This is a genomic window from Staphylococcus sp. FSL W8-0056 (assembly GCF_037963075.1).
GTDB classification, from domain to species: domain Bacteria; phylum Bacillota; class Bacilli; order Staphylococcales; family Staphylococcaceae; genus Staphylococcus; species Staphylococcus aureus.
Map to the genome: position 1 here is coordinate 2,592,867 of NZ_CP150142.1, position 57,671 is coordinate 2,650,537.

Annotated in this window: 47 protein-coding genes (2 of these 47 cut by a window edge); 35 read left to right on the top strand and 12 right to left on the bottom strand. The window is 33.7% G+C overall.

The annotated features are described in order from the left end of the window. From NSS86_RS13045 to cap8P, 21 genes are all read left to right on the top strand, one after another. A protein-coding gene (locus NSS86_RS13045) for a hypothetical protein (protein WP_000725608.1) crosses the window boundary here: on the top strand, positions 1 to 31 show its 3' end. 1,514 nt of this gene lie to the left of the window's left edge; only the last 31 of its 1,545 coding nucleotides appear in the window; its start codon lies beyond the left edge, outside the window; its stop codon occupies positions 29 to 31. Between the two features lie 50 nt (positions 32 to 81). After that, the gene (locus NSS86_RS13050; protein WP_031764527.1) at positions 82 to 1,617 is read left to right on the top strand and encodes a bifunctional UDP-sugar hydrolase/5'-nucleotidase; all 1,536 of its coding nucleotides are present in this window, start codon (positions 82 to 84) and stop codon (positions 1,615 to 1,617) included. A 156-nt stretch (positions 1,618 to 1,773) separates the two neighbouring features. Beyond that, a complete protein-coding gene (locus tag NSS86_RS13055; protein ID WP_000447776.1) occupies positions 1,774 to 2,541 on the top strand; it encodes a hypothetical protein in 768 nt (255 codons plus the stop codon). A 5-nt stretch (positions 2,542 to 2,546) separates the two neighbouring features. Beyond that, positions 2,547 to 3,722, top strand: coding sequence for an XRE family transcriptional regulator (locus tag NSS86_RS13060; RefSeq protein ID WP_000469833.1), 1,176 nt, complete (start codon positions 2,547 to 2,549; stop codon positions 3,720 to 3,722). Between the two features lie 384 nt (positions 3,723 to 4,106). Then, entirely contained in the window at positions 4,107 to 6,716 is a 2,610-nt protein-coding gene (gene adhE / locus NSS86_RS13065; protein ID WP_000955781.1) for a bifunctional acetaldehyde-CoA/alcohol dehydrogenase, read from the top strand. 342 nt (positions 6,717 to 7,058) lie between these two features. Then, positions 7,059 to 7,727, top strand: a complete 669-nt coding sequence (gene capA, locus NSS86_RS13070) for a capsular polysaccharide type 5/8 biosynthesis protein CapA (protein WP_000446299.1) — start codon at positions 7,059 to 7,061, stop codon at positions 7,725 to 7,727. Positions 7,728 to 7,742: 15 nt separating this feature from the next. Beyond that, the gene (gene cap8B / locus NSS86_RS13075; RefSeq protein WP_339302278.1) at positions 7,743 to 8,429 is read left to right on the top strand and encodes a type 8 capsular polysaccharide synthesis protein Cap8B; all 687 of its coding nucleotides are present in this window, start codon (positions 7,743 to 7,745) and stop codon (positions 8,427 to 8,429) included. 2 nt (positions 8,430 to 8,431) lie between these two features. Then, complete coding sequence (cap8C, locus tag NSS86_RS13080; protein WP_000565304.1) at positions 8,432 to 9,196, top strand: type 8 capsular polysaccharide synthesis protein Cap8C; 765 nt, start codon at positions 8,432 to 8,434, stop codon at positions 9,194 to 9,196. Positions 9,197 to 9,215: 19 nt separating this feature from the next. Further along, positions 9,216 to 11,039: a type 8 capsular polysaccharide synthesis protein Cap8D gene (gene cap8D, locus NSS86_RS13085; RefSeq protein WP_000940790.1), complete on the top strand. Its 1,824-nt coding sequence runs from the start codon at positions 9,216 to 9,218 to the stop codon at positions 11,037 to 11,039. Continuing rightward, entirely contained in the window at positions 11,029 to 12,057 is a 1,029-nt protein-coding gene (gene cap8E / locus NSS86_RS13090) for a type 8 capsular polysaccharide synthesis protein Cap8E (protein WP_000459062.1), read from the top strand. The genes cap8D and cap8E overlap by 11 nt, the downstream gene beginning before the upstream one ends. Positions 12,058 to 12,069: 12 nt before the next feature. Next, positions 12,070 to 13,179, top strand: a complete 1,110-nt coding sequence (cap8F, locus tag NSS86_RS13095) for a type 8 capsular polysaccharide synthesis protein Cap8F (RefSeq protein WP_001028284.1) — start codon at positions 12,070 to 12,072, stop codon at positions 13,177 to 13,179. A 3-nt stretch (positions 13,180 to 13,182) separates the two neighbouring features. Then, positions 13,183 to 14,307, top strand: a complete 1,125-nt coding sequence (cap8G, locus tag NSS86_RS13100; RefSeq protein WP_000413171.1) for a type 8 capsular polysaccharide synthesis protein Cap8G — start codon at positions 13,183 to 13,185, stop codon at positions 14,305 to 14,307. A 2-nt stretch (positions 14,308 to 14,309) separates the two neighbouring features. Further along, complete coding sequence (locus NSS86_RS13105) at positions 14,310 to 14,936, top strand: CatB-related O-acetyltransferase (RefSeq protein ID WP_001216898.1); 627 nt, start codon at positions 14,310 to 14,312, stop codon at positions 14,934 to 14,936. A gap of 4 nt (positions 14,937 to 14,940) precedes the next feature. Beyond that, a complete protein-coding gene (locus tag NSS86_RS13110; RefSeq protein WP_001221646.1) occupies positions 14,941 to 16,050 on the top strand; it encodes a glycosyltransferase in 1,110 nt (369 codons plus the stop codon). 13 nt (positions 16,051 to 16,063) lie between these two features. Next, the gene (locus NSS86_RS13115; protein ID WP_000668175.1) at positions 16,064 to 17,230 is read left to right on the top strand and encodes an O-antigen ligase; all 1,167 of its coding nucleotides are present in this window, start codon (positions 16,064 to 16,066) and stop codon (positions 17,228 to 17,230) included. Beyond that, the gene (locus tag NSS86_RS13120; protein WP_000239647.1) at positions 17,223 to 18,428 is read left to right on the top strand and encodes a capsular polysaccharide biosynthesis protein; all 1,206 of its coding nucleotides are present in this window, start codon (positions 17,223 to 17,225) and stop codon (positions 18,426 to 18,428) included. The genes NSS86_RS13115 and NSS86_RS13120 overlap by 8 nt, the downstream gene beginning before the upstream one ends. Continuing rightward, on the top strand, positions 18,429 to 19,634 hold the full coding sequence (gene cap8L / locus NSS86_RS13125) for a type 8 capsular polysaccharide synthesis protein Cap8L (protein ID WP_001291020.1): 1,206 nt from the start codon (positions 18,429 to 18,431) through the stop codon (positions 19,632 to 19,634). It abuts the gene before it with no gap. Positions 19,635 to 19,644: 10 nt separating this feature from the next. Continuing rightward, the gene (cap8M, locus tag NSS86_RS13130; protein ID WP_000825098.1) at positions 19,645 to 20,202 is read left to right on the top strand and encodes a type 8 capsular polysaccharide synthesis protein Cap8M; all 558 of its coding nucleotides are present in this window, start codon (positions 19,645 to 19,647) and stop codon (positions 20,200 to 20,202) included. Next, positions 20,202 to 21,089 (top strand): capsular polysaccharide type 5/8 biosynthesis epimerase CapN, encoded by an 888-nt coding sequence (gene capN, locus NSS86_RS13135; protein ID WP_001230679.1) that lies wholly within the window; start codon positions 20,202 to 20,204, stop codon positions 21,087 to 21,089. The genes cap8M and capN overlap by 1 nt, the downstream gene beginning before the upstream one ends. 53 nt (positions 21,090 to 21,142) lie before the next feature. Continuing rightward, the gene (gene cap8O, locus NSS86_RS13140) at positions 21,143 to 22,405 is read left to right on the top strand and encodes a type 8 capsular polysaccharide synthesis protein Cap8O (RefSeq protein ID WP_000779504.1); all 1,263 of its coding nucleotides are present in this window, start codon (positions 21,143 to 21,145) and stop codon (positions 22,403 to 22,405) included. 76 nt (positions 22,406 to 22,481) lie between these two features. Next, positions 22,482 to 23,627, top strand: coding sequence for a type 8 capsular polysaccharide synthesis protein Cap8P (cap8P, locus tag NSS86_RS13145; RefSeq protein ID WP_000723436.1), 1,146 nt, complete (start codon positions 22,482 to 22,484; stop codon positions 23,625 to 23,627). 64 nt (positions 23,628 to 23,691) lie between these two features. On the opposite strand, the gene isdI is transcribed toward cap8P, so the two are convergent. Both isdI and NSS86_RS13155 read right to left on the bottom strand, forming a co-directional pair. Then, positions 23,692 to 24,018: a staphylobilin-forming heme oxygenase IsdI gene (gene isdI, locus NSS86_RS13150; protein WP_000480603.1), complete on the bottom strand. Its 327-nt coding sequence runs from the start codon at positions 24,016 to 24,018 to the stop codon at positions 23,692 to 23,694. 6 nt (positions 24,019 to 24,024) lie between these two features. Then, entirely contained in the window at positions 24,025 to 24,408 is a 384-nt protein-coding gene (locus NSS86_RS13155) for a YbaN family protein (protein WP_001237004.1), read from the bottom strand. A 426-nt stretch (positions 24,409 to 24,834) separates the two neighbouring features. Here NSS86_RS13155 and NSS86_RS13160 point away from each other — a divergent pair, with 426 nt between their 5' ends. Both NSS86_RS13160 and NSS86_RS13165 read left to right on the top strand, forming a co-directional pair. Beyond that, positions 24,835 to 26,322 carry an aldehyde dehydrogenase family protein gene (locus NSS86_RS13160; protein ID WP_000290397.1) on the top strand — a complete coding sequence of 496 codons (1,488 nt, stop codon included), beginning with the start codon at positions 24,835 to 24,837 and terminating at the stop codon, positions 26,320 to 26,322. A gap of 658 nt (positions 26,323 to 26,980) precedes the next feature. Next, complete coding sequence (locus tag NSS86_RS13165; RefSeq protein ID WP_001013485.1) at positions 26,981 to 27,940, top strand: cation diffusion facilitator family transporter; 960 nt, start codon at positions 26,981 to 26,983, stop codon at positions 27,938 to 27,940. Positions 27,941 to 28,292: 352 nt separating this feature from the next. On the opposite strand, the gene NSS86_RS13170 is transcribed toward NSS86_RS13165, so the two are convergent. Then, positions 28,293 to 28,496, bottom strand: a complete 204-nt coding sequence (locus NSS86_RS13170) for a hypothetical protein (RefSeq protein ID WP_000356963.1) — start codon at positions 28,494 to 28,496, stop codon at positions 28,293 to 28,295. A 178-nt stretch (positions 28,497 to 28,674) separates the two neighbouring features. Between NSS86_RS13170 and NSS86_RS13175 the strand changes: the two genes are divergently transcribed. From NSS86_RS13175 to NSS86_RS13220, 10 genes are all read left to right on the top strand, one after another. Beyond that, positions 28,675 to 29,187, top strand: a complete 513-nt coding sequence (locus NSS86_RS13175; protein WP_000171919.1) for a DUF4242 domain-containing protein — start codon at positions 28,675 to 28,677, stop codon at positions 29,185 to 29,187. A gap of 341 nt (positions 29,188 to 29,528) precedes the next feature. Next, positions 29,529 to 30,269 (top strand): ABC transporter ATP-binding protein, encoded by a 741-nt coding sequence (locus NSS86_RS13180; protein WP_000590854.1) that lies wholly within the window; start codon positions 29,529 to 29,531, stop codon positions 30,267 to 30,269. Between the two features lie 13 nt (positions 30,270 to 30,282). Further along, a complete protein-coding gene (locus tag NSS86_RS13185; protein WP_000826669.1) occupies positions 30,283 to 31,254 on the top strand; it encodes an ABC transporter substrate-binding protein in 972 nt (323 codons plus the stop codon). Continuing rightward, positions 31,251 to 32,012, top strand: coding sequence for an ABC transporter permease (locus tag NSS86_RS13190; protein WP_000197961.1), 762 nt, complete (start codon positions 31,251 to 31,253; stop codon positions 32,010 to 32,012). Before NSS86_RS13185 ends, NSS86_RS13190 begins: the two co-directional genes overlap by 4 nt. 12 nt (positions 32,013 to 32,024) lie before the next feature. Further along, positions 32,025 to 33,056 (top strand): acyl-CoA/acyl-ACP dehydrogenase, encoded by a 1,032-nt coding sequence (locus NSS86_RS13195; protein WP_000171645.1) that lies wholly within the window; start codon positions 32,025 to 32,027, stop codon positions 33,054 to 33,056. Between the two features lie 216 nt (positions 33,057 to 33,272). Beyond that, a complete protein-coding gene (locus tag NSS86_RS13200) occupies positions 33,273 to 33,632 on the top strand; it encodes a DUF2294 domain-containing protein (RefSeq protein ID WP_001092004.1) in 360 nt (119 codons plus the stop codon). Between the two features lie 173 nt (positions 33,633 to 33,805). Continuing rightward, positions 33,806 to 34,831, top strand: coding sequence for an NAD-dependent formate dehydrogenase (locus NSS86_RS13205; protein ID WP_000706135.1), 1,026 nt, complete (start codon positions 33,806 to 33,808; stop codon positions 34,829 to 34,831). A gap of 385 nt (positions 34,832 to 35,216) precedes the next feature. Further along, on the top strand, positions 35,217 to 36,467 hold the full coding sequence (locus tag NSS86_RS13210; protein ID WP_000826862.1) for an MFS transporter: 1,251 nt from the start codon (positions 35,217 to 35,219) through the stop codon (positions 36,465 to 36,467). Between the two features lie 446 nt (positions 36,468 to 36,913). Further along, positions 36,914 to 44,089, top strand: coding sequence for a non-ribosomal peptide synthetase (locus NSS86_RS13215; RefSeq protein WP_000605281.1), 7,176 nt, complete (start codon positions 36,914 to 36,916; stop codon positions 44,087 to 44,089). Positions 44,090 to 44,101: 12 nt separating this feature from the next. Then, a complete protein-coding gene (locus tag NSS86_RS13220) occupies positions 44,102 to 44,746 on the top strand; it encodes a 4'-phosphopantetheinyl transferase superfamily protein (protein ID WP_000215722.1) in 645 nt (214 codons plus the stop codon). A 327-nt stretch (positions 44,747 to 45,073) separates the two neighbouring features. Here NSS86_RS13220 and NSS86_RS13225 read toward each other — a convergent pair whose 3' ends face one another. The 8 genes from NSS86_RS13225 to NSS86_RS13260 all read right to left on the bottom strand — a co-directional run bounded on the left by NSS86_RS13225 (position 45,074) and on the right by NSS86_RS13260 (position 54,261). Then, complete coding sequence (locus tag NSS86_RS13225) at positions 45,074 to 45,553, bottom strand: YagU family protein (protein ID WP_001822554.1); 480 nt, start codon at positions 45,551 to 45,553, stop codon at positions 45,074 to 45,076. A gap of 269 nt (positions 45,554 to 45,822) precedes the next feature. Beyond that, a complete protein-coding gene (gene argB / locus NSS86_RS13230) occupies positions 45,823 to 46,587 on the bottom strand; it encodes an acetylglutamate kinase (protein ID WP_000668894.1) in 765 nt (254 codons plus the stop codon). Between the two features lie 15 nt (positions 46,588 to 46,602). Continuing rightward, on the bottom strand, positions 46,603 to 47,844 hold the full coding sequence (gene argJ, locus NSS86_RS13235; protein ID WP_000682619.1) for a bifunctional glutamate N-acetyltransferase/amino-acid acetyltransferase ArgJ: 1,242 nt from the start codon (positions 47,842 to 47,844) through the stop codon (positions 46,603 to 46,605). 11 nt (positions 47,845 to 47,855) lie between these two features. Beyond that, positions 47,856 to 48,887 carry an N-acetyl-gamma-glutamyl-phosphate reductase gene (argC, locus tag NSS86_RS13240; protein ID WP_000598482.1) on the bottom strand — a complete coding sequence of 344 codons (1,032 nt, stop codon included), beginning with the start codon at positions 48,885 to 48,887 and terminating at the stop codon, positions 47,856 to 47,858. A 38-nt stretch (positions 48,888 to 48,925) separates the two neighbouring features. After that, on the bottom strand, positions 48,926 to 50,110 hold the full coding sequence (gene rocD, locus NSS86_RS13245) for an ornithine--oxo-acid transaminase (protein ID WP_001084442.1): 1,185 nt from the start codon (positions 50,108 to 50,110) through the stop codon (positions 48,926 to 48,928). A 258-nt stretch (positions 50,111 to 50,368) separates the two neighbouring features. After that, positions 50,369 to 51,718, bottom strand: coding sequence for a branched-chain amino acid transport system II carrier protein (gene brnQ / locus NSS86_RS13250; protein WP_000728170.1), 1,350 nt, complete (start codon positions 51,716 to 51,718; stop codon positions 50,369 to 50,371). A gap of 278 nt (positions 51,719 to 51,996) precedes the next feature. Next, positions 51,997 to 52,554: an isochorismatase family protein gene (locus tag NSS86_RS13255; RefSeq protein WP_001557561.1), complete on the bottom strand. Its 558-nt coding sequence runs from the start codon at positions 52,552 to 52,554 to the stop codon at positions 51,997 to 51,999. Positions 52,555 to 52,620: 66 nt separating this feature from the next. After that, a complete protein-coding gene (locus NSS86_RS13260; RefSeq protein ID WP_000813525.1) occupies positions 52,621 to 54,261 on the bottom strand; it encodes an alpha-keto acid decarboxylase family protein in 1,641 nt (546 codons plus the stop codon). Between the two features lie 192 nt (positions 54,262 to 54,453). On the opposite strand from NSS86_RS13260, the gene NSS86_RS13265 reads away from it, so the two are divergent. Further along, a complete protein-coding gene (locus tag NSS86_RS13265; protein WP_000982808.1) occupies positions 54,454 to 54,555 on the top strand; it encodes a hypothetical protein in 102 nt (33 codons plus the stop codon). Here the strand turns inward: NSS86_RS13265 and ptsG are convergent. Continuing rightward, positions 54,534 to 56,579 carry a glucose-specific PTS transporter subunit IIBC gene (gene ptsG, locus NSS86_RS13270; RefSeq protein ID WP_001227709.1) on the bottom strand — a complete coding sequence of 682 codons (2,046 nt, stop codon included), beginning with the start codon at positions 56,577 to 56,579 and terminating at the stop codon, positions 54,534 to 54,536. The genes NSS86_RS13265 and ptsG overlap by 22 nt on opposite strands. A gap of 584 nt (positions 56,580 to 57,163) precedes the next feature. Here ptsG and mupG point away from each other — a divergent pair. Beyond that, a protein-coding gene (gene mupG / locus NSS86_RS13275; protein ID WP_000145577.1) for a 6-phospho-N-acetylmuramidase crosses the window boundary here: on the top strand, positions 57,164 to 57,671 show its 5' portion. It continues 548 nt past the right edge of the window; only the first 508 of its 1,056 coding nucleotides appear in the window; its start codon is at positions 57,164 to 57,166; its stop codon lies beyond the right edge, outside the window.

Sequence of the window (57,671 nt, forward strand, 5' to 3'; positions counted from 1 at the left end):
CAAAACCTTGATTACAACAGACTTCAAATAAATATATAATAGAAATAAGAAAGATGTTTGTGATTGAAGGAGTGAGTGAGGATGTCAAACATAGCATTTTATGTCGTGAGCGACGTACATGGTTATATTTTCCCAACAGATTTTACGAGTAGAAATCAATATCAACCTATGGGATTGTTACTAGCGAATCATGTTATAGAACAAGACAGAAGGCAGTATGACCAAAGTTTTAAAATAGATAATGGTGATTTTTTGCAAGGGTCACCATTTTGTAATTACTTAATCGCGCATAGCGGCAGTAGCCAGCCTTTAGTTGATTTTTATAATCAAATGGCATTCGACTTTGGTACGCTTGGTAATCATGAATTTAATTATGGATTGCCATACTTAAAAGACACTTTACGCAGACTCAATTATCCAGTTTTGTGCGCTAATATTTATGAAAATGATAGTACATTGACTGATAACGGTGTGCAGTATTTTCAGGTTGGAGATCAAACGGTTGGTGTGATAGGTTTAACGACACAATTTATTCCCCATTGGGAACAACCAGAGCATATTCAGTCACTTACGTTTCATAGTGCTTTTGAAACACTTCAACAACACTTACCTGAAATGAAGCGACATGCAGATATCATTGTGGTTTGTTACCATGGTGGATTTGAAAAGGATTTAGAAAATGGTACGCCGACCGAAGTATTAACGGGTGAAAATGAAGGATATGCCATGTTAGAAGCGTTTTCTAAAGATATAGATATCTTTATTACGGGTCACCAACATCGACAAATTGCTGAAAGATTTAAGCAAACGGCTGTGATTCAACCTGGTACGAGAGGTACAACTGTAGGCAAAGTTGTCTTGAGTACTGATGAATATGAAAATGTATCCGTTGAATCATGTGAATTACTTCCTGTTATAGATGATTCCACATTTACTATTGATGAAGATGACCAACATTTACGAAAGCAGTTAGAGGACTGGTTAGATTACGAAATTACTACATTGCCATATGATATGACGATTAATCATGCATTTGAGGCACGTGTGGCACCGCATCCTTTTACTAATTTTATGAATTACGCTTTATTAGAAAAAAGTGACGCAGATGTTGCCTGTACAGCTTTGTTTGATTCTGCTAGTGGTTTCAAGCAAGTCGTGACGATGCGAGATGTTATTAACAATTACCCATTTCCAAATACATTTAAAGTTTTAGCTGTAAGTGGTGCCAAACTTAAAGAAGCCATTGAACGATCAGCAGAATATTTTGACGTGCAAAATGATGAAGTAAGTGTGAGCGCAGACTTCCTTGGACCCAAACCACAACACTTTAATTATGATATATATGGTGGCGTAAGTTATACCATTCATGTTGGAAGACCAAAGGGACAACGTGTGAGCAATATGATGATTCAAGGTCACACAGTTGATTTAAAGCAGACATATACAATTTGTGTAAATAATTATCGTGCAGTTGGCGGTGGTCAGTATGATATGTTTATCGACGCGCCAGTTGTGAAAGATATTCAAGTTGAAGGCGCACAATTACTTATTGATTTTTTATCAAATAATAATTTGATGCGTATCCCGCAAGTTGTTGATTTTAAAGTTGAAAAGTGACGGATATATGAAAAACTTACTTGATTTTAATCGGGTAAGTTTTTGTTTTTGTTTAAACTAACCACTCTTAAACGTCAATATACTTTAAGAAAAATGTTGATTTTACAAAAAATGAGGCTTATATTTTATATAACTTAATATTATGAAGTGATTAATTTGGAAACAATTAAACAAGAAGTAAGAGAATCTATTGTTAAAGGAATTATCGCGGGATATAAGGACTATGTTAATGAGAGAAATGAAGTCAAGAAACGTATGGTGATTAGTGATGCCTATGCCTTTACTAAATCTAATCATATTGAAAGTCAAGTTGCTAAGCATTTGGAAAATTTTGTTAAGTATATTAAAGAAAATGCTGGACCATCATGGAAGTATTTAAAGTTTATATTTAATAAAGATGAAGAGAAAAATAATATCATGTTTATATTGAAAAATGAAGATTACTTTGATGAAAAAAATGTAAGCGTAGGGAAGAGTTTAGTTGCTGATAAAAATCCAAAAAGTAAAAACTACCTAGAGGTACTTATGGCTAAGAATAGGGACATTAATTTTGGTACTGTTGGAGAAGATTTTGAAATTGGGCATCAAATGACTGCAGATAGTATATTATTTAATATAAAAGAAGGCAGTAATAGAGATATTAATTCTTATTTTTTAATTATTACATATCGTATTGATAAAGAATCAAAGCAATTAGCTGCAATCAAACAATGGTTACCAAATCCAGAAACAAATTCTGCAATTATGGTTGATGATTTGACAGAGTTAATAGAAAAAGTAATAGTAGAAAGAGAAGATTATCATATTGACGAAGAAGAGTTAGAAGTACTTAAAAACGATGGAGAGTTAGAACTCATAGATGTGGAACATGCATTTGGTATCAGTATCGATGAAGGTAACGATATGATTGAAAGTGAAAGGTGAAGTTAATGTTTATTGGCAAGAATTTAGAATACGTGAGAAAGCTTAATGCTCTAAGTAGAAAAGAATTATCAGAAAAAATAAATGTGAGTGAACAAGCAATTTGGCAATATGAAACAAAAAATATGATGCCAGAAATTAGTAAAATTTATGATATGACATCTATTTTTAATGTTAAATCTAGCTACTTTATTAGCGAGCAGCCCGAAGAGCTCCTAATAAATTCTGTCGATAAACATAGTATAGCTTTTAGAGCAAAAAATTATAAAGTATCTACGAAACTATTAAATAAGCAATATTATCAAGCAATGTATTTATCTAATTTAACTAGCTACTTATTTTCTTTTGTAACGATACCGGATAATATTATTTTATCTTTAATAAATAATTTAGATGAATTGTTGAATGGCAATTTAGAATCACTAAATAAAAAAGAAAGCATAAAAGAAATTGCTAAAGTTGTGAGGGCTAAAATTCTTCAAGATGAAAGCAACGAAGCACTATTATTTATGCTTGAAAAAGCGGGTATAGTTATATACGAAAAGCGAATTAATGATAGCATAGACGCATATAGTTTTTGGAGTAAAGATCAGACACCTTTTATTATACTGGGTACAAATAGGGGGGTAGCAGTTAGAAGGAATTTTGATCTTGCACATGAGCTGGGACATCTCGTTCTACATCGTCATATTCAATTCGACTTATTATCTCCTGAAGAATATAAGACAATTGAACATGAGGCAGATATTTTCGCCTCTGAATTTTTACTACCTGAAGAAGCGTTTAAAAAAGACTTTGATCAAATGACCAAAAAATCAAATCCTGATTATTTAGCTGTATTGAAAGAAAAATGGTATGTTTCTATACAAGCAATTGCAATGAGAGCTTATTATCTAGGCCTAATGTCTAGTACTCAGTACAGATATTTTTGGGCATCATTAAATAAAAAAGGCTATAAAAGTAAAGAGCCTTTAGACGACGTGATTGAAATGTCACGTCCTGTCAAAATGAATAGTTTATTAAAGTTGTATTTTGATAGAAATATACTGACACCACAAAAATTATTGAATTATTTAAAAGTCGATGAAACATTTTTGAATCATCTAGCAGGTATTAATTTAAAACTCTTTAAGGATTATGTTAATGAAAATAGAGAATATAATATAACGAATCTATATAAATAAGGCACCAATATTTAAAACTCGAGCTGAAAAGATCATCATTTCAGTTCGAGTTTTTTTGTGTAACATCTGTTGATAGGTAGCGACAAGGACCTTTTAATGTTGTGTTTTGTGCGATATAACAAGCTTTTTAGGCTATTAAAGAATATTCAGAATTAAATATAAAATTATGAATAAATTATGTCATTGAAAAAATTATGATTATAAAATCATTCTAAAAACACCGAAATAACAATGATTTCATGAAAACATTTATTTTAAAATTTGATATTTGTTCAAATAATATTCGAAATTAAACTTTTTTGTATAGAATTTTCTTTATATCCTGAGAGACATGTACTATAATGTTTGTGAAATAATTCACAAAGTATAAAGGAGTGGTTGTATATGTTAACTATACCTGAAAAAGAAAATCGTGGATCGAAAGAACAAGAAGTGGCAATTATGATTGATGCTCTAGCTGACAAAGGGAAAAAAGCATTAGAAGCATTATCTAAAAAGTCACAAGAAGAAATTGATCATATTGTTCATCAAATGAGCTTAGCAGCTGTTGATCAACATATGGTGCTAGCAAAATTAGCACATGAAGAAACTGGAAGAGGTATATACGAAGATAAAGCGATTAAAAATTTATACGCTTCTGAATATATATGGAATTCAATAAAAGACAATAAGACAGTAGGGATTATTGGTGAAGATAAAGAAAAAGGATTAACGTATGTAGCGGAACCAATTGGTGTTATTTGTGGTGTTACGCCAACAACAAATCCTACGTCGACAACTATTTTTAAAGCGATGATTGCAATTAAGACAGGAAATCCAATCATTTTTGCATTCCATCCAAGTGCACAAGAATCGTCGAAGCGTGCAGCAGAAGTTGTATTAGAAGCGGCAATGAAGGCAGGTGCACCTAAAGATATTATTCAGTGGATTGAAGTGCCTTCTATCGAAGCAACAAAACAATTAATGAATCACAAAGGTATTGCATTAGTTCTAGCAACAGGTGGTTCGGGCATGGTTAAGTCTGCATATTCAACTGGCAAACCGGCATTAGGTGTGGGACCAGGTAACGTGCCGTCTTACATTGAAAAAACAGCACACATTAAACGTGCAGTAAATGATATCATTGGTTCAAAAACATTTGATAATGGTATGATTTGTGCTTCTGAACAAGTTGTAGTCATTGATAAAGAAATTTATAAAGATGTTACTAATGAATTTAAAGCACATCAAGCATACTTTGTTAAAAAAGATGAATTACAACGCTTAGAAAATGCAATTATGAATGAACAAAAAACAGGTATTAAGCCTGATATTGTCGGTAAATCTGCAGTTGAAATAGCTGAATTAGCAGGTATACCTGTCCCCGAAAATACAAAACTTATCATAGCCGAAATTAGCGGTGTAGGTTCAGACTATCCGTTATCTCGTGAAAAATTATCTCCAGTATTAGCCTTAGTAAAAGCCCAATCTACAAAACAAGCATTTCAAATTTGTGAAGACACACTACATTTTGGTGGATTAGGACACACAGCCGTTATCCATACAGAAGATGAAACATTACAAAAAGATTTTGGACTAAGAATGAAAGCTTGTCGTGTACTTGTAAATACACCATCAGCGGTTGGAGGTATTGGTGATATGTATAACGAATTGATTCCGTCTTTAACATTAGGTTGTGGTTCGTACGGTAGAAACTCAATTTCACATAATGTTAGTGCGACAGATTTATTAAACATTAAAACGATTGCTAAACGACGTAATAATACTCAAATTTTCAAGGTGCCTGCTCAAATTTATTTTGAAGAAAATGCAATCATGAGTCTAACAACAATGGACAAGATTGAAAAAGTGATGATTGTCTGTGACCCTGGTATGGTAGAATTCGGTTATACAAAAACAGTTGAGAATGTATTAAGACAAAGAACGGAACAGCCTCAAATTAAAATATTTAGCGAAGTCGAACCGAACCCATCAACTAATACAGTATATAAAGGTCTGGAAATGATGGTTGATTTCCAACCAGATACAATCATTGCACTTGGTGGTGGTTCAGCGATGGATGCTGCAAAAGCAATGTGGATGTTCTTTGAACACCCTGAGACATCATTCTTCGGTGCTAAACAAAAGTTCCTAGACATCGGTAAACGTACTTATAAAATAGGCATGCCTGAAAATGCGACGTTCATTTGTATCCCTACGACATCAGGTACAGGTTCAGAAGTAACACCATTTGCAGTTATCACAGATAGTGAAACAAATGTAAAATATCCGTTGGCTGATTTTGCTTTAACACCTGACGTTGCAATTATTGACCCTCAATTTGTGATGAGTGTGCCAAAAAGCGTTACAGCAGATACAGGAATGGATGTACTAACGCATGCAATGGAATCATATGTATCTGTAATGGCTTCAGACTATACAAGAGGTTTGAGTCTACAAGCGATTAAATTGACGTTCGAATATTTAAAATCATCTGTTGAAAAGGGTGATAAAGTTTCAAGAGAGAAAATGCATAACGCATCAACTTTGGCTGGTATGGCATTTGCAAATGCATTCTTAGGCATTGCACACTCAATTGCACATAAAATTGGTGGCGAATATGGTATTCCGCATGGTAGAGCGAATGCGATATTACTACCGCATATTATCCGTTATAATGCCAAAGACCCGCAAAAACATGCATTATTCCCTAAATATGAGTTCTTCAGAGCAGATACAGATTATGCAGATATTGCCAAATTCTTAGGATTAAAAGGGAATACGACAGAAGCACTCGTAGAATCATTAGCTAAAGCTGTCTACGAATTAGGTCAATCAGTCGGAATTGAAATGAATTTGAAATCACAAGGTGTGTCTGAAGAAGAATTAAATGAATCAATTGATAGAATGGCAGAGCTCGCATTTGAAGATCAATGTACAACTGCTAATCCTAAAGAAGCACTAATCAGTGAAATCAAAGATATCATTCAAACATCATATGATTATAAGCAATAATCTATCTGATAATAATCATATAACTCACCTGAAATTACAAAAGTAAAAAATGCCACATAAACTTTAAGTCGATAATCATTTTACGGTTATCGGCTTTTATTTATTGCCAAATCTTCAGAGATACAAACTAGACAATCATTTTTTTAAATAAAGAAAATATTAAGATTGATACTCATTTCGCAAACTATTACTACTTTAGAGTATAATTATTTTTAATTTCATATAAATGAATATGCGTAAATAATGCGGTTTAAAAGTAATTAATTGTTTAAACGATATGTAATATGTAAATACTATATATATAATACCAATTTTAATGAAAATTTTTAAGGGAGGTAAATAATGGAAAGTACATTAGAATTAACAAAAATTAAAGAAGTATTACAAAAAAACTTGAAGATTTTAATTATTTTACCGCTATTATTTTTAATTATTAGCGCTATTGTTACATTTTTCGTCTTATCACCTAAATATCAAGCTAATACTCAAATCTTAGTGAATCAAACTAAGGGTGACAATCCTCAGTTTATGGCACAAGAGGTTCAAAGTAATATTCAACTTGTAAATACGTATAAAGAAATTGTTAAAAGTCCTAGAATTTTAGATGAGGTGTCAAAGGACTTAAATGATAAGTATTCACCATCTAAATTGTCGAGTATGTTGACAATTACAAACCAAGAAAATACGCAACTTATCAACATCCAAGTTAAAAGTGGTCATAAACAAGATTCGGAAAAAATTGCGAATAGCTTCGCTAAAGTTACAAGTAAACAAATTCCGAAGATTATGAGTGTGGATAACGTATCAATTTTATCTAAAGCAGACGGTACAGCAGTTAAAGTCGCACCAAAAACTGTAGTGAATCTAATCGGTGCATTCTTTTTAGGATTAGTTGTCGCGCTTATATATATCTTCTTCAAAGTAATTTTCGATAAGCGAATTAAAGATGAAGAAGATGTAGAGAAAGAATTAGGATTGCCTGTATTGGGTTCAATTCAAAAATTTAATTAAGGATGGTTGCTACTTATGTCAAAAAAGGAAAATACGACAACAACACTATTTGTATATGAAAAACCAAAATCAACAATTAGTGAAAAGTTTCGAGGTATACGTTCAAACATCATGTTTTCAAAAGCAAATGGTGAAGTAAAGCGCTTATTGGTTACTTCTGAAAAGCCTGGTGCAGGTAAAAGTACAGTTGTATCGAATGTAGTGATTACTTATGCACAAGCAGGCTATAAGACATTAGTTATTGATGGCGATATGCGTAAGCCAACACAAAACTATATTTTTAATGAGCAAAATAATAATGGACTATCAAGCTTAATCATTGGTCGAACGACTATGTCAGAAGCAATTACGTCGACAGAAATTGAAAATTTAGATTTGCTAACAGCTGGCCCTGTACCTCCAAATCCATCTGAGTTAATTGGGTCTGAAAGGTTCAAAGAATTAGTTGATCTGTTTAATAAACGTTACGACATTATTATTGTCGATACACCGCCAGTTAATACTGTGACTGATGCACAACTATATGCGCGTGCTATTAAAGATAGTCTGTTAGTAATTGATAGTGAAAAAAATGATAAAAATGAAGTTAAAAAAGCAAAAGCACTTATGGAAAAAGCAGGCAGTAACATTCTAGGTGTCATTTTGAACAAGACAAAGGTCGATAAATCTTCTAGTTATTATCACTATTATGGAGATGAATAAGTATGATTGATATTCATAACCATATATTGCCTAATATCGATGACGGTCCGACAAATGAAACAGAGATGATGGATCTTTTAAAACAAGCGACAACACAAGGTGTTACAGAAATCATTGTAACATCACATCACTTACATCCTCGATATACCACACCTATAGAAAAAGTGAAATCATGTTTAAACCATATTGAAAGCTTAGAGGAAGTACAAGCACTAAATCTAAAGTTTTATTATGGTCAGGAAATAAGAATTACCGATCAAATCCTTAATGATATTGATCGAAAAGTTATTACCGGTATTAATGATTCACGCTATTTACTAATAGAATTTCCATCAAATGAAGTTCCACACTATACTGATCAATTATTTTTCGAATTACAGAGTAAAGGCTTTGTACCGATTATTGCACATCCAGAGCGGAATAAAGCAATAAGTCAAAACCTTGACATACTATACGATTTAATTAACAAAGGTGCTTTAAGTCAAGTGACAACGGCGTCATTAGCGGGTATTTCCGGTAAAAAAATTAGAAAATTAGCAATTCAAATGATTGAAAACAATCTGACACATTTCATCGGTTCAGATGCGCATAACACAGAAATCAGACCGTTCTTAATGAAAGACTTATTTAATGATAAGAAATTACGTGATTATTATGAAGATATGAACGGATTTATTAGTAATGCGAAGTTAGTTGTTGATGATAAAAAAATTCCTAAACGAATGCCACAACAAGATTATAAACAGAAAAGATGGTTTGGGTTATAAACAGCAAATGAGGGGTTTTATGGCACATTTATCTGTGAAATTGCGGCTTTTAATACTAGCATTAATCGATTCACTGATAGTGACATTTTCAGTATTCGTAAGTTATTACATTTTAGAACCGTATTTCAAAACATATTCTGTCAAATTATTAATATTGGCAGCTATATCACTATTCATATCGCATCATATTTCAGCATTTATTTTTAATATGTATCATCGAGCGTGGGAATATGCCAGTGTGAGTGAATTGATTTTAATTGTTAAAGCTGTGACGACATCTATCGTTATTACGATGGTGGTCGTGACAATTGTTACAGGCAATAGACCGTTTTTTAGATTGTATTTAATTACTTGGATGATGCACTTGATTTTAATAGGTGGCTCAAGGTTATTTTGGCGTATTTATCGGAAATACCTTGGAGGTAAGTCATTTAATAAGAAGCCAACTTTAGTTGTTGGTGCTGGTCAAGCAGGTTCAATGCTGATTAGACAAATGTTGAAAAGTGACGAAATGAAACTTGAACCGGTATTAGCAGTCGATGATGACGAACATAAACGCAATATCACAATTACTGAGGGTGTAAAAGTCCAAGGTAAAATTGCGGATATTCCAGAACTAGTGAGGAAATATAAGATTAAAAAAATCATCATTGCAATTCCAACTATTGGTCAAGAGCGTTTGAAAGAAATTAATAATATTTGCCATATGGATGGCGTTGAGTTATTGAAAATGCCAAATATAGAAGACGTCATGTCTGGTGAGTTAGAAGTGAATCAACTGAAAAAAGTTGAAGTAGAAGATTTACTAGGCAGAGATCCTGTTGAATTAGATATGGATATGATATCAAATGAATTGACGAATAAAACTATTTTAGTTACGGGTGCAGGTGGTTCAATAGGATCAGAAATTTGTAGACAAGTTTGTAATTTCTATCCAGAACGTATTATTCTACTTGGCCATGGTGAAAACAGTATTTATTTAATCAATCGTGAATTGCGAAATCGCTTCGGAAAAAATGTTGATATCGTTCCTATTATAGCGGATGTGCAAAATAGAGCGCGTATGTTTGAAATTATGGAAACGTATAAACCATACGCAGTTTATCATGCAGCAGCACACAAGCACGTGCCGTTAATGGAAGACAACCCTGAAGAAGCAGTACATAATAATATTTTAGGTACGAAAAATACTGCTGAAGCTGCTAAAAATGCAGAGGTAAAGAAATTCGTTATGATTTCTACGGATAAAGCCGTTAATCCGCCTAATGTCATGGGAGCTTCAAAGCGAATTGCAGAAATGATTATTCAAAGTTTAAATGATGAAACGCATCGAACAAATTTTGTTGCAGTGAGATTTGGTAATGTACTTGGATCGAGAGGATCTGTGATTCCACTTTTCAAAAGTCAAATTGAAGAAGGTGGGCCAGTTACTGTGACACATCCTGAAATGACACGTTACTTTATGACAATTCCTGAAGCTTCTAGACTAGTTTTGCAGGCAGGGGCATTAGCAGAAGGTGGCGAAGTATTTGTGCTAGATATGGGAGAACCAGTGAAAATTGTAGATTTGGCACGTAATTTAATTAAGCTAAGTGGTAAAAAAGAAGACGACATACGCATTACTTATACAGGGATTAGACCCGGCGAAAAAATGTTTGAAGAGCTTATGAATAAAGATGAGGTTCATCCTGAACAAGTATTTGAAAAAATTTATCGTGGCAAAGTACAACATATGAAATGTAATGAAGTTGAAGCGATTATTCAAGACATCGTCAATGACTTTAGTAAAGAAAAAATTATTAACTATGCCAATGGCAAAAAGGGAGATAATTATGTTCGATGACAAAATTTTATTAATTACTGGGGGCACAGGATCATTCGGTAATGCTGTTATGAAACGGTTTTTAGATTCTAATATTAAAGAAATTCGTATTTTTTCACGCGATGAGAAAAAACAAGATGACATTCGAAAAAAATATAATAATTCAAAATTAAAGTTCTACATTGGTGATGTGCGTGATAGTCAAAGTGTAGAAACAGCAATGCGAGATGTTGATTACGTATTCCATGCAGCAGCTTTAAAACAAGTGCCGTCATGTGAATTCTTTCCAGTTGAGGCAGTGAAGACAAATATTATTGGTACAGAAAATGTCTTACAAAGTGCTATTCATCAAAATGTTAAAAAAGTCATATGTTTATCTACAGATAAGGCAGCGTATCCTATTAATGCTATGGGTATTTCAAAAGCAATGATGGAAAAAGTATTCGTAGCCAAATCAAGAAATATTCGTAGTGAACAAACGCTTATTTGTGGTACAAGATACGGTAATGTGATGGCTTCAAGAGGATCAGTAATACCTTTGTTTATCGACAAAATCAAAGCTGGAGAACCTTTAACGATTACAGATCCTGATATGACAAGATTTTTAATGAGCTTAGAAGATGCGGTAGAACTAGTTGTTCATGCATTTAAGCATGCAGAGACAGGAGATATTATGGTTCAAAAAGCACCAAGCTCAACGGTAGGGGATCTTGCGACCGCATTATTAGAATTGTTTGAAGCTGATAATGCAATTGAAATCATTGGTACGCGACATGGAGAGAAAAAAGCAGAAACATTGTTGACGAGAGAAGAATACGCACAATGTGAAGATATGGGTGATTATTTTAGAGTGCCGGCAGACTCCAGAGATTTAAATTATAGTAATTATGTTGAAACCGGTAACGAAAAGATTACGCAATCTTATGAATATAACTCCGATAATACACATATTTTAACGGTGGAAGAGATAAAAGAAAAACTTTTAACACTAGAATATGTTAGAAACGAATTGAATGATTATAAAGCTTCAATGAGATAGGAGAGATTGACGTTGAATATTGTAATTACAGGAGCAAAAGGTTTTGTAGGAAAAAACTTGAAAGCAGATTTAACATCAACGACAGATCATCATATTTTCGAAGTACATCGACAAACTAAAGAGGAAGAATTAGAGTCAGCATTGTTGAAAGCAGACTTTATCGTGCATTTAGCGGGTGTTAATCGACCTGAACATTACAAAGAATTCAGCTTAGGAAACGTGAGTTATTTAGATCATGTACTTGATATATTAACTAGAAATACGAAAAAGCCAGCGATATTATTATCGTCTTCAATACAAGCAACACAAGATAATCCTTATGGTGAGAGTAAGTTGCAAGGGGAACAGCTATTAAGAGAGTATGCCGAAGAGTATGGCAATACGGTTTATATTTATCGCTGGCCAAATTTATTCGGCAAGTGGTGTAAGCCGAATTATAACTCAGTGATAGCAACATTTTGTTACAAAATTGCACGTAACGAAGAGATTCAAGTTAATGATCGGAATGTTGAACTAACGCTAAACTACGTGGATGATATCGTCGCTGAAATAAAGCGTGCTATTGAAGGAACTCCAACGATTGAAAATGGTGTACCTACAGTACCAAACGTATTTAAAGTGACATTGGGAGAAATTGTAGATTTATTATACAAGTTCAAACAGTCACGTCTCGATCGAACATTGCCGAAATTAGATAACTTGTTTGAAAAAGATTTGTATAGTACGTATTTAAGCTATCTACCTAGTACAGACTTTAGTTATCCCTTACTTATGAATGTGGATGATAGGGGTTCTTTTACAGAATTTATAAAAACACCGGATCGTGGTCAAGTTTCTGTAAATATTTCTAAACCAGGTATTACTAAAGGTAATCACTGGCACCATACTAAAAACGAAAAATTTCTAGTCGTATCAGGTAAAGGGGTAATTCGTTTTAGACATGTTAATGATGATGAAATCATTGAATATTACGTTTCTGGCGATAAATTAGAAGTTGTAGACATACCAGTAGGATACACACATAATATTGAAAATTTAGGCGACACAGATATGGTAACTATTATGTGGGTGAATGAAATGTTTGATCCAAATCAGCCAGATACGTATTTCTTGGAGGTATAGCGCATGGAAAAACTGAAATTAATGACAATAGTTGGTACAAGGCCTGAAATCATTCGTTTATCATCAACGATTAAAGCATGTGATCAATATTTTAATCAGATATTAGTACACACTGGTCAAAATTATGATTATACATTGAATCAAATTTTCTTTGATGATTTGGAATTAAGACAACCGGACCACTACTTAGAGGCAGTTGGAAGTAACCTTGGAGAAACGATGGGGAATATTATTGCGAAGACATATGACGTTTTATTACGCGAACAACCAGATGCACTTTTAATTCTTGGTGATACAAATAGTTGTTTAGCAGCAGTATCTGCTAAACGATTAAAGATTCCTGTGTTCCACATGGAAGCGGGTAATAGATGCTTTGATCAGAATGTACCTGAAGAAATCAATCGTAAAATTGTTGACCATGTCAGTGATGTGAATCTACCTTATACAGAACATAGCAGACGGTATTTATTAGATGAAGGCTTCAATAAAGCGAATATCTTTGTGACAGGATCACCGATGACAGAAGTGATAGAAGCGCATCGAGATAAAATTAATCACAGTGACGTTTTAAATAAACTAGGATTAGAACCGCAACAATACATTTTAGTATCTGCGCATAGAGAAGAGAATATCGATAATGAAAAGAATTTTAAATCATTAATGAATGCGATAAATGATATTGCCAAAAAGTATAAAATGCCTGTGATTTATTCAACGCATCCAAGAAGTTGGAAGAAAATTGAAGAAAGTAAATTTGAATTTGATCCATTAGTTAAACAGTTAAAGCCATTTGGTTTCTTTGATTATAATGCATTGCAAAAAGATGCATTTGTTGTGCTATCAGATAGTGGAACATTGTCAGAAGAGTCGTCTATTTTGAAGTTCCCTGGTGTCCTTATTCGAACTTCCACAGAAAGACCGGAAGTACTAGATAAAGGTACGGTTATTGTAGGTGGTATTACCTATAACAATCTAATCCAATCCGTTGAACTAGCAAGAGAGATGCAAAACAATAACGAACCGATGATTGATGCTATTGATTATAAAGACACTAACGTTTCGACAAAGGTAGTTAAAATTATTCAAAGCTATAAAGATATTATCAATCGAAATACTTGGAGGAAATGACGATGAGGATAGCGATTGAAAAGATAATTGGTTTGCTGAAAAACCAGTCCTCTAAAGAATCGAATGTTAAGATTCATCGCTTGGCGTATATTACAAACTCAAAATTTGATGGCAATAACTATATAGATAGATGGTGTAAAATCAGGAATTCTCACATTGGTGAATACAGTTATATTGGATTTGGTAGTGATTTTAATAATGTAGAAGTAGGAAGATATTGTTCGATATCTTCGGATGTAAAAATTGGGTTAGGAAAACATCCTACACACTTTTTTAGCTCATCACCGATTTTTTATTCTAATAATAATCCATTTAACATAAAGCAAAAGTTTATAGACTTTAATGACCAACCAAGCCGTACAACAATTAAAAATGATGTGTGGATTGGTGCAAATGTAATTATTATGGATGGATTAACAATAAATACTGGTGCAGTCATAGCAGCCGGCTCAGTTGTTACTAAAAATGTAGGAGCATATGAGGTTGTTGGTGGGGTTCCTGCAAAAGTGATTAAGAAGCGATTTGACAATAAAACAATTGAAAAACTTTTGGAAAGCAAGTGGTGGGAGAAAACGCCTGACAAACTAAAAGGATTTTCGGTTGAATATTTAAATAAAAAGGATACTTAATGATATGAGAATTTTAAATATTGTATCGAGTAATATTGTTCAAGACCCAAGGGTACTTAAACAAATAGAAACAATTAAAGGCGTTACGAATGATTATAAAATTGTTGGAATGAATAATTCACAAGCTACTAATAGGCGATTGGAAAATTTAGATTGTAATTATCGTTTGTTAGGTAGCAAGGTAGATCCCAAAAATATTCTTTCTAAATTAATTAAGCGTATAAGATTTGCAACAGGTGTTATCCGAGAAATTAAAGCTTTTAAACCTGACGTGATTCATGCAAATGATTTCGACGTATTATTAATGGTCTATTTAAGCAATTATAAAAAAGCTAATATTGTTTATGATGCGCATGAAATATATGCGAAAAATGCCTTTATTAATAAAGTTCCACTTATTTCAAAGTTTGTAGAAAGTATAGAAAAACACATAGTAAAACATCGTGTTAATGCCTTCGTAACAGTAAGTCATGCAGCAAAAGAATATTATCAATCTAAAGGATATAAGAAGGAAGCGAATGTTATTACGAATGCACCTATTTTAAATGATAGCAGAGAATTTAAAGAAATCGAAAACTTTAAAGAAATCGTATATCAAGGTCAAATTGTAATGGACAGAGGATATGAAGAGTTTATTATTGCTTCATCAGCTTTTAAACAAAATGCTCCTTCATTCATAATTCGAGGGTTTGGTCCGCATGAAGAAGTGATAAAAGAACTGATTAGTTATAACTCGGAAAATATTAGGTTGGATAAACCAGTTGAAGTAAAAGAATTGGTTGATAAGTTAGCAGAAAGTAATGTTGGTGTTATCTTGACGAAACCTGTATCTATTAATTTTGAATATACAGTATCTAATAAAATTTTTGAATGTATACATGCTGGTTTACCAGTAATTTTATCTCCTGTCAAAGAGCATATTTATCTCAATGAAAAATATAAATTTGGCATTGTTTTAAAGGAAGTTACGCCGTTAGAAATTGAAAAGGCGGTTAGAAAATTAAGAGATAATCACGATTTGTTTAATCATTTACGTCAAAATGCAATTAAGGCGTCTAAAATTTTGAATTGGCAAATAGAAAGTGAACGATTAGTAGAATTATATAAATTTTAAAGAGAGGTAAACTATGAAATTTTTTGTACTTTGTGCAATTATCAGCATGAACATATTTATAGTAATCTCTACATTTACTAAAGAAGTATTAGGGTTCCCTATAGAGCCGGTGTATTACTCAACCATGGTTGGTATAGCATTAATTACTACGGTGTTTGCTATTTATAAGATAATTGTCACGCAAGAAATTCCGCGAGGGTTAATATTATTAATTGCTATATGTTTGCTTTATCTAGCTTTTTATTATTTTTCACCAGATAAGGAAGAGAAACTAGCTAAAAATAATATTCTATTCTTTTTAACATGGGCAGTTCCAGCGGCAATTAGTGGTATTTATATTAAATATATAAACAAGGCTACGGTAGAAAGATTTTTTAAATTAGTATTTTTCATATTTTCTATTTCATTTATTTTTGTAATTTTAATACCAAAACTTACAGGTGAGATACCTAGCTATATCAATTTTGGACTTATGAACTATCAAAACGCTTCGTACCTTTCAGCATTTACTGCCGGATTAGGCATTTATTTCATTATGAAAGGTTCAGTGAAACATAAGTGGATATATGTTCTATTTACAATAATTGATATCCCTATTGTGTTTATACCAGGAGGGCGTGGAGGTGCTATTTTATTAATTCTTTACGGCTTATTTGCATTTATACTTATTACGTTTAAAAGAGGAATACCTATTGCAGTAAAAAGCATTATGTATATTTTTGCATTAAGCATATCTAGTGTATTGATTTACTTTCTTTTTACAAAAGGTTCGAATACTAGAACATTTTCATATCTACAAGGTGGAACACTTAATTTAGAAGGTACTTCTGGAAGAGGACCGATTTATGAAAAAGGTATTTACTTTATTCAACAAAGTCCGTTATTAGGCTATGGGCCATTTAACTATTATAAACTAATCGGAAATATACCACATAACATCATTATTGAGTTGATTCTATCATTTGGCTTATTAGGGTTTTTTATCATAATGATTTGCATTTTGCTACTAGTTTATAAAATGATTAGGAACTATGATCCAAACACTATAGATTTACTCGTTATGTTTATAGCAATCTATCCAATCACATTATTAATGTTTAGTTCAAATTATTTAGTTGTAAGTGAATTTTGGTTTGTGTTGTTCTATTTTATTACAAAAGGACGGCGTCATCATGGTTAAGAAAGTTTTTATTATGGATAGCGTAAAGACAATAATTGGTACGTTGCTTATAGCTTTAGGATTACAATTTTTAGCTTATCCAATTATTAATCAACGAGTAGGTAATGAAGCGTTTGGTTCTATTTTAACGATTTATACAATAATAACAATCACGAGTGTTGTATTAGGCAATACGCTTAACAATATACGATTAATTAATATGAATCTATACAAATCCAATCATTACTACTGGAAATTTGTGTCGATACTTTTAATTTCAATTCTGATTGAGAGTATAGCTTTAATTATTGTATTTCTTTACTTTTTTAATTTGAACACCATCGATATTATCTTTTTAATTCTACTTAATATTTTAATGTGTTTAAGGATTTATCTGAATGTATTTTTTAGGATGACTTTAAAATATAATCAGATTTTGTATATTGCTCTTATTCAATTTTTAGGTTTGCTGATAGGACTATTTCTATATTATTTAATCCAAAACTGGATTGTTTGTTTTATTACCAGTGAATTGTTTGCAACGATATATACATTGGTTAAATTACGGGGATTAACTATAGGCGAGTATCAAAGTGAAGATAATAATGTGGTCAAAGATTATGTGATGCTACTGAGTACAAATAGCCTTAATAATTTGAATCTCTACTTAGATAGATTAATCTTATTACCAATTATAGGTGGAACAGCTGTAACTATATCATTTCTTTCAACATTTATTGGGAAAATGTTAGCTACATTTCTGTATCCGATTAATAATGTAGTACTTTCATATATTTCTGTAAATGAAAGCGACAATATAAAGAAGCAATATTTGAAAACTAATCTATTTGCTATAGCTGCACTATGTTTAGTCATGATTATATGTTATCCAATTACATTAATTATTGTCTCTTTACTGTATAACATTGATTCAAGTTTATATTCGAAGTTTATTATTTTAGGTAATATAGGTGTTTTATTCAATGCAGTGAGTATTATGATCCAAACTTTAAATACAAAACACGCATCAATAACATTACAAGCGAATTATATGACGCTTCACACGATTACATTTATATTCATAACTATTTTAATGACAATTGCGTTTGGTCTAAATGGATTCTTTTGGACAACGCTGTTCAGCAACATTATTAAGTATGTGATTTTAAATATTATAGGTTTAAAGTCTAAATTCATTAATAAAAAGGACGTCGATTAGATGAGTGAAAAAAAGATTTTGATTTTATGTCAGTATTTTTATCCGGAATATGTATCTTCTGCGACGTTACCAACTCAATTGGCGGAAGATTTAATTGCGAATCACATTAATGTCGATGTCATGTGTGGATGGCCATATGAATATAGTAATCATAAACAGGTTTCTAAAACCGAGATGCATCGTGGAATTCGCATTCGACGTCTCAAGTATTCGAGGTTTAATAACAAAAGTAAGGTTGGAAGGATCATCAATTTCTTTAGTTTATTTTCAAAATTCGTGATTAATATACCTAAAATGTTGAAATATGATCAGATTCTTGTTTACTCTAATCCACCAATCTTGCCATTAATACCAGACGTTTTACACAGACTGCTTAAGAAAAAATATTCTTTTGTGGTGTATGATATAGCACCTGATAATGCGATTAAGACAGGTGCAACTCGTCCAGGTAGCATGATTGATAAGCTGATGCGTTACATTAATAGACATGTCTACAAGAATGCTGAAAATGTCATTGTCCTTGGTACGGAAATGAAAAACTACTTACTAAATCATCAAATTTCTAAAAATGCTGACAATATCCATGTGATTCCTAACTGGTATGACATGCGTCAATTACAAGACAATCGTATCTATAATGACACATTTAAAGCTTACCGTGAGCAATACGACAAAATTTTATTGTATAGCGGTAATATGGGGCAGTTACAGGATATGGAGACACTTATCTCATTTTTAAAATTAAATAAGGATCAGCCTCAAACGTTAACAATACTTTGTGGTCATGGTAAGAAATTTGCAGATGTCAAAACGGCAATAGAAGACCATCGTATTGAAAATGTTAAAATGTTTGAGTTTTTAACAGGTACAGACTATGCTGACGTATTAAAAATTGCGGATGTATGTATTGCATCGCTGATTAAAGAAGGCGTCGGTTTAGGCGTTCCGAGCAAGAATTATGGCTACCTTGCAGCTAAGAAACCGTTGGTACTCATCATGGATAAGCAATCTGATATCGTTCAACATGTTGAACAATATGATGCGGGTATCCAAATTGATAATGGCGATGCACATGCCATTTATAACTTCATCAACACTCACTCGAGTAAGGAATTGCACGAGATGGGTGAGCGCGCACATCAACTGTTTAAAGATAAATATACGAGAGAAATTAATACTATGAAGTATTACAATCTGTTGAAGTGAGGAGATAATTATGAAGCGATTATTCGATGTAGTGAGTTCAATATATGGTTTAGTAGTTTTAAGTCCGATTCTGTTAATTACAGCATTACTAATTAAAATGGAATCACCTGGACCAGCCATTTTCAAACAAAAAAGACCGACGATTAATAATGAATTGTTTAATATTTATAAGTTTAGATCAATGAAAATAGACACACCTAATGTTGCAACTGATTTAATGGATTCAACATCGTATATAACAAAGACAGGGAAGGTCATTCGTAAGACCTCTATTGATGAATTGCCACAATTATTGAATGTTTTAAAAGGAGAAATGTCAATTGTAGGTCCTAGACCAGCGCTTTATAATCAATACGAATTAATCGAAAAACGTACAAAAGCGAACGTGCATACGATTAGACCAGGTGTGACAGGACTAGCTCAAGTGATGGGGAGAGATGATATTACTGATGATCAAAAAGTAGCGTATGATCATTATTACTTAACACATCAATCTATGATGCTTGATATGTATATCATATATAAAACAATTAAAAATATCGTTACTTCAGAAGGTGTGCATCACTAATGAGAAAAAATATTTTAATTACAGGCGTACATGGATATATCGGTAATGCTTTAAAAGATAAGCTTATTGAACAAGGACATCAAGTAGATCAAATTAATGTTAGGAATCAATTATGGAAGTCGACCTCGTTCAAAGATTATGATGTTTTAATTCATACAGCAGCTTTGGTTCACAACAATTCACCTCAAGCAAGGCTATCTGATTATATGCAAGTGAATATGTTGCTTACGAAACAATTGGCACAAAAGGCTAAAGCTGAAGACGTTAAACAATTTATTTTTATGAGTACTATGGCAGTTTATGGAAAAGAAGGTCAGGTTGGTAAATCAGATCAAATTGATACACAAACACCAATGAACCCTACGACCAACTATGGTATTTCCAAAAAGTTCGCTGAACAAGCATTACAAGAGTTGATTAGTGATTCGTTTAAAGTAGCAATTGTGAGACCACCAATGATTTATGGTGCACATTGCCCAGGAAATTTCCAACGGTTAATGCAATTGTCAAAGCGACTGCCAATCATTCCCAATATTAACAATCAGCGCAGTGCATTATATATTAAACATCTGACAGCATTTATTGATCAATTAATATCATTAGAAGTGACAGGCGTGTATCATCCTCAAGATAGTTTTTACTTTGATACATCGTCAGTAATGTATGAAATACGTCGCCAATCACATCGTAAAACGGTATTGATCAACATGCCTTCAGTGTTAAATAAGTATTTTAATAAGTTGTCGGTCTTTAGAAAATTATTCGGCAATTTAACATACAGCAATACGTTATATGAAAATAATAATGCACTTGAAGTTATTCCTGGAAAAATGTCACTTGTTATTGCGGACATCATGGATGAAACGACAACCAAAGATAAGGCATAAGTCATCTATTAAATAAAATCAACATACAAATCGTTTTATTTGGAGGTTATAGTATGAAGTTAACAGTAGTTGGCTTAGGTTATATTGGTTTACCAACATCAATTATGTTTGCAAAGCATGGCGTCGATGTGCTTGGTGTTGATATTAATCAGCAAACGATTGATAAGTTACAAAGTGGTCAAATTAGTATTGAAGAACCTGGGTTACAAGAGGTTTATGAAGAGGTACTGTCATCGGGAAAATTGAAGGTATCTACAACGCCAGAAGCATCTGATGTTTTTATCATTGCCGTTCCGACGCCGAATAATGATGATCAGTACCGGTCATGTGACATTTCGCTAGTTATGCGTGCATTAGATAGTATTTTACCATTTTTAGAAAAAGGGAATACTATTATTGTAGAGTCGACAATTGCGCCTAAAACGATGGATGATTTTGTAAAACCAGTCATTGAAAATTTAGGATTTACAATAGGTGAAGATATTTGTTTAGTGCATTGTCCAGAACGTGTACTGCCAGGAAAAATTTTAGAAGAATTAGTTCATAACAATCGTATCATTGGCGGTGTGACTAAAGCTTGTATTGAAGCGGGTAAATATGTCTATCGCACATTCGTTCAGGGAGAAATGATTGAAACAGATGCACGTACTGCTGAAATGAGTAAGCTAATGGAAAACACATATAGAGACGTGAATATTGCTTTAGCTAATGAATTAACAAAAATTTGCAATAACTTAAATATTAATGTATTAGATGTGATTGAAATGGCAAACAAACATCCGCGTGTTAATATCCATCAACCTGGTCCAGGTGTAGGCGGTCATTGTTTAGCTGTTGATCCGTACTTTATTATTGCTAAAGACCCTGAAAATGCAAAGTTAATTCAAACTGGACGTGAAATTAATAATTCAATGCCGGCCTATGTTGTTGATACAACGAAGCAAATCATCAAAGCGTTGAGCGGGAATAAAGTCACAGTATTTGGTTTAACTTATAAAGGTGATGTTGATGATATAAGAGAATCGCCAGCATTTGATATTTATGAGCTATTAAATCAAGAACCAGACATAGAAGTATGTGCTTATGATCCACATGTTGAATTAGATTTTGTGGAACATGATATGTCACATGCTGTCAAAGACGCATCGCTAGTATTGATTTTAAGTGACCACTCAGAATTTAAAAATTTATCGGACAGTCATTTTGATAAAATGAAGCATAAAGTGATTTTTGATACAAAAAATGTTGTGAAATCATCATTTGAAGATGTATCGTATTATAATTATGGCAATATATTTAATTTTATCGACAAATAAAATGTGTCAAACTAGGGCATACATGATTAAGGAAAGATAAGCTGTCATGTGTTTGAACTTCAGAGAGGATAATGTTATGAAAAAAATTATGGTTATTTTCGGTACGAGACCCGAAGCAATAAAAATGGCACCATTAGTAAAAGAAATTGATCATAATGGGAACTTTGAAGCGAACATTGTGATTACAGCACAACATAGAGATATGTTAGATAGTGTGTTAAGTATATTTGATATTCAAGCTGATCATGATTTAAATATTATGCAAGATCAACAAACGTTAGCGGACCTTACGGCGAATGCGCTTGCTAAACTTGATAGCATCATTAATGAGGAACAGCCGGATATGATTTTAGTACATGGTGATACTACAACGACTTTTGTAGGAAGTTTGGCAGCATTTTATCATCAAATTCCGGTTGGACATGTAGAAGCTGGACTTCGAACACATCAGAAATACTCACCATTTCCTGAAGAGTTAAATCGAGTCATGGTAAGTAATATTGCTGAATTGAATTTTGCGCCAACAGTAATTGCAGCTAAAAATTTACTTTTTGAAAACAAAGACAAAGAGCGTATCTTTATTACTGGAAATACAGTTATTGACGCATTGTCAACAACAGTTCAAAATGATTTTGTTTCAACGATTATTAATAAACATAAAGGCAAGAAAGTTATTTTACTAACAGCGCATCGTCGTGAAAATATTGGGGAACCGATGCATCAGATTTTTAAAGCAGTAAGAGATTTGGCAGATGAATATAAAGATGTTGTCTTCATTTATCCAATGCATCGTAATCCAAAGGTAAGAGCGATTGCCGAAAAATATTTATCTGGGAGAAATCGGATTGAATTAATTGAGCCATTAGATGCGATTGAGTTCCATAATTTTACAAATCAATCGTACCTCGTGCTGACAGATTCTGGTGGTATTCAAGAGGAGGCTCCTACATTTGGAAAACCTGTGTTGGTATTAAGGAATCATACAGAGCGTCCCGAAGGCGTTGAGGCGGGAACATCGAGAGTAATTGGCACAGATTATGACAATATTGTTCGAAATGTGAAACAATTGATTGAGGATGATGAAGCGTATCAACGTATGAGTCAAGCGAATAATCCATATGGTGATGGACAAGCATCACGACGTATTTGTGAAGCAATAGAATATTATTTTGGATTGCGCTCAGACAAGCCGGATGAATTCGTACCTTTACGTCACAAATAATAAAAAACCCCTAATCATGAAGTTGGTTTAGACAACCAGCGGTGACTAGGGGTTTTTAATATATTTATTTTTGATAGTGGTAGCCAATATCATATTTGAATACTTTATTTGATAATATTGGACTTTGCTGTCCATCGTCATCACTTTTTAAACGTACATTTTTATGAGCTTCTTTAAATACATCGGAATTCAACCAATTATTAAAGCTATCTTCAGATTCCCAAATAGTTAAGATTTTAACTTCGTCTGTATCCTCGGTATTTAATGTTTTAGTGACAAACATTTGTTGGAAGCCTTCAATAGTTTCAATGCCTTGTCTATTGTAAAAACGTTCAATCGTTTCTTCCGCACTGCCTTTTTGTAATTGTAATCTATTTTCTGCCATAAACATGGGCAATCACTCCTCTATTTTATGATTTGATTTGGGTAATGTTTTTACAAATGTAAAGAGTACAGCGGTTTGTATGATAACCATTATGATTAATCCTACACGGACTGCAAGAACATCCACCATATAAATTGAAAAACCTATTACAATGTATAAGCTAATTAAAATTTTAATTTTCTGTTGTAGCGTGTAGCCTCGATGTAAATAAAAGTTTTCTACATATTCTTTATAAATTTTTTGATTAATAAGCCAATTGTAAAACCGATCTGAACTTCGAGCAAAACAAAAAACTGCTACGAGTAAAAAAGGGGTCGTTGGCAGTAAAGGTAATACGGCACCTGCAATACCAAGCGCTGTAAATATTAAGCCAATAACGATTAAAATAAGTCGCATTGAAAAAACTCCATTCTAGTACTAATGCGCATGTAATATTGTTTTAGTAATATAACTCATGCTAAATATAATGTGTATGATAAGTGCAATGACTCAGTAAAATGAAACGTTGTTGAATTATTCTTGTCCCATTAACGCATTTTAAGCGCGACTTTCATAACAACCAAACTATTTAATGAGAATTATTCTCAAGTATTATAGTTATATTATGTGTTTTATTTTTGAAAAGTGCAATATGTTTTCGAAAATAAGATTATTTTTATGTGCAAAAACGACGCAAAAGTTTTAAAAATGAGACTTCTGTGAGCTGATTATTTTATAAAATGTAAACGCTTACTATATAATGTGAATCATATCGTTTAAAAGCATTATTAAATATGATGCTAAGAGATTTATATTATAGCCAATAAACAAAGGAGAGATAATATGGCAGTAAACGTTCGAGATTATATTGCAGAGAATTATGGTTTATTTATCAATGGGGAATTTGTTAAAGGTAGCAGTGACGAAACAATCGAAGTGACTAATCCAGCAACTGGAGAAACACTATCACATATTACAAGAGCAAAAGATAAAGATGTCGATCATGCAGTCAAAGTGGCGCAAGAGGCATTTGAATCATGGTCATTAACTTCTAAATCAGAACGTGCACAAATGTTGCGTGATATTGGTGATAAATTAATGGCACAAAAAGATAAAATTGCAATGATTGAAACATTAAATAATGGTAAACCGATTCGTGAGACAACAGCAATTGATATTCCATTTGCTGCAAGACATTTCCATTATTTCGCAAGTGTTATTGAAACAGAAGAAGGTACAGTAAATGATATCGATAAAGACACAATGAGTATCGTACGACATGAGCCGATTGGCGTCGTAGGTGCTGTTGTTGCTTGGAACTTCCCAATGCTATTAGCTGCATGGAAGATTGCGCCAGCCATTGCTGCAGGTAATACAATTGTGATTCAACCTTCGTCTTCAACACCATTAAGTTTATTGGAAGTTGCTAAAATTTTCCAAGAGGTATTACCTAAAGGTGTTGTCAATATACTAACGGGTAAAGGTTCAGAATCAGGTAATGCAATTTTCAATCATGATGGTGTAGATAAATTATCATTTACGGGCTCAACTGATGTAGGTTATCAAGTTGCCGAAGCTGCAGCAAAACATCTAGTACCCGCTACATTAGAGCTTGGTGGTAAAAGCGCCAATATCATATTAGATGATGCTAATTTAGACCTTGCAGTTGAAGGTATTCAGTTAGGTATTTTATTCAACCAAGGTGAAGTATGTAGTGCAGGTTCTCGATTATTAGTTCATGAAAAAATTTATGATCAATTGGTGCCACGTTTACAAGAGGCATTTTCAAATATTAAAGTTGGAGATCCACAAGATGAAGCTACACAAATGGGTAGTCAAACTGGTAAGGATCAATTAGATAAAATTCAATCATATATTGATGCAGCAAAAGAATCAGATGCACAAATTTTAGCAGGTGGTCATCGCTTAACTGAAAATGGATTAGATAAAGGGTTCTTCTTTGAGCCGACATTAATTGCTGTGCCAGACAATCATCACAAATTAGCACAAGAAGAAATATTTGGACCAGTGTTAACAGTGATTAAAGTGAAGGACGATCAAGAAGCAATTGATATAGCTAATGATTCTGAGTATGGTTTAGCAGGCGGTGTATTTTCTCAAAATATCACACGTGCATTAAATATTGCTAAAGCTGTACGTACAGGACGTATTTGGATTAACACTTACAACCAAGTACCAGAAGGCGCACCATTTGGTGGTTATAAAAAATCAGGTATCGGTCGAGAAACTTATAAAGGTGCGTTAAGTAACTATCAACAAGTTAAAAATATTTATATTGATACAAGCAATGCTTTAAAAGGTTTGTACTAGAATAAATATCGTTTCTGAAGCGTGTTTGTAGGTCAGTCTAGCGGTAAGTCTAGCGGTAAGTCTTAACATTTAACGGCGTTGTTTAGATTTTAAGCAAAACAAAATATATAGGAACACGTATCATGATATTAGGATATAATGACTAAAATAATAGCAGTAGGATGGTTTTTAATTGCAAATCATCTTACTGCTGTTTTTAATTATGCTAATTTGCGATGCAGCTATTATAAGGACAGAGTTGTTTATGAATTGTGGTGATTTAGAAATATGAAGTTCAATATGCAAAGTCATCGTTTGTTTTAATATGTGGAACAATCATTAAAGTTATTGTGATTTTTTGAACTTAATGAAACTAAACAATAAATTTGAGATACTTTTTTGTCATTTTTATGTAACTAACACAATAATCTCGTACATTATTAAAATTTTCTATATGATAGGGATAAAGTAAAGAGCGAATGTGCTGTAAAAGTTTTTCCAAGGTGATATTACATAAAGGTATAAAGGGTAAAGATTAATGAGTTGTCATGTAAAGGACGATGATGTATAAATCATGGTTAATTACGGAAGCATTAATATTAATCTGAGAAGCTATAAAGAATTATTTTTAAAAGCGACAATATTAAATACGACGCATTTATTTAGGAGTGGCAAACGTATGAATGGGAAAAAGGCAAATACGATAAACAGATACAAATATTTTCATCATGTCAATCATCAAAAAATTCAACAAAGTTCTAAAAAGACGCTGTGGGCATCACTAATCATCACATTGTTATTTACAGTGATTGAATTTGTCGGAGGTTTAGTATCTAATTCATTGGCATTACTGTCAGATTCATTTCATATGCTTAGTGATGTATTAGCACTTGGTTTATCTATGTTGGCCATTTATTTTGCAAGTAAAAAGCCGACTGCACGATACACATTTGGATATTTAAGATTTGAGATATTAGTTGCATTTTTAAATGGTTTAGCATTAATTGTAATTTCAATCTGGATTTTATATGAAGCTATTGTACGTATTATTTATCCGCAACCAATTGAAAGTGGCATTATGTTTATGATTGCTAGTATTGGTTTACTCGTTAATATTATTTTGACAATTATCCTTGTAAGGTCTTTAAAACAAGAAGACAATATCAATATTCAAAGTGCATTATGGCATTTCATGGGAGACTTATTGAACTCTATTGGTGTCATCGTTGCAGTTGTATTGATTTACTTTACAGGATGGCGCATCATCGACCCAATCATTAGTATTGTAATTTCACTCATCATTTTACGTGGTGGTTATAAAATTACGCGTAATGCGTGGTTAATTTTAATGGAAAGTGTGCCTCAACATTTGGATACTGATCAAATTATGGCAGATATTAAAAACATAGATGGCATATTAGATGTACATGAATTTCATTTGTGGAGTATTACAACAGAGCATTATTCATTAAGTGCCCATGTTGTGTTAGATAAAAAATATGAGGGTGATGATTATCAAGCGATTGATCAAGTATCATCATTGTTGAAAGAAAAATATGGCATTGCACATTCAACGTTGCAAATTGAAAACTTGCAATTGAATCCATTAGATGAGCCATACTTCGACAAATTAACATAAATAAAACATTGTACAGGCTGGGACATAAATCAATGTTCTATGCTCTACGAAGTTATATTGGCAGTAGTTGACTGAACGAAAATGCGCTTGTAACAAGCTTTTTTCAATTCTAGTCAGGGGCCCCAACACAGAGAATTTCGAAAAGAAATTCTACAGGCAATGCAAGTTGGGGTGTGGGCCCCAACACAGAGAATTTCGAAAAGAAATTCTACAGGCAATGCAAGTTGGGGTGTGGGCCCCAACAAAGAGAAATTGGATTCCCAATTTCTACAGACAATGCAAGTTGGGGTGGGACAACGAAATAAATTTTGCGAAAATATCATTTCTGTCCCACTCCCACGTTTGTTTTGGATTATGTTGCATCATTTAAATGATTTTCGTCAATTTCTTTGATGCTATCTACATCTAACACGACATCTTTAGGTTTCAAAATATGAATATGTTTTTCATCATTTGTATGTAAAATGCGTTCTATGATGTATCTTTGACCGGCCATTGTTTCTACAGCAATCTTTTTGTTTCTAGCTAAACTTGCTACGACAGATTCTTTATCCATAATGATAGCCCCCTATATATATGTTTATTTACTTATACCCTAACATGATTTTTATACTCTTTGAAAATATATTTTACAGAATTTTATCTAAATATTTAAAAAAATCGCTCAATATCCTTGTAATCCGATAAGAATTATAGTAATATTTTTTCAACCATTGTTATAGGAGGTCTTATTAATGACATTATTTTTATTAGAAGCTAACAATCTTGATTTTGCATCAACGAAAGAAGAACTAGAAGCAAAGGCAGCATCACTATCTACGAAGACAATTCCAACATTAATTGAAGTACAAGCTACTGAAAATTTAACTCATGGTTATTTTATTGTGGAAGCAAATGACGAAGCAGAAGCTAAACAATTTTTAACAGAAGCAGATATTAGTATTCAATTAGTCAAAGAAGTACGCTTAGTTGGTAAAGATTTAGATGAAGTTAAAAATGGTGATGCACATGTTGATTACCTTGTAACTTGGAACATTCCGGAAGGCATTACGATGGATCAATATTTAGCACGTAAAAAGAAAAATTCTGTTCATTATGAAGAAGTGCCAGAAGTTGAATTTAAACGCACATATGTATGTGAAGATATGTCTAAATGTATTTGTTTATACAACGCACCTGATGAAGAAGCGGTACGTCGCGCGCGAAAAGCAGTTGATACACCGATTGATGGCATCGAAAAACTTTAATAAGACAACAAGTTGATGAGATATATGTATATAGGTTTGACGTGGATTTCGATTGCAGTTAATTAGAATAGCTCAATGCTATAAATGTAAGTAGTTGATATGAAGAAACTAATGAACTAAATGCAAGTATTTTCTAAAACAATCATTTTATTGAAATTTAGTAGAGCTGAAATTAATATAACGTCGTTAATTGAATAACGCTTATGTTATAAGAGCACTCATACCAAACCATAATCATCTATAGATATAACAATTCACGATATAAGGGCTGTGTTTGGCATAGCCCTTTAGATATACACTTAATTCCTATTAAAATAGTAGGGATTAAAAGGGGGCTTGTCATGATTAAAATTCAACAATTACAACATCACTTTGGATCACATAAAGTAATTCATAACTTTAATTTGGACATTAGCAAGGGAGAAATAGTCACTTTCATAGGGAAAAGTGGTTGCGGAAAGTCTACTTTACTCAATGTTATCGGTGGATTTATTCATCCATCGTCTGGTCGTGTCATTATTGATAACGAAATTAAACAACAGCCATCTCCAGATTGTTTAATGCTATTTCAACATCATAATTTGCTGCCATGGAAAACGATTAATGACAACATTAGGATTGGATTTCAACAGAAAATTAGTGATGAAGAGATTAACGCACAGCTTAAATTAGTTGATTTAGAAGACAGGGGAAAGCATTTTCCCGAGCAACTGTCCGGGGGTATGAAACAACGTGTGGCACTATGTCGAGCGCATGTGCATAAGCCTAACGTTATATTGATGGATGAGCCATTAGGTGCATTAGATGCATTTACACGTTATAAACTTCAGGATCAACTAGTGCAACTAAAACATAAAACGCAATCAACTATTATTTTAGTGACGCATGACATTGATGAAGCTATTTATCTTTCCGACCGCATTGTTCTGTTAGGTGAAGGGTGCAATATTATTTCTCAATATGAAATTACAGCATCACATCCACGCAGTCGTAATGATAGCCACCTACTTAAGATTCGTAATGAAATTATGGAAACATTTGCATTGAATCATCATCAAGTTGAACCTGAATATTATTTATAAGGAGTGAGTGACGATGAAAAGGTTAAGCATAATCGTCATCATTGGAATCTTTATAATTACAGGATGTGATTGGCAAAGGACGTCTAAAGAACCGTCTAAAAATGCCCAAAATCAGCAAGTGATTAAAATTGGATATTTGCCGATTACACATTCAGCTAATTTGATGATGACTAAAAAATTATTATCACAATACAATCATCCGAAATATAAACTAGAATTAGTTAAATTCAATAATTGGCCAGATTTAATGGACGCATTAAACAGTGGTCGTATTGATGGTGCATCAACTTTAATAGAGCTAGCGATGAAATCAAAACAGAAGGGCTCAAATATAAAGGCTGTGGCATTGGGCCATCATGAAGGCAATGTCATTATGGGACAAAAAGGTATGCACTTAAATGAATTTAATAATGGCGATGATTACCATTTTGGTATACCACATCGTTATTCAACACATTATCTTTTACTTGAGGAATTACGTAAACAATTAAAGATTAAACCGGGGCATTTTAGCTATCATGAAATGTCGCCAGCAGAAATGCCAGCCGCATTGAGCGAACACAGAATTACAGGGTATTCTGTAGCCGAACCATTCGGTGCACTGGGTGAAAAGTTAGGCAAAGGTAAGACTTTGAAACATGGTGATGACGTTATACCTGATGCGTATTGCTGTGTGCTAGTACTGAGAGGGGAATTGCTTGATCAACACAAGGATGTAGCGCAAGCATTTGTACAAGATTATAAAAAGTCTGGCTTTAAAATGAATGATCGCAAGCAAAGTGTAGACATTATGACGCATCATTTTAAACAAAGTCGTGACGTTTTAACACAGTCAGCGGCATGGACATCCTATGGTGATTTAACAATTAAGCCATCCGGCTATCAAGAAATTACGACATTGGTAAAACAACATCATTTGTTTAATCCACCTGCATATGATGACTTTGTTGAACCGTCATTGTATAAGGAGGCATCGCGTTCATGACACGTCCCACAAATAACAAATTTATATTACCTATTATCACATTTATTATTTTCTTAGGCATTTGGGAAATGGTCATTATTATTGGGCATTACCAACCTGTATTGTTACCTGGTCCTGCTCTTGTAGGAAAAAGTATATGGACTTTCATTGTTACTGGAGAAATTTTCCAACATTTAGCAATTAGTTTATGGAGATTTGTAGCGGGCTTTGTTGTCGCATTGTTGGTTGCTATTCCATTGGGCTTCTTGCTTGGAAGGAATCGTTGGCTATACAACGCTATCGAACCGCTATTTCAATTGATTAGACCGATATCTCCGATAGCATGGGCACCATTTGTTGTTCTATGGTTTGGTATTGGTAGTTTGCCAGCGATTGCGATTATTTTTATCGCTGCTTTTTTCCCAATTGTGTTCAATACTATTAAAGGCGTTAGAGACATTGAACCTCAATATTTAAAAATAGCGGCAAATTTAAATTTAACTGGGTGGTCATTGTATCGCAATATATTATTTCCCGGGGCATTTAAACAAATCATGGCTGGGATACATATGGCGGTAGGAACAAGTTGGATATTTTTAGTTTCTGGTGAAATGATTGGTGCACAATCGGGATTAGGTTTTTTAATCGTTGATGCACGAAATATGTTGAACTTAGAAGATGTTTTAGCAGCAATATTCTTTATCGGATTATTTGGTTTTATTATTGATCGATTCATTAGTTATATTGAGCAGTTTATACTTAGAAGATTTGGTGAATAAGGAGAGATGATGATGACTTTAGAAACGCTTATCAAAGAACAATTAGATCCTCATTTAGTAGAAGTTGATGAAGGGACGTATTATCCGAGAACATTTATTCAACAATTATTTGTAGATGGTTATTTCGGTGAGGCGGCATTGAGAAAAAATGCTGAAGTAATCGAAGCTGTATCGCAGTCTTGTTTGACAACAGGATTTTGTTTATGGTGCCAATTAGCTTTTTCAACGTATTTAGAAAATGCCACGCAGCCACATTTAAATAATGACTTACAACAGCAATTGTTATCTGGAGAAATATTAGGTGCTACAGGATTGTCTAATCCGATGAAGTCATTTAATGATTTAGAAAAGTTGAACCTTGAACACACTTATGTTGATGGACAATTGGTTGTCAGTGGACGTATGCCAGCTGTAAGTAATATTCAAGAAGACCATTATTTTGGTGCGATTTCGAAACATGAATCATCAGATGAATTTGTCATGTTCATTCTACGTGCCAATCAAGATGGTATCACTCTCGTTGAAAAAACCAATTTTTTAGGGGTCAACGGGTCAGCAACGTATCAAATCACATTGAATCAAGTCGTAGTGCCACAATCACAAATCATCACGCATGATGCGAAGCAGTTTGCGGCAACTATTCGCCCGCAATTTATTGCTTACCAAATTCCAATAGGATTAGGCTCAATTAAAAGTTCTTTAGAGTTAATTGATGCATTTTCAAATGCGCAAAACGGAATAAATCAATATTTAGAGTATGATGTTGAAGCTTTTAAAAAACGTTATCGTCAACTTAGAGAGGAATATTATGCAATATTAGATGACGGTAACTTAACTTCACATTTAAGTGAATTAATATCATTGAAGAAGGACATTGGCTATTTATTGTTAGATGTAAATCAAGCTTCTGTCGTCAATGGTGGTTCAAGAGCGTACACACCATATTCGCCACAAGTTCGCAAGTTAAAAGAAGGATTCTTCTTCGCAGCATTAACGCCGACATTAAGACATTTAGGTAAACTTGAAGCAGAGTTGAAGGGGTAAGTGTGATAAGCTGATTTTTTGTTTAGATGCGTTTGTTGAAACATTTTTTAAAATAATATAAATCTTAGTTTATAAACATTTTCTGTTAATTTGTTATATCCTTTTAACTAGGAAAATATACATTTCGTAATAATAATAATCGTTATCATTGAAAAAGTGTTAATAAGGTGTATAATGAAAATGTGAACAATTAATGAACTTCTTATTTTAAAGAAGGTGAATACTATAGATACGCATACTAAAGAACAACAATTCTCGAATCTAGTAAGATCTTATCGTAAAGAATACGTGGGTAAAGGACCCAATAGTATTCGAGTGTCGTTTAAAGATAATTGGGCGATTGCACATATGACAGGTGTTTTGAGTAAAGTTGAGAGTTTTTACCTAAACGACAAACGCAATGAATCAATGCTCCATTATACACGCACAGAGAAGATTAAACAGATGTATAAAGAAATAGATGTAAATGAGATGGAAAGTCTTGTAGGCGCTAAGTTTGTAAAATTATTTACAGATATTGATTTGAATGATGATGAAGTCATTTCAATATTTGTTTTCGATAAGTCAATAGAATAAGTGTTGCTGGTGTAAGGTACACGGTGCTGTTTGCTAACTTCGTTTTGAATTTAACAATAATTCAAGGGGGTGGTATGTCAAACGGTGCCGTTTTTTTTGTCATATTTTTAAAACAAGCAACATGCAACACGTACTTTAAGGAAGTCAAAATTTATCATTTAGGAGAGATGGATATGAAAATCGTAGCATTATTTCCAGAAGCAGTAGAAGGTCAAGAAAATCAATTACTTAATACTAAAAAAGCAATAGGATTAAAAACATTTTTAGAGGAAAGAGGACATGAGTTCATTATATTAGCAGATAATGGTGAAGACTTAGATAAACATTTACCAGATATGGATGTGATTATTAGTGCGCCATTTTATCCTGCATATATGACTCGTGAACGTATTGAAAAAGCACCGAACTTGAAATTAGCAATTACAGCAGGTGTAGGATCTGACCATGTAGATTTAGCGGCAGCAAGTGAACACAATATTGGTGTCGTTGAAGTTACAGGAAGTAATACAGTTAGTGTGGCAGAACATGCGGTTATGGATTTATTAATACTTCTTAGAAACTATGAAGAAGGTCATCGTCAATCAGTAGAAGGTGAATGGAACTTGTCTCAAGTAGGTAATCATGCGCATGAATTACAACACAAAACAATTGGTATTTTTGGATTTGGTCGAATTGGACAACTTGTTGCTGAAAGATTAGCGCCATTTAATGTAACATTACAACACTATGATCCAATCAATCAACAAGACCATAAATTGTCTAAATTTGTAAGCTTTGATGAACTTGTTTCATCAAGTGATGCGATTACAATTCATGCACCATTAACACCAGAAACTGATAACTTATTTGATAAAGATGTTTTAAGTCGTATGAAAAAACACAGTTATTTAGTGAATACTGCACGTGGTAAAATTGTAAATCGCGATGCGTTAGTTGAAGCGTTAGCATCCGAGCATTTACAAGGATATGCTGGTGATGTTTGGTATCCACAACCTGCACCTGCTGATCATCCATGGAGAACAATGCCTAGAAATGCTATGACGGTTCACTATTCAGGTATGACTTTAGAAGCACAAAAACGCATTGAAGATGGAGTTAAAGATATTTTAGAGCGTTTCTTCAATCATGAACCTTTCCAAGATAAAGATATTATTGTTGCAAGTGGTCGTATTGCTAGTAAAAGTTATACAGCTAAATAGAATAAGGATGCTGGGCTAGCGATTAACGCTTTCAATTTTATATAAATGAATCATATAAGCACTACTGCTGTTGTAAAGATGGCAGTAGTTTTTTTATGATTACATCTAAGTATAGTCACGGCTATGTTAGGACAATGATTTAACATTTACGCACATATGTGTTCACTTACGCAATTATTGATAAATTTCATTCATTTGGAATAATATATAGTCATATAGTGCTAATTTTTTTGAGGCATTATATGCAAGATGCATTGTAAAATCGATGCATTTGTTTGTTAAATAACTTTGTATAACTAAAAATTCTTTGTTTCAACGTATAATCTAATAATAGATTTTATATAAATGGTAGTGTGTATATATGTGGATAGGGGTGTAGTTATTAATGAAACGCTTAAGTACGACTTTGAAAGTACGATTGATTAGCAATTTTTTACAGCTAATTATTACGACAGCATTTATACCGTTTATAGCACTATATTTAACAGATATGTTAAGTCAATCAATTGTCGGTATATATCTTGTTGGTTTAGTGGTTCTAAAATTTCCATTGTCCATTATATCTGGTTACCTTATTGAGATTTTTCCGAAAAAGTTGCTAGTACTTATTTATCAAGCGACGATGGTGATAATGCTTGTGTTCATGGGCGTATTTGGGTCACATCAATTGTGGCAAATTATTGGTTTTTGTGTTGCATATGCCATATTTACAATCGTTTGGGGATTACAATTTCCAGTTATGGACACATTAATTATGGATGCAATTACCGAAGACGTGGAACATTATATTTACAAGATTAGCTATTGGATGACGAACTTATCGGTAGCTATTGGGGCATTGTTAGGTGGCTTGATGTATGGCTACAGTATGTTACTACTTTTCTTAATAGCAGCTTGTATATTTTTAATTGTACTCTTTATTTTATATATTTGGTTACCTCAAGACCGAAATCAAGTAAAGCAAAGTGATGACAAGAGGCATGCAAGTCGTTATCAAAAATTACAAATAATGAATATATTTCGCAGTTATAAATTAGTTTTGAAAGACCGTAATTATATGTTATTGATTTCGGGGTTCAGTATCATCATGATGGGTGAATTTTCAATCTCCTCATATATTGCTATTAGACTAAAGGATCAGTTTGAAACAATAAGTATAGGTTCATATGATATTACAGGTGCTAAGATGTTAGCAATCTTGCTAATGATTAATACGGTCGTCGTCATTTTACTCACGTATTCAATCTCGAAAGTTGTATTGAAAATAGATTTTAAAAAAGCTTTAATCACTGGTTTGCTGATTTATATTGTTGGCTATAGTGGTCTAACCTATCTTAATCAGTTTGGCTTATTAGTTGTTTTTATGATAATTGCGACTGTAGGTGAGATTATTTATTCGCCTATAGTTTCAGAACAACGCTTTAAAATTATTCCTAAAGCTAAAAGAGGAACATATAGTGCAGTTAATGCATTAGGTATTCATTTTTCAGAAACACTAGCTAGGTTAGGGATTGTGTTGGGTGTTTTCTTAACGTCATTACAAATGGGACTGTATATGTTTATCGTTTTAACAATTGGTGCTAGCATGCTTGTTGCTGGTGTATTCGGGGGACAAAAACAAGTGAATACAAATTGAATTTATTTAAATATTTATTTTATGCATCTTTTTATATTGAAAACCTATTAATTTGGTCGTAATTAAAATAGAGATAAATTTATTAAGAATTTGTTAAAATTTAAGGATAACAATTGTTTTATGCGAGTTGTTTGTTTAATATAAACTTGCTTCATGGATATTTTGTAACAACAATATTGAATTTGCAATGAGATATGAACAACAGAAAGTGATTAACGAGTTGTAGTGTGCTATTTATCGAAGATGTATGTAATTTACATTGAAAAATATACCAATTGTAACGATGATACAAGATGTATTTTAGGGTAGAATATATCGCTCATATGTTGCGAATGGTGTTTTATATTAATCATTACATAACGAGTTAATTAACATTTCGTCGGTTATCATATCATCATGCAATTTTAGTAAGTAATGAGTATTATGATATGAAAGAAGGACTTTTTATGATTATGGGTAATTTGAGATTTCAACAGGAATATTTTCGTATATACAAAAATAATACAGAATCAACGACACACCGTAATGCGTATTGGGTTAAACTCGCTAAAAATGTTGAAGCTACTAAAATGATGTATGCATTATCGACAATTGTGCAACAACATGCATCTATAAGACATTTTTTTGATGTTACTACCGATGACAATTTAACAATGATACTTCATGAATTTCTGCCTTTTATTGAGATAAAACAAGTTCCATCTTCTTCCGCAAACTATGATTTAGAAGCTTTTTTTAAGCAAGAATTAAGTACTTACCATTTTAATGATTCACCTTTATTCAAAGTTAAATTGTTTCAGTTCGCTGATGCTGCATATATACTATTAGATTTTCATGTGTCCATTTTCGATGATAGTCAAATTGATATTTTTCTTGATGATTTATGCAATGCATATCGTGGCAATACTGTTATTAACAATACTCGACAGCATGCACATATAAATAGAAATGATGATAAAGACAATCAAGATGCATCGCATATAGCATTAGACTCAAACTATTTTCGGTTAGAGAATAACTCTGACATCCATATTGATAGTTATTTTCCAATTAAGCATCCATTTGAACAAGCTTTATATCAAACGTATTTGATTGATGATATGACATCAATAGATATGGCATCGTTGGCTGTTAGTGTGTATTTAGCTAATCATATAATGAGTCAACAACATGATGTCACATTAGGTATACATGTACCATCACATTTACCAAATGATTTACACGGAAATATTGTGCCGTTAACGTTAACAATCGATGCAAAAGATGTATGTCAACGTTTTACAACAGATTTTAATAAATGTGTGTTGCAAAATATGTCGCAATTACAGTGCGCGAAGTCTTCGCTTTCACTAGAGACTATTTTTCATTGTTATCATCATATGATGTCTTGTTGTAATGATGTTATTGAGGATGTACATCAAATACATGATGCACATACATCTTTAGCGGATATTGAAATTTTTCCACATCAACACGGGTTCAAAATTATATATAACAGTGCAGCATATGATTTGCTCTCAATCGAGACGCTGAGTGACTTAGTTCGAAATATTTATTTGCAAATTACTGAAGAAAATGGAAATAAACGAACAACTGTAGATGAACTTAATTTGATGACAGAACGTGATATTCAATTATATGACGATATCAATTTAAGTTTGCCTGAGATAGATGATGCGCAAACAGTTGTTACCTTATTTGAGCAACAAGTTGAAGCAACGCCGAATCATGTCGCTGTGCAATTTGACGGAGTGTTTATAACATATCAAACATTGAATGCACGCGCGAATGATTTAGCACACCGTTTGAGAAACCAGTATGGTGTTGAACCTAATGATCGTGTCGCTGTCATAGCTGAAAAAAGTATTGAGATGATAATAGCGATGATAGGTGTGTTGAAAGCTGGTGGGGCTTACGTGCCAATTGATCCGAACTATCCAAGTGATCGTCAGGAGTACATTTTAAAAGATGCAACGCCTAAAGTTGTAATAACGTACCAAGCTTTATATGAAAATGGTAAACAAAATATTAATCACATTGATTTGAATAAGATAGCGTGGAAAAATATTGATAATCTTTCTAAATGTAACACGTTAGAAGATCATGCTTATGTTATTTACACGTCGGGGACAACTGGTAACCCTAAAGGGACACTAATTCCGCACCGAGGTATTGTTCGCTTGGTCCATCGAAATCATTATGTACCATTAAATGAAGAGACGACAATTTTGTTATCAGGAACTATAGCCTTTGATGCTGCAACATTTGAAATATATGGTGCATTGCTCAATGGTGGAAAGCTGATTGTTGCTAAAAAAGAACAATTATTAAATCCAATAGCGGTAGAACAATTAATCAATGAAAATGACGTTAATACTATGTGGTTAACCTCCTCATTATTTAATCAGATTGCTAGTGAACGAATAGAAGTATTGGTACCGTTAAAGTATTTATTAATTGGTGGAGAAGTATTGAATGCTAAGTGGGTGGATTTGCTTAATCAAAAACCGAAGCATCCTCAAATTATTAATGGTTATGGACCAACTGAAAATACAACATTTACAACGACGTATAATATACCTAACAAAGTTCCAAATCGTATTCCTATTGGTAAACCGATTCTGGGTACTCATGTTTATATCATGCAAGGCGAGCGTCGGTGTGGCGTTGGTATTCCTGGAGAATTATGTACAAGTGGCTTTGGGTTAGCTGCAGGTTATTTAAATCAGCCAGAATTGACAGCAGATAAATTTATCAAAGATTCAAATATAAATCAGCTGATGTATAGAAGTGGTGATATCGTTCGTTTGTTACCCGATGGCAACATAGATTATTTATATCGAAAGGACAAACAAGTTAAGATTCGAGGGTTTAGGATTGAGTTGTCAGAGGTTGAGCATGCGCTCGAGCGTATACAAGGTATTAATAAAGCAGTTGTTATTGTTCAAAATCATGATCAAGATCAGTATATCGTTGCTTATTATGAAGCGATGCATACATTATCACATAATAAGATTAAATCACAATTACGTATGACCTTACCGGAGTACATGATACCAGTTAATTTCATGCATATTGAGCAAATTCCTATTACTATTAATGGGAAATTAGATAAGAAGGCATTGCCTATCATGGACTATGTCGATACGGATGCCTATGTAGCACCGAGTACAGATACCGAACACTTGCTATGCCAAATTTTTGCAGATATTTTACATGTGAATCAAGTAGGTATTCATGATAATTTCTTTGAATTAGGTGGCCATTCATTAAAAGCAACGTTAGTGGTGAATCGGATAGAGGCATCTACTGGGAAACGATTACAAATTGGTGATTTATTACAAAAGCCAACTGTATTTGAACTAGCACAAGCGATTGCTAAGGTTCAAGAACAAAACTATGAAGTGATTCCAGAAGCTATAGTTAAAGATGATTATGTGCTGAGCTCTGCACAAAAGCGTATGTATTTATTATGGAAATCAAACCATAAAGATACGGTGTATAACGTACCTTTTTTATGGCGGTTATCATCAGGACTTAATGTAGCTCAATTGCAACAAGCAGTTCAGCATTTGATAGCGCGACATGAGATTCTACGAACACAATATATTGTTGTAGATGATGAGGTTCGACAACGTATTGTGGCAGATGTTGTAGCTGACTTTGAAGAAGTTAACACGCATTTTACGGATGAACAAGAAATTATGCGCCAATTTGTGGCACCTTTTAATTTGGAAAAGCCAAGTCAAATTAGAGTGAGATACATTAGAAGTCCCTTACATGCATACCTGTTTATAGATACACATCATATCATTAATGACGGTATGAGTAATATACAATTAATGAATGATCTTAACGCACTTTATCAACATAAATTATTGTTACCACTTAAATTGCAATATAAAGACTATAGTGAGTGGATGTCGCATCGTGATATGACGAAACATAGACAATATTGGTTATCTCAATTCAAAGATGAAGTACCTATTTTAAGCTTACCGACAGACTATGTTAGACCAAATATTAAAACGACAAATGGAGCAATGATGTCATTTACAATGAATCAACAAATGAGACAGCTACTTCAAAAGTATGTAGAAAAGCATCAAATTACTGATTTTATGTTCTTTATGAGTGTGGTCATGACGTTGTTAAGCAGATATGCTCGAAAAGATGATGTTGTTGTCGGTAGTGTGATGAGTGCGCGTATGCATAAAGGCACGGAGCAAATGCTAGGCATGTTTGCTAATACGTTGGTATATAGAGGGCAACCGTCACCTGATAAAATGTGGACACAGTTTTTACAAGAGGTTAAGGAAATGAGTTTGGAGGCATACGAGCATCAAGAATACCCATTCGAATGTTTAGTAAATGACTTAGATCAATCACATGATGCCTCACGGAATCCATTATTTGATGTCATGTTAGTACTACAAAACAATGAAACGAATCATGCTCATTTTGGGCATAGTAAATTAACACACATTCAACCCAAATCAGTGACGGCGAAATTTGATTTATCTTTCATCATTGAAGAAGATCGCGATGACTATACAATCAATATCGAGTATAATACCGATTTATATCACTCAGAAACAGTTCGTCACATGGGTAATCAATGTATGATTATGATTGATTATATTTTGAAGCATCAAGATACACTACAAATTTGTGATATACCAAACGGTACGGAGGAACTTCTAAATTGGGTCAATACGCATGTTAACGATCGAATGCTTAATGTCCCGGGAAATAAATCTATCATAAGTTACTTTAATGAAGTTGTCTCACGACAAGGTAATCATGTTGCGCTAGTCATGAATGATTTGACAATGACGTATGAAACATTACGCAACTATGTGGATGCCATTGCGCACATGCTCCTATCAAATGGTGTGGGCAATGGTCAACGGGTTGCCTTGTTTACAGAACGTAGTTTTGAAATGATTGCGGCGATGTTGGCGACAGTTAAAGTAGGTGCATCTTATATACCTATCGATATTGATTTTCCGAATAAACGACAAGGTGCAATTTTGGAGGATGCTAAAGTAACTGCAGTCATGTCTTACGGCGTTGAAATTGAAACGACATTACCAGTCATTCAATTGGAAAATGCTAAAGGCTTTGTTGAATCAAAGGAAAATGAACAATATGATGATTTACATGGCAATCAACTTGAAAACACAGCGATGTTAGATAATGAGATGTATGCTATTTACACATCTGGTACGACCGGGATGCCTAAAGGGGTTGCCATACGACAACGAAATTTGTTGAATTTAGTGCATGCATGGTCAACTGAATTGCAATTAGGCGACAATGAAGTATTTTTGCAACATGCAAATATTGTTTTTGATGCATCAGTTATGGAGATTTATTGTTGTTTGTTAAATGGTCATACGCTTGTGATTCCAGATAGAGAGGAACGTGTTAATCCAGAACAGTTACAACAACTCATTAATAAGCATCGTGTGACGGTTGCGTCGATTCCGTTACAGATGTGTAGTATTATGGAAGACTTTTATATTGAAAAGTTGATTACAGGCGGGGCAACTAGTACGGCATCCTTTGTTAAATATATTGAGAAGCATTGTGGCACGTATTTCAATGCCTATGGACCATCTGAGTCAACAGTCATCACATCGTATTGGTCACATCATTGTGGTGATTTGATACCTGAGACGATTCCAATTGGCAAACCCTTATCTAACATCCAAGTGTATATTATGTCAGATGGTTTGTTATGCGGTATTGGTATGCCAGGCGAGTTGTGTATTGCAGGTGATAGTTTAGCGATAGGATATATTAACCGTCCAGAATTAATGGCTGATAAATGGCAAAATAATCCATTTGGTAAAGGAAAGTTGTATCATAGTGGTGATTTAGCACGTTATACATCTGATGGTCAAATTGAATTTTTAGGAAGAATAGATAAACAAGTGAAAGTTAACGGGTACCGTATTGAACTTGATGAAATTGAAAATGTAATATTAGCTATTCGTGGTATATCTGATTGTGTTGTAACAGTAAGTCACTTTGATACGCATGATATATTGAATGCTTATTATGTCGGAGAGCAACAAGTGGAGCAGGATTTGAAGCAATATTTAAATGATCAGCTGCCTAAGTATATGATTCCTAAGACTATAACGCATATCGATTGTATGCCATTAACCACGAATGACAAGGTGGATACTACGCGTTTGCCAAATCCATCACCTATACAACAGTCTAATAAAGTGTATAGCGAACCCTCTAATGAAATTGAGCAGACATTTGTTGATGTATTTGGAGAGGTATTGAAACAAAATGATGTCGGTGTTGACGATGATTTCTTTGAACTTGGTGGTAACTCATTAGAGGCGATGTTAGTTGTCTCGCATTTAAAACGATTTGGCCATCATATTTCAATGCAGACATTATACCAATATAAAACCGTGCGACAGATTGTTAATTATATGTACCAAAATCAACAATCATTAGTTGCATTACCGGATAATCTTTCGGAATTACAAAAGATTGTTATGTCTCGTTATAACTTGGGTATTTTAGAGGATAGTCTAAGTCATCGACCTCTAGGAAATACACTATTGACTGGCGCGACAGGTTTTTTAGGTGCTTATCTGATTGAAGCACTACAAGGATACAGTCATCGCATTTATTGTTTCATACGTGCTGATAATGAGGAAATAGCATGGTATAAGTTGATGACGAATTTAAATGATTATTTTTCAGAAGAGACGGTTGAAATGATGTTATCAAACATTGAAGTCATTGTTGGTGATTTCGAGTGTATGGATGATGTTGTTTTACCTGAAAACATGGATACGATTATTCATGCAGGTGCTCGTACGGATCACTTTGGTGATGATGATGAATTTGAAAAAGTAAATGTTCAAGGTACTGTTGATGTCATACGTTTGGCACAACAACATCATGCAAGGTTAATATATGTGTCTACGATAAGTGTGGGAACTTATTTTGATATAGACACAGAAGATGTGACATTTTCAGAAGCGGATGTCTATAAAGGGCAACTACTAACATCACCATATACACGGAGCAAATTTTATAGTGAATTAAAAGTATTAGAAGCTGTAAATAATGGCTTAGATGGTCGGATTGTACGTGTTGGTAATTTGACGAGTCCTTACAATGGAAGATGGCATATGAGAAATATAAAGACTAACCGTTTTTCAATGGTAATGAATGATTTGTTACAACTGGATTGTATCGGGGTTAGCATGGCTGAAATGCCTGTAGATTTTTCTTTTGTGGATACGACTGCAAGACAAATTGTCGCATTAGCACAGGTCAACACACCACAAATCATTTACCATGTGCTATCACCTAATAAAATGCCGGTGAAATCTTTGTTAGAATGCGTTAAGCGCAAAGAAATTGAACTCGTCAGCGATGAATCATTTAATGAAATTTTACAGAAACAAGACATGTACGAAACGATTGGATTAACTAGTGTTGACCGTGAACAACAACTAGCAATGATAGATACAACATTAACATTAAAAATAATGAATCACATCAGTGAAAAATGGCCAACGATAACTAACAATTGGCTGTATCATTGGGCACAATATATCAAAACAATATTCAATAAGTAAGTAGGGAAAGTTATGACAGTATTTGTAATGCAATTACAGAGTAACTTGAAAAGTATTGAAGAATTAATATCACAAAGTCGTTGGTCATATAAAAAACCGCGTACAGTCAACTATAGATACAATCAAGATAAACTCATGCACAGATTGGGAGATATTTTAGTGCAATATGGAATTCAACATGACACAGGTTTATTACCACATGAATGGCATTATCACATTTCGCCACGAGGTAAGGCAGATATTGTTCAACACAATCGTGATGGACAGCCCATCTATGTGAGCTTATCATATAGTTATCCTTATATCGTGTGTGTTGTCGATAAAGAACCAGTTGGTATAGATATCGAAAAGATATCACAACGTTTAGACTGGCGTACGTTAGTGACGTGTTTCTCTACAAACGAAGCACATCAAATATGTAGTTTAAATGATTTTTATCAAATATGGACACAAAAAGAAAGTTTTACAAAATTGATTGGTGAAGGTTTAATCAAAGGATTGGACATTTATGATATGACACAATCACACTTTTATCAATCACGTGAAGTGAAGTTCAAACAATTTATTTTTGATCAGTTTATGGTACAGGTATGTTTCTTAGGAGAGGCACCCTGGGGTTATAAAAAAGTGTCTGTATTTCAGTTATTGAGTAGTTAATATGACGTCTGACAGTATCATTGCGCAGTGATTTTAAACTATACTGCCTAAATGTTTACTGTTAGATGTATTTTTATTGGAAAAATGAAAGGTGAATACACGATGGCATCATTCAAAATCATGACGAGATTAATGTAAGTGATAAGGTGAAAATATACTGAGCAATATTGAAATTGCCAAAAATAATATCTTGTTACGACGCATTTGAGACTTTAATGCTCACGTAAGTTGGCTGGAATCATATCATGTCAGTTAATAAAATAACGTGAGCATCAATCATCATACTCAAACGATGATTTAAAACTCACGTTAATGTTAGTCAGTGTATTAATTTAATTTATAGCGATAGACAAAATGTTGTCGCACTAATTCAATTGTCATCATCCAGACGATATGGCCAAAGAATTCTGACAGATGCTCTTGGTATGGTTGATCCCACACAGCAGGTACAGTATGCATGATTGGCATAATGATAAGGTGGAATAATACCCAAATAGCAATACCAAAAACAGCACCTTGTCCAATTGCTAAGTAAGCGTATTTTTTAACTAATATGCAGTAAATAATTGCAATGACGATAGAAAAACTAAAGTGGACAATAAAGCTTACCCAAGGCAATTCCATATTTGAAAATGTATATGTTTGATGCGTAAACTCACTACTAAATCCTAATTGTTGCAATAACTCTTGAGGTGGGTTCGTTGCATTACGTTCTGGTGTGCGAGGTGGAAACATGACCTCCCAACCTAATTTTACAATTCCAGATAACAAGCCACCGATAATTCCAGCATAAATGAATATACCCATTTGTCGTTTCGTCAACTTAAGGACTCCTCTCTATTTACTATCCTCATTATAGTATTTTGTGAAAATAATCACAATAAAAAGCTTTGCAAAACTTAAAATATTTTGATAAACAAATTTGTAAAAGGTTATTAGTTTTTTACATCTCATATTGTATCGTACTGTATTCAAAATTGTTAACGAGATGAACGGTAAATAAATGTTTTAGCGCAATGGATAATCGAACTGGAATCATCTCGCGTGTCAAAACTTGTTAGGCCTTAATTTCATAGTTATGAATTAAGGATTGTTGTGCCAACAAAATCATTATTGTAAATAGATTCAATGATATTTGGCTTGTTTCCTGATGCAATGATAACTTTAGGACAGCCATTTTCAATCGCATTTTTGGCATCTAGCACTTTGGGAATCATACCTCCATAAATATCACCATGTTCAATATATTGATGAATATCGACTAATGGCAATTGAGGTATAACAACATCATTGATGAGTACACCTGCAATATTACTTAATACATAAATAGGCGCTTTTAATGATGATGCAATAAAATAGGCAAGCGTGTCAGCATTAATATTGTAAAATTCTCCATCATGGTTATTGAAACCAATCGAATTGATGATAGGTACAAATTTAGTACATAAATACTGTAAAGCATCCTTATTTAAAGCGGTCGGAACACCGACATATCCATATTGTTGATCAAAAGATGTAATTTCAAACAGCTGTGCATCCAAACCACATAAGCCTATTGCAGAACATTGGTGCTGGTTAAATTGAGCTACTAATGCAGTGTTAACGTCTGCAATGAGCGTGTGTTTAGTAATGGTCATGGTTGCTTTATCAGTCACTCTTAGGCCATTAACAAAGTGTGGCTCGATTTGCTGGTTTGATAATGCTTCATTAATAAATGGGCCACCGCCATGAACGATAATGGGGTAGATGTTGTTTGATCGTAAATGCTTAATGTTGTTAATAATTGATGGATGCATGTCACTAAGTGTACTGCCACCAATTTTAATGACAATAAATTTCATCTAACCAACACCACCTTATGTTCGATATGATGCGTTAATACGCACATAATCATAGGATAAATCACAACCGTATGCAGTCGCTGCAGCGTTACCTAAACCAAGTTGAACGTCAATTGTGACATGTTCATGAGTTAATGTGTTCGACATAGCTTGCTCATCAAATAGTACAGCCATACCTTTATCCACGACAGGTATTTGGTTCAGTTGAACATATGTGCATTTAGGATCAATTTCACATCCGCTATAGCCAATAGCTGTAATGATTCGACCAAAATTGGCATCTTCGCCAAAAATAGCTGATTTTACTAGATTTGAACTTACGATAGTTTTACCGATTTTTCTTGCATCTGATATTGATTTAGCGCCTGACACATTGACGCTGATTAACTTTGTTGCGCCTTCGCCATCTCTGGCTATAGCTTTAGCTAAAAATGTACAGACAAAATTGAATGCATCAACAAATGTTTCCCATTGTGGATGGTCTTGACTAAGTATTTGGTGTTCAACTTGGTGATTTGCCATGACTAATACCATGTCATTTGTACTTGTATCGCCATCAACAGTAATCATATTAAATGTATGGTCAGTCGAAGATTTTAATAATTGATGAAGTGTATTCGATTCAATCGATGCATCGGTTGTTATAAAAGCAAGCATGGTAGCCATATTTGGATGAATCATACCTGAACCTTTGGCGCTACCACCAATTGTAACGGTTTTACCATCGATTTTTAGTGATACAGCGATATGTTTTGTACAGGTATCAGTTGTTAAAATTGCCTCGTTAAACGCACCTGGCGTTGCAAAATTAGTATCCTTAATATGTTCGGTCCCAGTCTTAATTTTATCCATAGGCAAATATTCACCAATGACCCCAGTTGAAGCAACAGCAACATGCTCAGATGGTATTTGAAGTTGTTGAGCAACCCATGTTTGTGTTTGTCGTGCATCATCTATGCCTTGTTGACCGGTACAAGAATTTGCATTAGCTGAATTAACAACAAGTGCTTGTAATTTTCCTTTAGACTTTTGTAAAGTGTCTTCAGTGACAATAAGTGGTGCAGCTTTAAACTGATTTAAAGTATATACGGCAGCTGAACTTGCCAAAGACGATGAGTAAATCCACCCAAAGTCTTTTTTGTTAGCGCGTAAACCGATGTGCATACCACCAGCCGTGAAGCCTTGAGGTGTACTGATATCGCCATGTTTAATAATTGAAAAGTTATATTGTTGTGATGTCGTTTCTTGATGTTTCATTCTAACACCCCTTATGGATAAACTGGTGATTGATTTAGGCCAGTCGTTACTTCAAAATCATATAATATATTTAAATTTTGAATGGCTTGACCACTTGCGCCTTTGACAAGGTTATCAATCACTGATACTAAAATTGCTGTTTGTGTTGTTTCATCTACATAGATACCGATATCGCAGTAGTTACTACCGAGTACTTCTTTTGTGGTTGGAAAAGTCCCAATATCTCTAATTCTGACAAATGGCTGATTAGCATAATAAGAGGTCATTAATTTATGTAATGATTCAGTCGTATATTCAGATGAAAATTTGACATAAATTGTTGATAAAATACCTCGTGTCATTGGTACGAGATGTGGTGTAAATATGACTGATACATCTTGACCCGCAATGATAGATAAATATTGCTCGATTTCCGGTTTGTGTTTATGGTTTCCGATTGCATAAGCACTTAGATTTTCATTCATTTCTGAAAAATGAACACGTTGTGATAATGAACGACCAGCACCTGACACGCCGGTCTTAGCATCAATAATAATAGATGACAAATCTACTATTTTTTCGCTAATAAGTGGATGTAATGCTAATAATGTTGCTGTAGGGAAACAGCCAGGATTAGAAATGAGCTTCGTTCCATTGTTATCAAACGATTGCCATTCTGAAATGCTGTAAATAGCATGATTCAAATCATCTTGTGCTGCAGCAGTTTCTTTGTAATATGCTTCATATATTTCACGATTCTTAATTCTAAATGCGCCAGATAAATCGATAACATGAATACCTTTTTCTACTAAGGGAGGGATACATGTTTTACTTACGGGTGCTGGTGTCGCAAAGAAAATTACATCACAGTCATTATTGTCCACTGTAAGTGCTTCGAAATGTTGCATAATATGTTGTAAATGTGGAAATGTTAATTTCAACGGTTCATCTACTTTTGAATGTGAGTAGATGTGTGCAATCGTTACATGAGGATGTGTTTGTAACAATCGAATTAATTCAATTGCGCCATAACCGCTACCGCCAACGATACCTACTTTAATCATCATGAATCCCTCCTATGTCATATATAAATGATTAATTGTTAATTTTTAAAAACGTCTTGAAAAGCTGCAACAATTTGATGGATTTCCTCTTTATCAATAACTAGAGGTGGAGACAATCGAATGATAGTACGATGCGTGTCTTTGCATAAGATTCCACGTTGAATCAGTTGATCCACAAAAGGTGCAGCATCTGTGTTAAGCTCTATGCCTATAAATAAACCACGACCTCTAATTTCTTTAATACTAGGATGTTTAAGTTGTAGCAACGCTTTTAATAAAAATGAACCTAAGCGTTCTGATCGTTCAACCAGTTGTTCATCTTTAAGTACATCAAGCGCTGCCGTCGATATTGCAATGGCTAAAGGGTTACCACCAAATGTTGAACCATGTGTACCTGGTGTTAGAACACGCATGACATCATTATTTGCAAGTACAGCAGATACAGGGTATAAGCCGCCACCCAATGCCTTACCTAAAATATAAATGTCTGGAACAACTTGTTCCCATTCCATCGCAAACCATTTCCCAGTTCTACCAAGACCAACTTGAATTTCATCTGCAATCATTAATATTTGATGTTTATCACATAGTTGACGCACAGCTTGAATATATCCTTTCGGTGGTATATTAACGCCACCTTCACCTTGAATTGGTTCCAAAATAATTGCTGCTGTATTCGGTGAAATAGCTTGTGTTAATTGTTCAATGTCTCCAAAATCTACAGTTGTAGTGCCTTGAAGTAGGGGGTGAAATCCTGCTTTATATGCGTCGTGGTTAGATAGTGATAATGAGCCAAGTGTACGACCGTGAAAATTGTTATTCATAGCGATGATTTCAACTTGTCCGTCAGTAATGCCTTTAACTTCAGAGCCCCATTTTCTAGCAATTTTAATGGCTGCTTCAACAGCTTCAGTACCAGAGTTAAGGGAGAGTACTTTGTCTTTCTTAGCAAGATGACAAATTTTTTCTTCCCATTTCCCGAGATTGTCACTATAAAGGACACGTGAAATGATAGACAACTTTGAAGCTTGTTCTGTCATCGCTTTAACAATTGTTGGATGACAATGGCCTTGGTTTGCAACTGAAAAACCCGAAATGCAATCTATATATTGTTTGCCATCAGTATCCCAAACTTTGACACCTTTACCTTTAGAAATGACAAGCTTAAGTGGTGCATAATTATTAGAGCTATAATAATCAGTTAATTCAATGATTGAATTCATCGGTCTCCCTCCTTTATATTTATACAATTTAAAGAATTAATATTAATATATTACAGTTGTTCAATATAAGTGTCAAATGTAAATTTAATAATATAAAGATAAGGTTGTGTTTGTATTAATGTGATTTGTAAAATGAAAGTACTAATATTTTTTGTGGATAATCAGTGATATGTATGTATACGATTGCAGTTTAATGTAGTATGAATAAAAAATGCCACAAGCATATGTTTAACATATGACTGTGGCATAGTATTATGCTTATGGAATTTTACGATGCTTAATTTTATAAATAATGAAGCCGATAATGAAACCAATCAAACTGAGAACAACCCAGCCCATACCAATGTCTGATAATGGTAAATATTTTTGGCTGAAATTAATCAAAGTTTGTGAGAATGATGTGCTTGAAATGAACTCTGGACTAGCTTTTAATCCATCTACTAATGCAGCAATCATTGTAAAGAAAATGGTACATTGATAAATAATTTTTGAATGATGGAATTTGCTACTAAATAATGTTAGTACAATCAAGGCAATTGCTAATGGATATAAGAACATTAACACTGGGACTGAGTACATAATAATCTTAGTTAAGCCAACATTCGCGAATAAGAACGAAATAAAGCTTACAACTGTTGCAATCGCTAGGTAATTCATTTTAGGGAAAAGGTGTTCGAATGTTTCTGAAAATGCCGTAATCAAACCGATGGCTGTTTTTAAACAAGCAACCATAACGATAAGTGACAACAGGACGATACCGTAGTTACCTAAGTAGTATTGCGTAATTTGCGCTAAGGCAATACCACCATTTTCACTAAGTTTGAAATGACCAATACTTAATGTACCCATGATTGCTAGTAGGGTATAAATAATCCCCATCATAATGATACTGATAGTACCAGACTTAATTGTTTCTTTAGCGATATCAGTTGGATTTTCGATACCTAACTTTTTAATCGTTGCAACAATGATGATACCAAATGCCAATGACGCTAGCGCATCTAAGGTATTGTATCCATCTAAAAAGCCGTTAAATAAGGCATGTGATTGATATTGTTTACTAATAGGTGCATCAGATATGCCACCTAATGGATGGATAAAAGCAAATAATAAAATAATTGCTAATAATACTAAGAATACCGGATTTAAAAATTTACCGATATATTCTAAAATTCTTGATGGCTTTCTCGCAAAAAACCATGCAATCACAAAGAAGACGAAGCTAAAAATAAATAAATATAAAGTGATTTGCTTTGGTGATAAAAATGGCGAAAATGCAATTTCAAATGATGTCGTTGCCAGTCTAGGTAAGGCGAAAAATGGTCCGATAACTAGATATAAGGCAATCGTGAAAATGTAAGCATATGTTTTATTAACACGCGATGCAATTTCAAATAAACCAGATGTCTTTGAAATGCCAATAGCAATGATACCTAGAAATGGTAAGCCAATTGCTGTAATTAAAAATCCTAAGTTAGCGATAAAAACGTTAGAACCAGCAGCTTGACCCAAGTGTATTGGGAAGATAAGATTGCCGGCACCAAAGAATAAACCAAATAACATAGAACCTATAAACATGTTTTCTTTAAATGTTAGTTTCTTCTTCATATATGTATTTGTTCTCCTTTTTAGAACTTATAAAAATCTACTTAATTAAGATAATATCAAAAATTAAACCTAAAGTGATACATAATTTTGTAATAAATACTAAATTTTTTGAAAATTCCGGAATAAATACTGTTTTTTATGTAGTAGGGGCGTAAGTTAAGAACGATTTAATAGATATAGGCTAAGTTTATAGATAGGAGGTTAGACAACCCGACGTATTAATACTTTGTAAAATAAAGATACCCCCTTCAACATGATCGAAGGGGGTAAGTGTATGTTTAGTTCAATATATTTAGAAAGTCGTTTGTAGTTATTGTTTGTCCCATTAATGGGAATACATTATCTATTGGAAATTGATGTAGCGTTTCGTTTTGTGCACTCATCATATCTGTAACAAAAAACTGATTGTAGTTTAATTGATAGGCATCTCGCGCTGTCGTATCTACGCCAATATGCGTTGCGACACCACCAAGAACAATCGTATCAATTCCTCGACGTCGCAATTGTAAGTCCAAATCTGTTCCTACAAATGCACTAAAATGTCGTTTGTCTATGACAAAATCGTCATCTCTCTTGTCTAATAAATGATGGAAACGACTGTAGTCGTCGCCTTCTTTTGGTGGTAATGAGATCATTGCATTTGGTTGCAATACATCTTTACCATCATAGAAATTCACGCGAACAAAAGCGATAAAGCCATTGTTTTTTCTAAAAACATCTATTAATTTATTAGCGTTTTGAACGACATTTTCAGCTGTATGTGGCGCATAATCCATCTTAAGTATACCTTCTTGCAGGTCGATTAACACTAAAGCGGTTTTATTAAAATTAATCATCTTATATCAGAGTCCTTTTCGTTTAATAAAGTATTCGCTTAAACTTATACCCTGTATACGATGAAATTATTTATTTTGTTGTGAAAAAGCTTTAGCGATATCGATCAGTTTCTTCGGTGCGTCTTCGACAGACATTTTGACTTCGACAAAATGCATCACATCGGGATGACCATTAATTGCATTAAACGTGTCTTGTAAATCTTTTGATGATTCAACGTCATGAATTTCAACATTTTTACCACCAAATACAGCTGGTAAAGCTTTATAATCCCACATGTGAATTTCATTATAAGGTTCATACATGCCGTGAATAAGTCGTTCTACCGTATAGCCGTCATTATTAATCACAAATAATACCGGTTTAATATGCTGTCTAATCATAGTTGAAATAGCTTGAACAGTTAGTTGCAATGAGCCATCACCAATTAATAATAAGTTACGACGATCTTTGTCTGCTAATTGTGAACCTAATGTTGCAGGTAATGTATAGCCGATAGAACCCCATAACGGTTGCCCTATAAAAGTATTGTTTTTGTATAATGCTAAATCATAAGCACCAAAGAATGATGTACCTTGATCAGCAATAATGACATCATTTGGTTTTAAGAAATTTTGCATCATTTTAAAATAAGTTTGTTGTGTTAATGGTTCTGTGCCAACAGTATAATCGGGTGATGTTGGACGATGATACGCAGGGAACGTTGCACTGTTCGTATATGAAATATTGGATAACTGTTTTAACAACGATGGTAGAGATATTTCATCATTTGTAACATCATCAATTTTGATATTGTGATGATTTAACATAACGACATCATCGATATTGAATTGGTATGAAAATCCTGCTGTTGCTGAATCTGTTAATTTGGCTCCAATATTTAAAATTAAATCGCTGTTGTCCACATAATCTCGTATTTTATCTTCGGCAATTTTCCCGTCGTAAATACCCATATAATATGGATTTTCCTCATTAAAAGCACCTTTTCCTAATGAAAGTTGTGCTACTGGTATCTGTGTTTGATTTACAAAATCTTCTAATTCTTGATGGAGGTGAAAACTGTTAATTTCATGTCCAGTAATGATGATAGGCTGCTTCGCTTGATGCAGTTTAGTTGCTAATAACTCTATATATGTTGATGCATCCGTATCTTTAGTTGCCGTCACTTCAAATGGTGTCGGTATCTCAATTTCAGAGATTGCGACATCGATTGGTAAATGTAAATGAACTGGGCGTCTTTCGGCGATTGCTGTATTAATTAAACGTGGTATTTCGGTTGTTGCATTTTCAGGTGTGATATAACCTTGTGCAACGGTTATATGTGCAAACATTTTTCGGTAGTCGTCAAATGTACCTTCACCAAGTGAGTGATGTACATATTTACCGGCTTGTTCAACAGCACGTGTCGGCGCACCTGTAATCGCAATGACAGGTATGCGTTCAGCATATGAACCTGCGATACCGTTGACGGCACTTAATTCGCCAACACCAAATGTAGTAACTAATGCAGCGAGTCCATTAAGACGGGCATAACCGTCCGCTGCGTAACTTGCGTTTAATTCATTTGTATTTCCTACCCAATCTACATTGGGATTGCTGATAATATCGTCTAGAAAAGCGAGATTAAAATCACCAGGAACACCAAAAATTTTATCGACGCCTGCTCGATGAAAAGCGTCAATTAAGTAAGCTCCAATGCGTTGTTTCATAAAAAAACCACCTTTTCTCTATATTTACACTTAAAATGATAGCCTCGAATACAGTGTAAGGTCAAGGAAGTTGACTTTGTTGTGAAAACGCTAACAATAGTGAACAATTAATACTTTTTAGGAAATGAGTATGAAGGGGGGCTTAAATTGATGATCTTAAAATTCAAAATTTAAGGGGAGAGCGAACTATCAATGATGCCGCAAAATACAATAGCAAAGAAAAAACAGGCGCGTCACCTTATGAAGGTATACGCACCTGTTTATAGTAAGCATTATTTAGCTTCAAATAATTGATCGCCAAATGAAATGTTGCCATGTTCACCTTGTTTAAAATCAAGGTTTGTAATGTTTCCTTGTGTCACGATAATAGGCGTAATATCACTCTTTGCATGATTGCGGATGTAGTCTAAATCAAAGTTGATTAATAAATCACCTTGTTTAACTTCTTGACCTTCCTCAACATGTAAAGTAAAGCCTTCTCCGTTTAATTTAACAGTGTCTAAACCGATGTGGATTAATAGTTCTAAACCACTATCTGATACAAGACCAATTGCATGTTTTGTTGGGAAAATCATTTGTATTTTACCGTTGAATGGTGCACGAACTTCACCTTGTGAAGGTTTAATAGCGATACCGTCACCCATCATTTTTTCGCTGAACACTTGATCAGGCACTTCTGATAAAGGTGTTACTTCACCAGTTAATGGTGCATGAACGATATGGCTCAATTCGCTTGTTGCAGATTTATCTTCTGCAACAACAACAGTTTCGTCTTTATCGTCTTCCATAGTAGTAGGGTTTTCTACTACTTGACCATTCATAATCTGTTGCATTTCATGTTTGATTTGGTCAGATTTAGGACCAAAAATTGCTTGCATATTATTGCCGACTTCTAATACACCAGATGCGCCTAAATCTTTCAAACCAGGAACATCAACTTTAGATTTGTCGTTAACTTCAACACGTAGACGTGTGATACAAGCGTCTAAATGTTTAATGTTTGCTTTGCCACCCATAGCTTCTAATACTGCATATGGTAATTCAGTTGCTGAAGCAGTAACAGCTTGTGATTGCTTATCTTCACGACCTGGTGTTTTGTATTTTAATTTTACAATTAAGAATCGGAATACGAAGTAGTAAATAACTGCGTATACAAGACCTACAGGAATGACTAACCACCATTGTGTCTTATTAGGTAGTACGCCAAGTAAAACGTAGTCGATGAAACCACCTGAGAAAGTATAACCTAAGTGAACATCCAATAAGTACAATGTTAAGAATGATAAACCATCAAGTACTGCGTGAATAAAGAATAATAATGGTGCTACGAATAAGAATGAGAATTCTAAAGGTTCTGTAATACCAGTTAAGAATGATGTTAAAGCAGCAGAACCCATTAAACCTGCTACTACTTTCTTATTTTCAGGTTTAGCTGTGTGATAAATTGCTAAAGCTGCTGCAGGTAAACCGAACATCATAACAGGGAATTCACCTTGCATGAATTTACCAGCTGTCAAATGTGCGCCTTCACGAATTTGTTCGATAAAGATACGTTGGTCACCGTGAATAATTTCACCAGCTGCATTTTTCCATGAACCAAACTCGAACCAGAACGGTGCGTGGAAAATGTGATGTAGACCGAATGGAATTAATAAACGCTTGATGAAACCAAATAAGAATACGGCAACACCAGTATTTGAATCTAATAATCCTGTACTGAATGCATTTAATCCTGATTGAATCGTTGGCCAAATTAATGCCATTGGAAATGCTAAAATAAATGATGTTGTAGCCATCATAATAGGTACGAAACGCTTACCAGCGAAGAAACCTAAATAAGATGGTAAGTTAATGTTATAGAACTTGTTATAACACCAAGCTGCCAGGGCCCCGATAATAATACCGCCGAACACACCTGTTTGTAATGTTGGAATACCTAAAATGCTAGCGTAACCACTCGCTGGATCAGTAACATTTTTAGGTGTAACTTGTAAAAAGTCGCCCATTGTTTTGTTCATGATTATGTAACCGACGAATGCTGCGATAGCTGCTACGCCATCACCGCCAGCTAATCCGATTGCGACACCTAATGCGAAAATCATAGGTAAGTTTTCAAAAATAATACTACCGGCAGCTGTCATTAATTTAGCGACATTTTGAACGCCACCATTTTGTATAAACGGCAAGTAGTGTTGTAATGCTTCGCCTTGTATAGCTGTACCGATAGCTAATAACAGACCCGCTGCTGGTAAAATTGCAACAGGTAACATTAGCGCTTTACCAATACGTTGCAATTGACCGAAAAGTTTCTTCCTCACTTGTCCAACCTCCAAAGTTGTATGTAATATTTAAGATTCAATAAAAAAGACACGAGCAAATAGACTGTGTTGGTAACCATCACAGCTTAATTTAACTCATGCCTAATCTTACTTAGTAACACGTTGGTGTATGTAATTAATGTAAAAGAAGCAATTGACTAAGTAGTATATAAAACTGATACGTTAGTTTATCTAGCTTACCATCACATCTTATTGAATCTTATTTGTTTGCGACTCCTATTTTAGCATGGTGAAGTATGCGTTTTCAATACAATTATTAAATTCAATTTCAAATCTCTTAAATGTTCACAGATTATTATTAAAACATAATATAAGATAATCCTGAATAAAATGTATAAAAGTTGTTGTAATAATCCAGCAGTAGCAGCTATTATCAGCACTTAAAAGAAAGGATAATCTTTGATGGTGTAATAATTAACTTGTGACAGAAATATGTAAGATTATTACAATGAACAGGCTTTAACTGATTAATATTGTAATGTGTTTTCTCTTATAGTAAAATGTAAGCGATTACACAACTCAACTATATTTTCCTAATAATTATATTGATAAGGAGGGCTACTTTGACAGGCTTTTCAGTGTATTTAGGACAACCTTTAGATGAAGCGTATATTAAGCGAATGATTAAACAAGGTTACCAAATGATTTTTACATCTGTACAAATACCAGAAGAAGATGACGAGACAAAATATCATTATTTCACAAAACTACTCAATTTATTAAAATATGAACAAGTGACTTACCTCATAGATGCTAATCCATCTATTTTAACACCATCTTTTTATGAGCATCTTCGACAATATGATGCACAATTTATGATTCGTATCGATCATAGTACATCAATTGAGGCAATCGAAGCGATAATGGCACAGGGTTTAAAGTGCTGTTTGAATGCAAGTATTATTTCCCGGGAATTGTTAACAAGCTTACATCAACAATTGAATGATTTTACATTACTTTCATTTTGTCATAACTATTATCCAAGACCAGATACGGGATTATCTGTTGACTTGGTCAATAAGAAAAATGAACTCATTTATCAATTTAATCCAAAGGCACAAATATATGGTT

Bases quoted from the DNA above. Each gene is read 5' to 3' on its own strand.
- cap8D (WP_000940790.1), top strand. From the start codon at position 9,216: ATGGCACATTTATCTGTGAAATTGCGGCTTTTAATACTAGCATTAATC.
- cap8G (WP_000413171.1), top strand. From the start codon at position 13,183: ATGGAAAAACTGAAATTAATGACAATAGTTGGTACAAGGCCTGAAATC.
- NSS86_RS13105 (WP_001216898.1), top strand. From the start codon at position 14,310: ATGAGGATAGCGATTGAAAAGATAATTGGTTTGCTGAAAAACCAGTCC.
- capA (WP_000446299.1), top strand. From the start codon at position 7,059: ATGGAAAGTACATTAGAATTAACAAAAATTAAAGAAGTATTACAAAAA.
- cap8O (WP_000779504.1), top strand. From the start codon at position 21,143: ATGAAGTTAACAGTAGTTGGCTTAGGTTATATTGGTTTACCAACATCA.
- NSS86_RS13190 (WP_000197961.1), top strand. From the start codon at position 31,251: ATGACACGTCCCACAAATAACAAATTTATATTACCTATTATCACATTT.
- brnQ (WP_000728170.1), bottom strand. From the start codon at position 51,718: ATGAAGAAGAAACTAACATTTAAAGAAAACATGTTTATAGGTTCTATG.
- NSS86_RS13225 (WP_001822554.1), bottom strand. From the start codon at position 45,553: ATGGGTATATTCATTTATGCTGGAATTATCGGTGGCTTGTTATCTGGA.
- capN (WP_001230679.1), top strand. From the start codon at position 20,202: ATGAGAAAAAATATTTTAATTACAGGCGTACATGGATATATCGGTAAT.
- cap8L (WP_001291020.1), top strand. From the start codon at position 18,429: ATGAGTGAAAAAAAGATTTTGATTTTATGTCAGTATTTTTATCCGGAA.
- NSS86_RS13160 (WP_000290397.1), top strand. From the start codon at position 24,835: ATGGCAGTAAACGTTCGAGATTATATTGCAGAGAATTATGGTTTATTT.
- NSS86_RS13255 (WP_001557561.1), bottom strand. From the start codon at position 52,554: ATGATTAATTTTAATAAAACCGCTTTAGTGTTAATCGACCTGCAAGAA.
- argJ (WP_000682619.1), bottom strand. From the start codon at position 47,844: ATGAAACATCAAGAAACGACATCACAACAATATAACTTTTCAATTATT.
- NSS86_RS13180 (WP_000590854.1), top strand. From the start codon at position 29,529: ATGATTAAAATTCAACAATTACAACATCACTTTGGATCACATAAAGTA.
- NSS86_RS13115 (WP_000668175.1), top strand. From the start codon at position 16,064: ATGAAATTTTTTGTACTTTGTGCAATTATCAGCATGAACATATTTATA.
- NSS86_RS13120 (WP_000239647.1), top strand. From the start codon at position 17,223: ATGGTTAAGAAAGTTTTTATTATGGATAGCGTAAAGACAATAATTGGT.
- NSS86_RS13220 (WP_000215722.1), top strand. From the start codon at position 44,102: ATGACAGTATTTGTAATGCAATTACAGAGTAACTTGAAAAGTATTGAA.
- NSS86_RS13215 (WP_000605281.1), top strand. From the start codon at position 36,914: ATGATTATGGGTAATTTGAGATTTCAACAGGAATATTTTCGTATATAC.
- NSS86_RS13170 (WP_000356963.1), bottom strand. From the start codon at position 28,496: ATGGATAAAGAATCTGTCGTAGCAAGTTTAGCTAGAAACAAAAAGATT.
- rocD (WP_001084442.1), bottom strand. From the start codon at position 50,110: ATGAATTCAATCATTGAATTAACTGATTATTATAGCTCTAATAATTAT.
- isdI (WP_000480603.1), bottom strand. From the start codon at position 24,018: ATGTTTATGGCAGAAAATAGATTACAATTACAAAAAGGCAGTGCGGAA.
- cap8P (WP_000723436.1), top strand. From the start codon at position 22,482: ATGAAAAAAATTATGGTTATTTTCGGTACGAGACCCGAAGCAATAAAA.
- NSS86_RS13195 (WP_000171645.1), top strand. From the start codon at position 32,025: ATGACTTTAGAAACGCTTATCAAAGAACAATTAGATCCTCATTTAGTA.
- cap8E (WP_000459062.1), top strand. From the start codon at position 11,029: ATGTTCGATGACAAAATTTTATTAATTACTGGGGGCACAGGATCATTC.
- argC (WP_000598482.1), bottom strand. From the start codon at position 48,887: ATGATTAAAGTAGGTATCGTTGGCGGTAGCGGTTATGGCGCAATTGAA.
- NSS86_RS13210 (WP_000826862.1), top strand. From the start codon at position 35,217: ATGAAACGCTTAAGTACGACTTTGAAAGTACGATTGATTAGCAATTTT.
- NSS86_RS13260 (WP_000813525.1), bottom strand. From the start codon at position 54,261: ATGAAACAACGCATTGGAGCTTACTTAATTGACGCTTTTCATCGAGCA.
- NSS86_RS13155 (WP_001237004.1), bottom strand. From the start codon at position 24,408: ATGCGACTTATTTTAATCGTTATTGGCTTAATATTTACAGCGCTTGGT.
- adhE (WP_000955781.1), top strand. From the start codon at position 4,107: ATGTTAACTATACCTGAAAAAGAAAATCGTGGATCGAAAGAACAAGAA.
- NSS86_RS13205 (WP_000706135.1), top strand. From the start codon at position 33,806: ATGAAAATCGTAGCATTATTTCCAGAAGCAGTAGAAGGTCAAGAAAAT.
- argB (WP_000668894.1), bottom strand. From the start codon at position 46,587: ATGAAATTTATTGTCATTAAAATTGGTGGCAGTACACTTAGTGACATG.
- NSS86_RS13265 (WP_000982808.1), top strand. From the start codon at position 54,454: ATGATGCCGCAAAATACAATAGCAAAGAAAAAACAGGCGCGTCACCTT.
- cap8C (WP_000565304.1), top strand. From the start codon at position 8,432: ATGATTGATATTCATAACCATATATTGCCTAATATCGATGACGGTCCG.
- NSS86_RS13165 (WP_001013485.1), top strand. From the start codon at position 26,981: ATGAATGGGAAAAAGGCAAATACGATAAACAGATACAAATATTTTCAT.
- NSS86_RS13110 (WP_001221646.1), top strand. From the start codon at position 14,941: ATGAGAATTTTAAATATTGTATCGAGTAATATTGTTCAAGACCCAAGG.
- cap8M (WP_000825098.1), top strand. From the start codon at position 19,645: ATGAAGCGATTATTCGATGTAGTGAGTTCAATATATGGTTTAGTAGTT.
- NSS86_RS13175 (WP_000171919.1), top strand. From the start codon at position 28,675: ATGACATTATTTTTATTAGAAGCTAACAATCTTGATTTTGCATCAACG.
- NSS86_RS13185 (WP_000826669.1), top strand. From the start codon at position 30,283: ATGAAAAGGTTAAGCATAATCGTCATCATTGGAATCTTTATAATTACA.
- NSS86_RS13050 (WP_031764527.1), top strand. From the start codon at position 82: ATGTCAAACATAGCATTTTATGTCGTGAGCGACGTACATGGTTATATT.
- NSS86_RS13060 (WP_000469833.1), top strand. From the start codon at position 2,547: ATGTTTATTGGCAAGAATTTAGAATACGTGAGAAAGCTTAATGCTCTA.
- cap8B (WP_339302278.1), top strand. From the start codon at position 7,743: ATGTCAAAAAAGGAAAATACGACAACAACACTATTTGTATATGAAAAA.